This is a genomic window from Corallococcus sp. AB030, from assembly GCF_003668965.1.
Lineage (GTDB): Bacteria > Myxococcota > Myxococcia > Myxococcales > Myxococcaceae > Corallococcus > Corallococcus exiguus.
In genome coordinates this window covers 1-42,857 of record NZ_RAWQ01000066.1, presented here as the reverse complement: position 1 = coordinate 42,857, position 42,857 = coordinate 1, and the positions used below count along the sequence as shown (strand labels likewise).

Below are 42,857 nucleotides of genomic sequence, written 5' to 3'. Positions count from 1 at the left end.
GCCCAGGACTTCAGGGCGCGTGGTGCGCGCGGCATGGGGCTTGATCTTCTCGACGAACGCGTCGCCGGCCTCGATGTCTACTCCGGACTGCTTGTAGGTCGTTCCCACGGGCCGGCCTTGTACCCCTCCCGGGGGCCCCTGTCTCGGGCCTCGGATGGGACGTGTCGGGTTTGCGGCGGCTCGCTGCCCTGGGGCGCCCGCACGATATCGGTCTGGGATATTTGACCGGTGGGGTGGGGGCTGATTGACTCGCGGGCCAGATGGGCGCCGAGGAAACCCTCTTTCAACGTTTTGGCAAGGAGTTCCCCAAGGGCACCGAGCTCTTCCGCGAGGGAGAGATCGGCAAGGAGATGTTCGTCATCCAGTCCGGGAAGATCGCCATCTCCAAGCGCGTACGCGACGTGGAGAAGGTGCTCGCGGTCCTGGGGCCGGGCGAATTCTTCGGGGAGATGGCCATCATCTCCAACAAGCCCCGGAACGCCTCCGCCGTGGTGCATGACGACGCGAAGCTGCTCGTCATCGATCCCAAGACCTTCGAGGCGATGATCCGCGGCAACGCGGAGATCGCCGTGCGGATGATCAAGAAGCTGGCCGAGCGCCTCTCCGAGGCGGACGCCCAGATTGAAAACCTGCTCCACGGCGACCCCGCCAGCCGCGTCGTCCATCAAATCCTCCAGGCCTGCCAGACGCGCGGCCGGCCGCTGGAGGAGGGCGTGGAGGTGGACTTCGCCGTCCGGGAGATGCCCCGGCAGATTGGCGTGGGCGAGCCCGCCGTGCGCAGCATGCTGGAGCGCCTGGAGCGCGCGGGCCTCATCGAGCGGAGCGGCGACAGGATCACCGTGTACGACACGGCCCGGCTGCATGACTTCCTCAACTACCTCGAGATGAAGTGGAAGTTCGGAGACCTCTAGCGTGAAGCTGCAAGTCCTCGGGTGCCACGGCGGCGAGCTTCCCACGTGCAGGAGCACCTGCTTCCTCGTGGACGACGTGCTCGCGCTCGACGCGGGCGCACTCACCGGCACGCTCTCGTTGGATCAGCTCTGCAAGGTGGACGACATCCTCGTCGGCCACAGCCACTTCGACCATGTGAAGGACCTGCCGCTGCTCGCCGACCTGGTCATCGGCCGCAGGGACAAGCCCGTCACCATCCATGCCTCCCGCGAGTGCGCCAAGGCGCTGCGCGAGAACATGTTCAACAACTCGCTGTGGCCGGACTTCACGCGCATCCCCACGCGCAACAAGCCCGTCCTGGCCATCAAGACCTTCCGCGCCGGCAGCACCTTCCAGGTGGGCCCCTACACCGTGAAGAGCGTGCCGGTGAGCCACCCCGTGGAGTCGTGTGCCTTCATCATCAGCGACGGCAAGACGTCGCTGGCCATGAGCGGCGACACCGGCCCCACGGACAAGCTGTGGAAGGCGCTCAACGCCACGAAGAACCTGAAGGCGCTGCTGCTGGAAGCCAGCTTCCCCAACAGCCTCCAGGCCCTGGCGGACATCTCCGGCCACCTGACGCCCGCCACCGTGGGCTCGGAGCTGCGCAAGTTCGACCGCAACGGCGCCCAGGTGATGCTCTACCACCTGAAGCCCGCCTTCGTGACCCAGCTCAAGAAGGAGCTGGCCCCGCTGCCCGTGAACGTCCTGGAGCTGGGCGAGACGTTCCAGTTCTAGGGACGTGCCGCGGCGCGGCGTACGCGGGTATTGACGGCCCGAGGCGGGCGGATTAACCCCCGGGCCTCATGGCCTGGTTCTCCAAGAAGCCCCGCATCGCCGTCGACTCAGAGAAAGCCGCCGAGCCCCAGCCCTCCCGCATGCAGGGACTCTGGGCCAAGTGCGAGCAGTGCGACGAGATCATCTACCGCCAGGAGCTCGAGAAGAACTGGATGGTGTGCATGCACTGCGAGCACCACCACGCCTGGACGGCTCGCGCGCGGCTGGCGGCCACATTGGATCCGGACTCCTTCGAGGAGTTCGACAAGGAGCTGGAGCCCCAGGACCCGCTCGGCTTCACCGACTCCAAGAAGTACAAGGACCGGCTCAAGTCCACGCGCAAGAACCTGGAGGAGAACGATGCGTTCATCTCCGGCGTGGGCCGCATCGAGGGACACCCCGTCTCCATCGGCTCCTTCGTCTTCGAGTTCATGGGCGGCTCCATGGGCTCCGTGGTGGGTGAGAAGGTCACGCGCGTGTTCGAGCGCGCCTTCGAGCTCAAGTGCCCCGCGGTGGTGTTCTCCGCCTCTGGCGGCGCGCGCATGCAGGAGGGCATCTTCTCCCTGATGCAGATGGCGAAGACGTCCGCGGCCATTGCCCGCTTCCGCACCAGCGGCAAGCCGTACGTCTCCGTGATGCTCAACCCCACCACGGGCGGCGTGGCCGCGTCCTTCTCCTGGCTGGGCGACATCATCCTCGCGGAGCCCAAGGCCCTCATCGGCTTCGCCGGCCCGCGCGTCATCGAGCAGACCATCCGCCAGAAGCTGCCGGAGGGCTTCCAGCGCTCGGAGTTCCTGTTGGATCACGGGATGATCGACGCCATCGTCCACCGCAAGGACCTGCGCGGAAAGCTGGGGCAGATCCTCGGCATGCTGGGGTAGGGCAGCGGGCTTCCACCCATGGACGCGCCCCGCACCCCCGAAGAGGCCCTGCGCTTCTTCCAGGCGCTCAACCCCTCCGGCATCAAGCTGGGGCTGGAGCGGGTGAGGGACGCGCTCGCCGCGCTGGATCACCCGGAGCGGGACTACCCGGCGCTGCACGTCGCCGGCACCAACGGCAAGGGCAGCACCTGCGCCTTCGTGGCGCGCGCGCTGGAGGCCGCCGGCCACCGCGTGGGGCTCTACACGTCCCCGCACCTGGTGCGCGTCAACGAGCGGATCCGCGTCTCCGGTGAGGACATCCCGGACGAGGTCTTCGGGCAGCGCATCCTGGAGATTTTGGAGCGCTATCCCTCCGCGCTGTCGGATCCGATGACGTACTTCGAGTTCGGCACCGTGGTCGCGCTCTGGCACTTCTCCCGTGAGCGCGTGGACGTGGCCGTGCTGGAGACAGGCCTGGGCGGCCGGCTGGACGCCACCACCGCCGCGAACCCCGTCGTCACGTGCGTCACCCCCGTGTCCTTCGACCACATGGAGTACCTGGGGAACACGCTCCGGGAGATCGCCGGGGAGAAGGCCGGCATCTTCAAGGCGGGTGTCCCGGTGGTCCTGTCCCGGCAGGAGCCGGAGGCCCTGGACGCGCTCCTGCGCCGCGCGGAGCAGCTCGCCGTGCCCGTTCAGGTGGAGGGCCGCGACTTCGGCATCGTCCCAGGGGCCGATGGAACGCTGTCGTATCGGGGACCCGGTTGGTCGCTCGACGGCCTCACGCTCGCGCTGCGCGGTCCGTATCAGCACCAGAACGCGGCGGTGGCCCTGGCCTGCCTGGAGTCCCTTCAGGCCCGGGGCGTGGCGGTGACGCCGGAGGCCGCGCGCGAGGGGCTGGCCACGGCGCGCTGGCCGGGGCGGTTGGAGGAGGTGTCCCAGGACCCGACGGTGGTGGTGGACGGCGCCCACAACCCGGCGGGCGTGGCGGTGCTGCTGGAGGCCCTGCGCACCCTCTATGCCGGGCGGCCGTTGCACCTCGTCTTCGGGGTGGTGGCGGACAAGGACCGGGGGCCGATGATGCGAGCCCTGTTTCCGCTGGCGGCCTCCGTGCACCTCGCGCCGCTGGACACGCCGCGCTCGCTTGCCCCGGAGCGATACATCGCTGAAGCACGGATTTTGTGTTCACGGGTCGTCGCGCACTCCTCCCTGGAGGAGGCCCTAGCCGGAGCGAGGGCTGATGCAGTGGGTCGTCCGGACGGCGTGGTCCTCGCTACAGGCTCACTGTTCCTGGTAGGCGCCGTGAAGCGATGGGTTGACCGAAGCCTTGGCGCGATGCGGTATCAGCAGTAACTTTGCGACATGCGCCTGCCGGACTGGAGATCAGCGCTTCCGGGACCTCCGATGCCCACCGTCGATGAGGTCGACTTCCGGGCGCTGTACTCCAAGACCAACTACGTGGTGGAGACGGCGGACGGCTGGTCGCTCGTCATCACGCGCTACCGGCCGGTGAAACAGGCCTTCGCGCAGCCGCTGTTCGGTGAGCCGCTGCTGCTGGTGCACGGCTTCTCCCAGAACCGGCACACGTGGACGAGCGGCCAGTTCGTCAAGAACCTGCTCTTCTTCGGCGTGGACATCCACATCCTGGAGTTGCGCGGGCACGGCAAGAGCTCCATCGCCTTCCAGAAGGAGCGCGCCGAGCGCTTCAAGCGCCCGCTGCCGCAGGACCTGGACTACGGCTGGGACCTGGACAGCTACTTCCTCTACGACCTGCCGGCGGCCGTGTCCGGCGTCAAACGCATCACCCGCCGCGAGCGCGTCTTCTACTGCGGCCACTCCATGGGCGGCATGCTGGGCTACGGCTACGCCGGCATCCACGACGACTTCGAGGGGCTCATCACCATCGGGTCGCCCGCGGACCTGGGGCGCGGCTTCATGCTGCTGCGCATGCTGGCGCACGGCTCGCCGCTGCTCGCGGGTGCGGTGGACATGACGCTGGGCGGGCTGAACCTCAACCGGCGCGCGTCCTCGCTGGGCCTCTCGCTCCTGGCGAAGGGGGCGGGCGCCTTCAGCCCCGCGCTCCAGAAGCGCCTGGAGCCGGACGCGTCCAAGCCGCTCGTGTTCAACGCGGTGCCGGTGGACGTGGTGCTCAAGTGGGTGGAGCGCCAGCTGTCGCAAGCGGACGAGTCCGCGCTGTATCAGCGCTTCACGCGCAAGCTGAACCGGCTCATCAACACGGAGCGCGTCAGCCGGGACGACATCCGGTGGCTCCTGCGCGAGGGCGGCGAGCGCGAGCCCCGCAAGGTGATTGAACAGTTCGCCCGGTGGATCCGCCGGGGCGAGATGGTCTGCTACCGCACGGATTACGACTTCAAGCGCGGCTTCGGGAAGATTGAAATCCCCATGGCCATCATCTTCGGGGACCTGGATCCGCTGGCATCCGTGGAATCCACCCGCAGCGTCTACCGCGCCGCGAAGAGCGAGTACCTGCTGTGGCGGCCGGTGAAGGGCAACAGCCACGTCGAGCTCACCATGGGGCACGACATCCGGCAGATCTGCTACGACATCAAGAACCTCATCGAGTACACCCGCACGCACCGCACGCGCTCGCCGGCCCTGCCGCGCTTGCGTTGAAGCGCGGACGTTCCGGCCAGACTGAAAAGTTGGTGCCCCCCGGGTGCGTGATATTTTCGCGCGCGTCTGTCTTCTGACGCATGTCACGGGAGTGGTCGATGAGGGGCTTGGCGGTGTCTCTGCTGGGATTGTGGCTCGTGCCGCTGGTGGCGCTGGCGCAGCAGCCGGCGGATTACAACACCATCACCTCCGTCAACGTCAGCGGCGGGACGGTGGAGATCTCCGGCAGCAAGAAGCCGGACTTCAACAGCTTCACCATGACGGACCCTCCGCGGCTCGTCATCGACGTGTCCGGCGCCGTCTTCAAGGACGTGCCCGAGGAGCTGCCGGTCGGCAATGGCACCGTGACGGGCATCCGCACGCAGGCCTATGGCACGGAGTCCTCGTCCATCGCGCGCATCCTCATCGGCTATGAGCGCGAGGTGGAGACGGACATCCAGACCTCCGGCAACAAGCTGGTGGTGAAGGTCCTGGGCAGCGGGGGCGGCGCGGTCGTCGCGCAGGTAACCCCCTCGGAAGGGCAGGGCACCCCCGCGCAGGGGGCCACCGCGGCCAACACCCAGGCCGGCTCCAACGCGCAGGACGCGGCCCGCGCCGCCGCGTCGGACCGGGAGGCGCAGGAGAAGGCCGTGAAGGCCGCCGCCGACGCCGCCCGGGCGGAGCGCGAGGCCCAGGAGAAGGCCGCCGCCGAGGCCACCGCCCGCGCCAAGGCGGATGCGGACGCGGAGAAGAAGCGCCAGGAGGAGGCCCAGGCCGCCGCGAAGCGCCAGGACGAGGAGCGCCGCGCGTCGGAGCAGGCCGCCGCCGCGGAGAAGAAGCGCCAGGAGGAGGAGGCCCAGGCCGCCGCGAAGCGCGCCGAGGATGAACGCCGCGCCACCGCGCAGGCCGCCGCCGACCAGAAGCGCCAGCAGGAAGCGGACGCGAAGACCGCCGCCGAAGAGAAGCGCGCCGCCGCGCAGGCCGCCGCCGAGGAGCGCCAGGCCGCCGCGAAGACGGCCGCGGAGCAGAAGCGCGCCGCCGCGCAGACCGCCTCCGAGGCGAAGCGCCTGAAGGATGAGGAGCGCCAGGCCGCCGCGCAGGCCCGCCGCGAGGAGCAGCAGTCGGCCCGCGAGGCCGCCGCCGACCAGAAGCGCCAGCGTGCGGCGGAGGCCCGTGAGCGCCGCGAGCAGGCCGTGGCGGCCCGTGAGTCGCGCGCCCGCCCCAGCCAGGGCAGCGCCGCGGCCGAGTCGCGCGAGAGCGGCGGGGGCGCGGTGTCGTCGCGCCGCAAGACGATGACGCAGATTGGCTTCCAGCAGCAGTCGGACAGCTCGCGCGTCTTCGTGCGCACCAACGAGCCGGTGCGCTACACGGTGGGCACCTCCGGCAATCAGGTGGTCCTGGAGCTGGAGAACACGCGCGTGGTGGAGTCCAACAACACGCTGCCCCTGGACACGCACTTCTTCCCGTCGGCCGTGTCGCGGGTGGAGGCGTTCTCCGGCGCGGGCCAGACGGTGCGCGTCGTCATCCAGCTGAAGCAGGGGGTTCGCTATGAGACACGCCAGGAAGGCGGCCTCATCACCCTCGACTTCCCGCGCCCGGGCCGGTAGGACGGGGCGGGCGCCGTTGCCGGCACGGCGCCCACCGCCCACGCCTCCCGCATGACCTTCCTTGCCCCGGTCGTCCTGACGCTCTGGGTGTCGGCCCAGATTCCGCTGGCCACGCAGGTGGAGCTGCCCACCGGCGAGGTGGTGGAGCTCGCGGCCGACTACGTCGTCTTCGAGAACGACGTCCTCACCGCCCGGGGCCACTGCGAGCTGCGCAGCGGCCCCAACGTGCTGCGCGCGGATGAAGTGACGTACAGCGAGGCCACGCAGGTGGCCACCGCCACCGGCAACGTGATGTTCGTCAGCGGCCTGATGGCCGCCATCGCGGACGACGTGCGCGTGGACCTGCGCTCCAACGAGGCCAACGTGAAGGGCGGCCTCTTCATGCAGAAGAAGGGCGTCACCCCCGAAGCGCTCCAGGCCGCCAAGACGCCGGACGAATTGCGCAAGCTGGGGGAGACGCCCGTCCTGATGAGCGGCACGCGCATCCGCCGCACCGGAGAGACGGCCTTCTCCGTGGACGGCCTGGCCTTCACCCCGTGCCAGTGCGGTCCGGGAGAGCCTGGCTGGCGCGTGGAGGCGAAGGAGGCCAACGTGAAGATGGGCGAGCGCGCCATCCTCACCTGGCCCGTGGTGTACGTGCGCTCGGTGCCGGTGTTCGCGCTGCCGTGGCTGTACCTGCCCCTGGCCGAGCGCCGCTCCGGCCTGCTCATCCCCCGTCCGTCCAACTCAGGCCTCAACGGCTTCGGGCTGGACGTCCCCGTCTTCGTCACGCTGGGGGAGAGCTACGACCTGACGTTCACGCCGGGCATCTACACGGGCGGCGGGGACATCTCGAACCCCCGGTTCGTCGAGGTGGACGAGGACGGCAACTCGACGCCCATCCGCGAGCTCCGCCCCACCGGAGTGAAGGGCCCCCGGCTGCTGACCGAGTTCCGCTACGTCCCCAGCGACCGCACGCGCGGCCGGGCCACGCTGGGCTTCCTCTATGACTTGCGGCCCCGGTTGGATCCCACGACCTCCGACTTCCTCCGCGTCGTGGACCGGACCAACTCGAAGAAGCCCTTCTACACATCGCAGATCATCGACGAGAAGCGGGGCCTGCGCGGCGAGGCGTCCTGGCAGCACACGCAGGACCTGGGCGACGGCTGGCACGACCGCGTGGACGCGTACTTCGTGTCGGACGGCTTCTACACGCGCGACCTCACCGCCGACCTGCTGGTGCAGAACACCAACTACCTGCGCAGCACCGCCGTCGTGTACCAGCGCCGCGACGAACGCTACCTGGGGCTGGACGTGTCGCTGCGCCAGGACCTGCGCTACGCCTACCGCTTCTTCCAGCCGAACCCCGTCCCCGCGGTGGCTTCGCTGAGTGGCGACGCCTTCAACCCCCACGGCCCCACGACGTTCCAGCGCCTGCCGGGCATCACCCTGGCTCTGCCCCAGCGGCCCCTCTTCGGCGGACGGGTGATGGGCGGAATGCAGGTGGAGTACAGCCGGCTGGCGCCCCTGCGCAGCGGCGGTTTCGCGGACGACGGCTCCGACGGGCTCTTCTCGCTCAACGGCATCTGGCGCCCCGAGGGCACGCCTCTCGAGGCCGCGCCGGTGGTCGATGAACTGGAGGGCAACGGCCGCCTGGACCCCACCGAGCGCGAGGGCCGCGACCGCGTGTCGTTGGCCCCGCGCCTGTCCACGTCCTACGGGCTGGGCAACTGGGGCCGGCTGACGCCTTCCGTGGCGCTGCGCCAGGACGTGTCCGTGGGCGAGGTCTCCGGTCGCACCGCCGCGCGCGGCTACGCGCTGGCGGACCTGATGCTGGACTCGCAGCTGGCGCGCACCTTCGCGGACCGGGACACGCTCTACCGTCACACGATGTCCCCGTCGGTGAACCTGCGCTACGTGCCCGGCGGCTGGGGCCACGGGCTCACCGCCCTCAACGGCAGCGGCACCGGCACCGTGCCGCTCATCTACGACGAGTGGGACTCCGCGGTGCCGCTCCAGTCCAACGGCAGCGTGCGCGGCTTCCTCCACGCCGTGGTCGCCGTGGATCAGTCGTTGCGCGTTCGCAAGGGGCCCACCACGCGGGAGCCGCTGCGCCTGCGCATCGGGCAGGGGTTCGACCTGTCGCGCATCGCGCCCGTCGCGGGCCGGGACACCGTGCAGGGCAGCGTGGTGCGCGACACCTTCGCGCGGCTGTCCGCCAGCGCCGGCGTGCTCACCGCGGGCGGGCTCGTGCGCATGGACCCGACGACGCTCGACATCACCCAGCTGTCCGCCGACTTCACCATCGACAACGGCAAGGGCAACGCCCTTTACGCGCGGTACGACGACCTGCTGGCCGTGAAACAATTGTCAATTGATCGTGGGTTGGATCCTTTGGCACAAGGCCCCGATTTCGTGCGCCGGGGCGTGGACATGCTGGTGGGAGACGCACCTCGTCCCCTGCCGTCCCACAACGATCAAGTCGACCCCTCTCCGACCGAACGGGCACAGGCCCTCACTGTTGGTACGCGAATCAAGCTCGGATTCGGGCTCGGGTTGCGATACGAAGCACTTGTGCAGCCGCTTTATAAGGATCTGATTACCCAGGAAAGTCAGCCCCTTGCGCAGCAGACCTTTGGCGTGTCGTATGGACCCGCCTGTGACTGCTGGCGTATCGAAGGGGTTGTGATCCTGCGGCGCAACCAGACGCCGGAATTCGCCGGCGTGAATCTGAGTGTGGCCGGATTCGGATCCTTCGGGTCGGGAGGTTAGGAATCACCCGCCGTACGCGAGCGTTGCACACACCTCGGAAACATCCCCCCTAGAGGAGAAGTACTTCGTGTCGGATCTCGGAAAAAGAATTGGCCAGCGCATTCGCGAGCTTCGCACGCAGCGCCCGGAGCGATGGACGCAGGAAGAGCTCGCGGAGCGAGCGCAGATCAGTGTGTCCTTCCTGTCGATGATCGAACGCGGCGAGCGCGTGCCCCACGTGGAAACCCTGGCGGCCCTTTCCAATGCCCTCAGCGTCAGTCTCGGTGAGCTCTTCACGGGCACCGAGCAGACGCCTGCCCAGACGGAGGACCTGCTGCGTCCCCTTTCGGATTTCGCCCGTGCACGCGGCCTCAACGCGCGCGACGTGGACCGCCTGCTCGGCGTGGCCCGCGTGATGTTCAACGGCTCGGCGGCCTGAATCCCCTCCCGGGGAGGGCTCTTCCCCGTGCGTCTCCCTTCCGCCCGCCTCCCCCCCGGCGAGGCGGAGGGCCCCACGTAAGGATTGACCCCGGGGCCCCGCGTCCATAGCGTGGCTGGCTGATTCTTGAATCAACCAGTCATGGGAGGACGCGTGGGCCAGCAGAAGACGGCGCCGGAGAACGGGACGCGGGAGAGCGAGCGTCGCCGCACCATCCTGCGGGCCGCCATCGACGTGTTCGCCCGCAAGGGCTACCACGGCTGCCGTATCGCGGACGTCGCCAAGGAGGCGGGCGTCGCGTACGGGCTCGTCTACCACTACTTCAAGAACAAGGATGAGCTGCTGGAGACCGTCTTCGAGACGGGCTGGAGCGGCTTCATTGCGCGTGCGCGCGCCGTCGCGGAGAGCGAGGGGCCGCTGGTGGAGAAGGTCCGCCGCATCGCGGACGTGGCCTTCGATGCCTACCGCGTGGACCCCCGCGCGGTGAAGGTGCTCATCCTGGAGATTGCCCGTTCACCGGCCGGAGCCCGCATCAACCGGCAGACGGCCTTCGTGGACGTCATCCGCCTGAGCGCGCAGATGTTCACCCGCGCGAAGGAATCAGGGGAGCTGCGCCCGGACGTGGATCCGCTGCTCGCGTCCGCGCTGCTCTTCGGCTCCATTGAAATGGGGCTCACGGCCTTCGTCGTGGGGCTGGCGGACGCGCGCGACACGGCGATGCTCGAGCGCGCGAAGGCGCAGATCGCCGACTCGTTCCTCCACGGCGTGCTGCTGAGCAGCGCGTCCTCCAAGTCGGAGCCCGCGAAGCACGAGCCCGCGAAGCACGAGCCCGCGAAGCACGAGCTTCCGCGGGGTGAGGAGCCCCAGGACGCGGCCCCGCCGAAGCGGGAGAAGGCCGCGCCCAAATCCCGGACGCCCAAGCGCGGCTGAGAAGAGGCCGCGCGGCGCGCTACGGGTTGCTCAATCCGGGCGCGTTGGTGGCCACGCCCGGCGCTTCCGGGGCGCCGGTGAAGTCCAGCTTGAGCAGCGTCTGGCCATCCACCCAGCGGTCATCGGCCTTCACGCCCCAGTGGAGGTGCGGACCGGTGACGCGGCCGGTGCTGCCCACCAGGCCCAGCGGGTCGCCCTGCTTCACCTGCGTGCCGTCCTTCACGTCGATGCGCGACAGGTGGAAGTACGCCGTGTAGAGCCCCGCGCCGTGGTGCACGAGCACGGTGTTGCCGGACGCGTAGTTCTCACGCGTCATCACCACCGTGCCGTCGTTGGCGGCGACCACCGGCGAGCCCGTGGCGCCGTCCAGGTCCACGCCGAAGTGCTGCGTCTGCAGCTTGCCGTTGAACGAGCGGCGGTCGCCGAAGGGCGCCGTCACCGTGGCCTCGCGCGGCCAGGCGAAGTTCTGGCCGAACAGCGGCGTGTGGAAGGGCTGCGCGAACGCCGCGGCGAACGCCTTGCGGTCCGCCTCCATGCGCGCCTTCACCGCCTTGGGCGGCTTCACGTACTTGTTGGCCACGCGCAGCTCGCGCTCGCGGAAACCCGGCGCGCCAACCTTGAGCACGCCGGACAGCAGCACCGGCAGGCCGCGCCCGGGGGCCGTGACGTCCACCGCCACGGTGCCTTCCGTCTGCTCCACCGGCAGGCTGGAGAGGGCCGCGTAGCCGTTGTTCCACGCGAAGAAGCGCAGGGGCCGGCCCGCGATGGAGCCCGTGGGCAGCGAGGACGCGCCGCTCACCATCACCAGCACCGGGTCGCCTGGCTTGGGGTTGGAGGGCTGGAGCGACAGGCGCGGCCCGTCCAGGGGCGCCACCTTCATCGGTGCCAGCTCGCCCTGGAGCACGGCGCCCGTCGTGGGCGCGCCCGGGGCGCGGAGGCCCGACGCGGTGGGCGTGGCCGAGGAGCCCGGCACGCTGCCCGTCACCACTGCGTTGGGGGCGGTGGGCGTGGCCGCGGCGAGCGCCGGAGACCCGGAGGCGAGCAGGGAGAGGACGAAGAGGCGGGCGGCGGAAGGGGTCCGGGCGGGCATGGGCCGTTCTTTACACCACGCACGCGCGGAACCTTCCCGGACCGGCGTCGGGCGTGTTGGCTGGCTGCTTCTCTGCCCGGAAGGGCTCGGCTGGCTGACTCCCGGTGGACGCCTGGCCGCACGTCCTGACGGCAGGCTCCAGAGATGTGCCATTGCCGGTACTTGGGTGCCCTCGGAGGCGAAAGGGTGTTCCTGGCCGGACGTGCAGCAGGCAGCCGTGCCAGTTCTCCCCGTGTCAAGGCGTTACGGACGGCGAGGGGCTCCCTAGCTTTCCGACATCAACGCAGCACATCAATTTCGAAAGGGAGAGCGCGCATGCCTCGCTCCTACAGCTTCGACCACTTCCAGGTTCCCAAGACGCTCCCGCCGCAGAAGCGCGGCCTTCGTCAGCGCGACAAGGAGCACCTGGCCCAGTCGTCGCGGGTGTCGGTGGACGAACACGAGGGCATCCACTACGGCAAGAGCCACGCGCAGACGGAGGAGATCCTCAACGCGCGCAAGATGGAACTCCAGTTGGAGGAGCTGGCCCGTCCGGAGGCGGACGCCAAGTTCTCCCACGGGCCGGTGTCGCGCGTGAGCGGGGCGTCGAAGAAGAAGCAGCGCAAGGCGGCGGCCGCGTCGCCCATCATCGGGACGACGGCGCCCATCGGCGCCCTGCCGCCCACGCAGGAACGGCCGCTGCAGCAGGGCCGGCTGCCGGACCTCATCGACGAGGCGCGCCGGCAGCTCAAGGCCATCCGGTCTGGCGTGGGTGACGTGGCGTCGGCGATGCGGCGGCTGGCGTTGCTGCCCCTGGATGCGGTGCGCCTGGCGGCCCGCCGCATCATTCCGGCCTGAGCAAGAAGGGGAGGGTGAACGACGCGTGGAGCTGACCCTGGTCTCCTACAACATCCACTCCGGCATCGGCGTGGACGGAGCTTTCGACCTGGAGCGCGTGGGTCTGGTGCTCCGCGAGGTGAACGCGGACATCATCGCCCTGCAGGAGGTGGGGGACTTCCGGGGCAAGACGTCCCGGGAGGACCAGCCCGAGCACCTGGCCGCGATGCTCGGGATGCACATGGCCTTCGGACCCAACGTGGTCCGAAACGGCCGAAGGTACGGCAACGCCATCCTCAGCCGGCTGCCGGTGCTCAAGTCGAAGAACTATGACTTGAGCGTGCCGCGCCGCGAGCCCCGGGGCGCGTTGAGGTGCGATCTGGACCTGGGAGGAGGGCAGCAGCTGCACGTCTTCTGTCTCCACCTGGGCCTGTCCGTGAGCGAGCGGCGGCGGCAGGAAGCGCTCCTGCTGTCCGCCGACCTGCTCCGCGACGCGGCCCGCAAGGACCCCATGGTGGTGTGCGGGGACTTCAACTCCTGGGGCAACGGGCCGGTGTCGTCGCTCGTGCGCGAGGCCATCCACGACGCCGCGTTCGAGCTGGGCGCCGCCGCGCGCACGTACCCCACGCGGCTGCCCCTGTTCCGGTTGGACCGCATCTACGTGGACTCGGGGGTGCGGCCCGTGTCGGTGACGCCGCACCGCTCGCCGCTGAGCCGCGTGGCGTCGGACCACCTGCCGTTGGTGATGCGCTTCGAGGCGCCCATCGCCGTGCAGCCGCCTGTCGCACCGCCGGTGCAGCTGATCGGCTAGGGGTGTGGGCTTGGGGTAGGCTCGCACCGGAGTCCGGTGGTTTCTCGCGTTGAGTGGCCGACGCTGGCGAACGCCGGACAAATTCCTCGCGCCGTGGTTGTCGCGGGGAGGTGGGGTGCCTAGGTTGGCGCCCACGCGCACAGGGACGTGAGCGTCGGCCGGAGAGCGCATGCACGTGGGCAGTGAACAGACGGACCGCGGCGTCGCCGCGCTCGTCGGGCGCATGGCGGACGGCTTCAGTCGGTTGGTGACGCAGCACCTCCAGTTGGCGCGCGTGGAGCTGGCGGAGGACGCGAAGGCCATGGGCCTGGACGTGGCGAGCATCGCCGTGTTCGTGCCCTTCCTGCTCGTGGGGTACGCCTTCGTCTGCGGGGCGCTGGCGGCCGTGCTCGCTCCGTGGACGGGGTGGGCGGGTGCGCTGGCCCTGGTGGGCGCGGTGAACCTGGTGGGCGGCGGCCTGGGCATCCTGCGCGCGGTGAAGCGGATGAAGTCACGCCAGATGATGGATGACAGCGTGAGCGAGCTGTCGCGCAGCATGGCGGCGCTCACCAATGCGCAGCCGCGAGTGGCCGCGGCGCCCGGGGTGAACACGCTGAAGGACGCAACGGGAATGGCTTTCAAGGAGCCGCGGGATGGGCGCTAGCAACGGACACCTGCCGCGCACGAGCGCGGCGCTTCGCGAGGAAATCGAGCGCACCCGGGCCGACCTGGCCACGTCGGTGAGCGCGCTCCGGGTGGAGGTGGCGGAAGTCACCGACTGGCGCCAGTGGGTGCGCAAGCATCCCTACACCTGCGTGGGGACCGCCTTCCTCGTTGGTTACCTGGTGGGCTCGCGGCGCTGAACGGCGCGAGCGGGCCTGGATGCAGAAGCTTCTAGACGCAATCGGAAAACGAACGCACAGCAGAGGGCTTCCATGGAAATCAATCCTCAGCAGATGGCAGACCGGGCGCGGCAGATTCAGGATCAGCTGCCGGACATGGACGAGGCGCGGCAGAACCTGGTGGACCTGAACAACCAGGTCGTCGGGTTCATCAAGGCCAACCCGGGCACGTGCCTCCTGGGCGCCATCGCGGTGGGCTTCATCGTGGGCCGCATCGCGTCCCGCTAACCGGTTGCCTGAAAGCGAGCACGGACATGACGAACTACTCGGGCACGACGGGCAACGGAACGGCGGGACACGGCGACGACGCGGGCTTCGGCCAGCGCGTGGATCAGCTGGGCTCGGACGCGCAGCAGTTCATCGACAACGCGCGCAGCGCGGTGGCGGACCTGGGGCAGACCCTGGACCTGAAGGGGCGCGTGGAGCGCAACCCCTATGGCACGTTGGCCATCGCCGTGGGCGTGGGCTACGTGCTGGGCGGTGGCCTCTTCACGCCGCTGACCGGGCGCATCCTCAAGCTGGGCGTGCGGCTGGCCGCGCTGCCCTTCGTGAAGGATGAGCTGATGGGCATGGCGGAGTCCGCCTTCCAGGGCTACCAGACGGGCCGTGGCCCGCCGCCGTCGGGCAGCGTCTAGGTTTTCCGAAGCAACCCGCGTCTTTCCCCCGAAGTCATTTCCCTGGAGTCGGACATGCTGAGCCTGAAGGACTTGAAGAAGCTGGACCGGGACGACGTGCTGGACCTCATCGGCCTGGAGACGCGCCGCTCGACGGCGGAGACGGCGCTGCCGGCGCTGGGCATCTTCGCGGCGGGCGTGCTCGTGGGCGTGGGCGTGGGCCTGCTGCTCGCGGACAAGCCGGGCCAGCAGCTGCGCGGTGACCTGCGCCAGCGCATCCAGGGCGGCCAGGACAAGCTGGCCACGGCCATCAACACCGCGCGTGGCTCGGAGACCCAGCAGGGCGCCGGCTCCACGGTGCCGCCGGGTCAGCGGACGACCTGATTCCAGGGCGTGCCTTGGAGTCGCACACGGGCCTCTTCCCGCTCATGGCGGGGAGGGGCCTTCGTGTTTCCGGCGGAGGGGGAGGGCGAATGGCCTAGGATGCGAGGCGATGGGCGAGCCTTCGCATCAGGAGCAGACCCGGTGAGCGCGGCGAAGAATCGACGGACATCCGGTACGAAACCGCCCGGGGCGACACCGCCGCCGAGACACGACACGCCCGTGGACATGCCCGCCGTGGATGAGTCCTCGGCGCTTCCCGCGCGAAACACGGACACGCCGTGGGCCTCCGGACCCGATGGTGCGCTGGGGCAGTTGCGCGCGCTGGAGACGCTGGAGTCCGCCTACGACTCGTGGGCTGAGCTGAAGCGCGAGCACGCGGCCTCCGTCATCCAGTTCCGCGAGGAGCAGGCCCGGCTCACGCAGCAGGGTTCATTCCTGCTGGGCGCGGTGCGCGCCGCGGGCATGGACGCCGGTTCGACGACTCCGGGTCTCCAGCAACAGGGATCCGCCAGCGACTTCCTGCGCGATGCGGAAGCCAAACTCACCAAGGCCCGGGACGCCGTCTCCCAGCGCGAAGCGGAGAGCGAAGCCCGCTACCAGGCCGCGTTCACGGAGGTCCGCACCACGCTGCTGGACCGCGTCCAGCGCTACCTCCAGCGCAGCCAGCCGCACCTCACGCTGCTCCTGCGCCGCGTGGGCGCGGAGCGCTCCATCCTCCACGTCGCGCGCGTGCAGCCGGATGAGGCCGTCCTGCTCTGCTATCTGCTCACGCAGCGGGTGCCATCCCGCTACGGCTTCCTCTTCGACGACTCCACCGAGGACCTGTCGCTTCCGCCCGCGCCGCTCTACGCGGAGGAGTCTGTCGCCTCCGACGCCGTGCGCCCGGACGCGCCGGGCCTGCTGCGCGTCATCGACGCGAGCACGGACGTCGTGCCGCTCAAGGGCTTCATCCCCTTGCGCGTGCCCAGGCCGGGAGGAGGAGAGGACTTCTTCCGCCTCCTCCAGCGCGGCGCCGTGATGGAGGTGGAGATCGCGGACGGCCCGGAGTTCCGCAGCATCCTCACCCGCGAAGAGTCGGAACGCTTCGCGGGCCACCTGCTGCGCCTCAAGCTGGAGGAGCGCATCGGCCTGGACATCGAGGCCGGATAGACGCGCTCAGTTCGTCCGGACGATGCCCACTTCCGCGGTGCCCGCCAGGACGACGCTGCCCAGGAAGAGGTTGTCGGACTCAGGGCCGCCCATGCGCACGGCCTGGAAGATGACCAGGTAGGTCTGCTTCGGGTTCGGGAACGCGGTGGCGGGAATGGTCACGCGCGCCTCGCGGAACAGCGCCGGGGTCGCCGCCAGCTGGAGGAACTCCACCGGCGACGTGGGCACGTTCGAATAGGTGGACTGGCCCTTCTCTCCGTTTGAACCCAGCGGCACCACCGTTACGAAGCCCAGCGTCCGGTCCTGGTTCGGCGGAGGCGCCGGCCGGTCGAACGCGAACGCAGTGTTGGCGTTGATGCGCACGAAGCCCTCCGCCGGGTGGAACGCCGGGATGGCCTCCTTCGTGGGCGCGTCCTCCACCCGCGCCTCGTACTTCGTCCCGCCCTGCTCCGCGAAGAACGAATAGGTGGCTCCGGACGCGTACTTCAGGTCGTCCGTGGAGTCGCTCGTCACACCGTAGCTGCCGCCGCCCTGGCCGTTGAGCGGGACGCCCGCCGCGCTCCCGGCGTTCAGCGTCACGGTGGCCCCGCTCAGGCCCTGCGGCTGCGAGTTCTCCCCCGACTTCGTCCCGAAGAACACGAACGCCGCCGTCTGCCCGGGGAAGCTCACCACGTCCCCTCCGTCCGGCCCGAAGGTCCCCGCGTCGTAGCCCGCCATGGCGGACGCGGACACGTCCACCTGCGGCGTCGAGAGCAGGGTGCCCACGATGACGTGGTCCGCCTTGAGCTGGTTGGTCGTCTTCTCCAGGTCACAGGCGAGCGGCGACAGCAGGGACACGGTGGCCAGGGCGGACAGCAACAGGCGTTTCATGGGCACTCTCTTGAACGGGGCACGGGTGACGGCGGCCAACCATACCGCGCGTGTTGCCCATGGGCGCGGGGCTCCGACGGAGTATCCTGTGCGCCGCTCGTGCAACGCCTCCGCATCCACTCTTCTGGCCGCCGCTTCCTCCACCGGCTCGGCTTCTCGCTCGCCATGGCGGCCCTGTTCGGCTGCCTGCTGGGCCTGCTCGTCTCCCAGCGCGATACGGGCCCCGTCCGGCCGGAGGACACGCCCGCGCCCTGGCTGTCGCCCTCCGGCTTCATCGACGGGCTCTCGCGCTGGATAGACGGCGGCGAGCGCGTCTTCTACGACTGGCGCATCCGCCAGCTGGGAGAGGTGTCCGAGCGCTCCGACCGCGTCGTGCTCGTCTCCATCGACGACGACACGCTCGCCGAAGCCCAGCAGGGTCCCCGCGCGGACATCGCCGCGTACCCGTGGCCTCGCCAGGTCATGGGCGGCATGGTGCACCGGCTGGTGGAGGAGGGCGCCTCCGTGGTGATGCTGGACTTCGCCTACCCGGAGCTCAGCCCCCGCGCCTGCGTCACCCCCACGCGCTCGGGCCGGGGCGCCCTGTCCCAGGACGACGACGCGCTCCGTGCCCTCCTGGACCAGGACCCCGGCCACTCCGTGCTCGCCTTCCGCTGGGGCGCCGAGGGCACCCGCACGCTGCCTCCCACCGGCCGCCTGTGGCCCTACCGCGTCCGCCTGGGCAGCTACCCCAGCGTCACCGAGGCCCGCACCCGCGCCCAGTCCGTCCTCGCCCTCCAGCGCCCCGCGTTCCTCATCCCCGCGGGCAAGGCCCTGGAGGTCTGGGCCGGCGTCGCGGACGAGGGCGAGGGCCGCAGCCTGGGCGAGCAGCTGGGCACCGCCGCCGCGTCCATCCAGGAGCGCCGCGCCGCGGACGACGCCTTCCGCGTGGCCCCGTCGGACCTGTTCCTCGCCCTGGCCTCCGTGCAGGTGCAGGGGCTGGATCCGGAGAAGCTCCTGGAGGTGCGCCAGCTCCAGCACCCGGTGACGCCGCTGCTCAGCCAGGCCAGCGGCTACGGCGCCACCACGCTGCCCTCGGACTCCGACGGCGTGGTGCGCGGCGTGCCCCACCTCGTCGCGTACAGCCCGCGCGGGGGTGAGCGCTACGTCCTGCCCTCTCTGCCCCTGGCCGCCGCCATGCGGCTCGCGGGCACGCAGAAGCTGCGGTACGCGGAGGGGCGCCTCTACATCGGGGACAAGTACTCCGTGCCCATGGACGCGGCCGGATACAGCCTGTTGCGCTGGGAGGCCCCGGCCGCCACCCGCGGTGCTCGCGGCCCGCTCGCCCGCTCCATCCGCGCGTGGAACGTGCTGCTCAACCTCTTCGACTCGCAAGAGGCGCGGCCCGTCCGCTTCGACCACGACCTGGATGGCCGCGCCGTCATCCTCACCAACACCAGCAGCTACGCGCCCGAGCGCCGCGTGACGCCCATCGGGCCGGGCATCGCCAACGGCGCCGTGCTGGGCCAGGCGCTCGCCAACATCCTCGCGTCGGACGGCATCACCCGCGCGCCGCCGAAGGTGGACATGCTCGCCACCATGGGGCTCGCGTTCATCGGCGCGTTCCTGGCGCTGTCGTGCAGCTGGCTCCTGCGCTCCGTGGGCGGCGCCTTCCTCTTCGTCTGCGTGGCGGTGGCGGCCGGGGCGGGCTACGTGGGCGCGGCAGGCTACGTCTTCGTCCATGACCAGGTGTGGATCGCCGTCGCGGGGCCGCTGTGGTCCGGCGGGCTCGCGTTCCTGGTGACGACCCTCTACGCCTTCCGCACCGAACAGGACGTGCGCGAGTTCGTGCACAGCGCGCTGGGCCGCTACGTCAGCCCGGACGTGGCGCGGCTGGTGGCGCGCGACGTGAGCCTGATGAAGCCGGAGCGCCGGCAGATGACCGTGTACCTCTGCGACATCGAGGGCTTCACGCGCCTGTCGGAAGCGATGCCGCCGGAGCAGCTGGTGCCGCTGCTCAACACCTTCCTCACGGAGATGACCGCCGTGGTGCGCGCCACGGCGGGGCAGGTGGACAAGTACATTGGCGACTCGGTGATGGCCTTCTGGGGAGCGCCCGTGCGCACGGACCGCCACGCGCACCTGGCCTGTGAGGCGGCGCTGAAGCTCCATGCGGCGCTCGCGCAGAAGCAGCCCCTCTGGGAGAAGCAGTTCGGCCACCGGCTGTCGGTGCGCGCCGGCATCGACACGGGCGACCTGCTGGTGGGCGACATGGGCAGCGAGCTCAAGTCCCACTACACCGTGATGGGCGAAGCGGTGAGCATGGCAGGCCGGCTGGAGGCGGCCAACAAGGAGTACGGCACCCAGGTGCTGGTGGGGCATGCCACCGCGCAGCTCGCCAGCGACGCCTACGTCTTCCGAGAGGTGGACCGTGTGCTCCTGAGAGACCGCCCCCAGCCCGTGCGCGTGCACGAACTCCTGGGCCGCCGGGGCGAATTCTCTCCGGAGAAGCAGGCCGGCATCGCCCTCTACGAGAAGGCCCTCACCGCCTACTACGGGCGCGACTTCATCGTGGCCCAGGAGCTGTTCCGCCGCTGCACCGTGGAGCACGGCGACCCGGTGGCCCGCGTCTACGTCCAGCGCTGCCAGCGCCTCATCCAGGCCCCGCCGCCCGAGGACTGGGACGGCGTCATCCGCTGGGGCCGGCGCAGCACGGACGCGCGCTAGGCAGACCGTCAGGGCTGCGTGTCCACCCGCAGGGGCACGCCGAAGCGCGTGGTGAAGAACTGGAGGAGGTGGGCGTGCTCGAAGGCGATCTCCTCCGGGCGTTCCGTGAGGTGCGCGTGCTCGGGGATGATCATCAGGGTCGCGTCCTGGCCCCTCGCCCGGAGCTTGCGCACGAAGACGTCCGCGTCCGACAGCGACACCTTGGGGTCCCTCGCGCCCAGCATCAGGGTGATGGGGGCCTCCACGCGGTCCACCCAGGTCACGGGGGAGATGACGCGAAGCCGCTCCGCGTCCCGCTCCGGATCGCCGTATTCGGAGGCCCTGGCACCGCGCAGCTCTGGCGTCGTCTGGGAGAGGAATGAGGCCAGGTCCGTCTTGGCCGCGAAGGCGAAGCCCGCATCGTAGCTGCCCGCGAAGCGCGTCATGCCCACCAGCGTCTGGTTGCCTCCGTAGCTCCACCCGAGGATGCCCAACCTGGGGACCACGCCATCGCGGGTGAAGCGCTGGCGCAGGCAGCGGCTGGCGGCCTCCAGGTCCGTGGCGGCCGCCACGCGCAGCGGCCCGTTGTCCGCGCGGGCCCAGTCCTCGGAGCATTTGGTGCCCCGCACCGCGGGCTCCGCGAAGATGAAGCCCGCGCGGAGGAAGAACTCCGGGCGCCAGTGGTAGTCCGGCCGGGGACAGCCCGTTGTGTAGAAGGCGAGCACGGGACACGCGCGCTCCCGGCACGCGGGCGGTACCCGCACCTGGATCCGGAAGCGGACGTCGCCGTTGTCACACTCCAGGTCCTCCGAGGGGGCCGCGCTCCATCGCAGACGCTGCCCGGAGTCCGCGAGGATTGCCTTCAGAGTGGACGTCAGTGCCGCGTCGGGCTCGACACGGGGATGGCGCCGCAGCAGCTCCTCGCGCGAATCCCCGTCCCGGACGAGCGCCGCGCCCACGACGCGGGGGCTGTCCGCATCCGCATGCGCGCCGAGCACCTTCAGGGGCGCCGGGGCCGCGGGCCGCGAACACGCACCCAGCACCAGCAGGCCCACGAGACCCGGCAGGAGGAGGGGAGAACGGGATGCGCGAAGCACGGCCCACCTCCTGAGCATCAGTCGTCGTCGCCAGAGTCCGGCTGGCCGAACAGCTCACGCACCGGCACGTCGTCCTGGATGTGTTCGGCGACCACGCGGCGCATCTTCTCCGCCGTCATCCCGGAGTAGTACACCTCTCCGGGCCACCCCATGAGCTGGTAGTCCTCCGGGGACAGCGGGTCTCGCTTGCGGCCCGTGTCCTCGCGCACCACCACGTTGGGCCCCATGTGGCAGAAGCCGTAGCAGCCGCCCCGGTACAGCTCGCAGCGGGCCTGCAGGCCCTTCTCCGCCAGCGCCTCGCGCGCCGCCACGTGCACCGCGTCCGAGCCGCCCGCGCGGCAGCTGGAGCCCTTGCACACCGACATCCGGTAGCGCTTCACGGCGGGGCTCCCCGTGCCAGGCAGGCACCATGCGCATTGAAGAGGTGCAGCATCACCACATGCCCCCAGAAAAGGCTTCGGCCCGCCCTTCCCAATCCAGCGGGAAGGAGGCGGGCCGGGATGCGTGCGAAGGGGCGGCGGACGGCCCGCCCCACGCGGTGCGAAACAAAGGACTACTTGATGAACTTCGTCACCTGGATGGGACCCTGCTGCGTCACCACCGCGTGCCCGGTGCTCGCCTTGGCGTGGCCGTGGCCCGCGCCCAACTGCTTGGCGTGGCCGTGGTCCGCGTGTCCCTCGCCGACGCGCGTGTGCGCTTCCTTGTGGACGTGGTGCGGCTCCGAGGAGCTGTCGCGCTTGTTCCACGGGTCGGACGGGTGCGACACCGGCGGGCCCTTGAGCAGCTTCGGGATGTCGTAGACGAAGTTCTGCCGGTTGTACTCGGACGGCGTGTGCATGTACGTGTCCATGCGGATGGCGTCCTTGGGGCACGCCTCCACGCACAGGCCGCACACGATGCAGCGCAGCTCGTCGATGACGAACTGGGTGGGGTACTTTTCGATGACCGCCGACTCGGAGTCCGCGGACGCGTGCTCGTACTCACCGGCCTCGATGTAGATGCACTGCGCGGGGCAGATGGTCGCGCACATGTAGCAGGCCACGCAGCGCGGCTTGCCGTCGTCACGCGGCACCAGCCGGTGCAGACCGCGGTAGCCCTCCGGATAGATGGGCTTCTCTTCCGGGTACTCCACCGTGGTCATCAGGTTCATGCCCGTGCGGTCCACAACCTGGGGGTTGGGGTCGCGCGTGCCGAACATGTTGCGGAAGAAGTGCTTGGTCGTGATGGCCAGACCGCGCAGCAGCTCCGGGATGTACATCCGCTCGCGGAGGTCCGTGCGCGGGTCCTGGGAAGCATTGAACGCCATGGTGTCTTGTCTCGCTTCCGGACCGCGCTAGTGCGCGCCCGCCGGGGAGTGGGAGTGGGGGTCCGCGTGCGCCGGCAGGCCGTGCGCATCGCTTCCGTGGCCGTGCGCGTCGTGCCCATGGCCGTGCGCCGCGTCGTGCGCGTCCGCCGCCTTGGAACCCGAGGTCATCGTCAGCGCGATCACGAAGCCGATCTCCAGCAGGCCCACCACGCCCAGCGCCTGGAGGGACGGATCCCACAGCACCAGCGCGCCGCTGATGAACACGTTGGCCAGGCCCACGGGCAGCAAAATCTTCCAGCCCAGGTTCTGGATCTGATCGTAACGGAAGCGCGGGAAGGTCCAGCGGATCACCAGCTGCACCCAGATGAGCAGGATGACCTTGATCCAGAACACCGTGCCCAGCAGCGTGCCGTACACCCAGCCGTGCTCCTGGAAGAAGGGCTGCGCCGCCAGCCACTCGCCGCCGAAGGGCAGGTGGTGCCCGCCGAAGAAGAGCGACGCCGTCACGCCGGCCAGCACCACGACCTCCACGAACTCGGAGATCATGAACATGCCGAACTTCATGCCGGAGTACTCCACGAAGTAGCCGATGATTTCCGACTCGCCTTCCGGAGCGTCGAACGGGGCGCGCTTGGTCTCCGCGAAGGACGCCACGAAGAAGGCGATGAAGCCCAGGGGCTGGATGAAGATGCCCCACGCCGGCAGGCCCAGGTCGAAGCCGCCGTCCGTGCGCCACAGGTACTTCGCCTGGCCGGTGCCGGACACGAGCGCGTTGCCCACGTCACCCACCAGCGTGGGCAGCTGCACGGAGGAGAAGGCCAGGAACAGGCCCACCAGCGACAGGCCCAGCGCCACCTCGTAGCTGATCATCTGCGCGGAGGCGCGCACGCCGCCCAGCAGCGCGAACTTGTTGTTGGAGGACCAGCCGGCCAGCGACGTGCCGTACACGGCGAGCGACGCGATGGCGAGCAGGTACAGCATGCCGAAGTCCGGCGTGGCGACGACCATGTCCACCGTCTTGCCGAACACGTTCACCGTGGGCCCGGCCGGCACCACCGCGAACAGCGCGAACACCGGCGCGAAGGCGAGGATGGGGCCCAGGTTGAACAGGAAGCGGTTGGCGGTGCCGGGGACGAAGTCCTCCTTGGTCAGCATCTTCAGCACGTCGGTGATGATGTGCGGGATGCCGCCCAGGGAGCGGTTGCCCAGGCCCGGGATGGCGGACAGGCGCGCGCGGTTGGGGCCCACGCGGTCCTGCATGAACGCGGACCACTTGCGCTCCGCCAGCGTGAGCAGCGTCGCGGTGATCATCACGAAGACGAGCATCAGGAAGATGATGTTCGTCAGGCGGCTGGCACCCTCGAAGAGGTACTCCTCCGCCAGGTAGCCCACCAGATACGCCGAGGCCACTCCGCCAGCGATGGCGAAGACGATGAAGGCCATGGCGAACAGCATGGTCAGGATACGGCTCATGGTCAGATGCCCCTCACGCGCGGCGCGCCGAACTCACGGTAGCCCGGCGGACGGCCGTCGGCTCCCGACGGCAGCGGATTGATGCCCGGCTTCTCCCGGTCCGGCGGAGAGGCCTTGTCCCAGTTGAACTCGGCGAACTCGGACACCTGCCCGGAGAGCGCCCGCCACACGTCGCGCGCGGAAGCCGCGGCGGCCTCGCCGCCCAGCTCGCGCGTCAGCTCCGTGGCCCACTTCCAGTGCGGCACCGCGTCCCCCTTGGAGGGGTACGCCTTGCGGAAGCGCTGGGTGATGCCGTCCGCTTGCGTGAACGTGCCCTCGTCCTCGATGTGCGCCGAAGCGGGCAGCAGCACCGTGGCCTGCGCCGTCACCGGGGACTCGTTCTGCGCCTGGGCGACGAACACCTCCAGCTTCGCGGCGACTTCCGCGAAGGCGGCCGCGTCCGTGGGGACTTCCGTGCCCACCGCGTAGAGCGCCTTCACCTGGCCCGCGTTGATGGCGGGGGTGAGCTCCTCGAAGCCCTTGAGCGACAGCCCCAGGCCCTTGGCGATGAGCGCCAGGCCCTGGCGGTTGGGGTTCTTGTCCGCCGTCATCAGGTAGTGGTCCGCCTTGCCCTGGGGCCGGCCGCCCACGAACACGCTGGTGACGCCCAGCACCGTCTTGGCGAACGTCAGGCCCGCGAGCAGGTCCTCGTTGGACGCGAGCGGCGAGGCCAGCACCGCGAGCTGCTTGGAGCCCGCGAGCGGCTTGAGCGCCTTGACCGCGCCGAGCGCGGCGTCCTTGCGCGTGAGCACCGGCTGCACCGTGCCGGGGGCCTGCAGGCCGCGGCCCACGCGGGCGGACAGCACGCGGCCCACGTTCAGGTCCTTGTACGACAGGCGGCCCTGGTCGCACATCCAGCTCTTGTTGATGGCCTCGTTCTCACGCGGGCGGTAGCGGTAGGTGTCCTGGGACATCCAGTCCGCGGAGATGCTGCAGCCGCGCGAGCAGCCCGTGCAGACGGACGGCGTGGCGGACAGGAACCAGGAGCGCGCCTTGAAGCGGAAGTCGCGGGAGAGCAGCGCGCCCACCGGGCACACGTCCACGGTGTTCAGCGAGTAGTTGCTGTTCAGCTCGTTGCCCGGGAAGACGTCGATGCGCTCGTGGCTGCCACGGCCGAAGACGCCCAGCTGCGGCTCCTTCGGGATCTCGTTCATGAAGCGGACGCAGCGCGTGCAGATGATGCAGCGCTCCTGATCCAGCACCACGTGAGGCCCCAGCACCTTGCGCTTGTGCTTGAGAGCCTTGGTGCCCTCCAGGCGCGAGGGCTTGTAGTTGTACTTCATGTAGTAGTCCTGCAGCTTGCACTCACCGGCCTGGTCGCAGATGGAGCAGTCGACCGGGTGGTTCAGCAGCAGGAACTCCATCACCGCGCGCTGCTGCTCCTTGACCTTGGGGGTCGTGGTCTTGATGACCTGACCCTCGGCCATGGGCGTCTGGCAGGCGGGGACGAGCTTGGGCGCGTTGGACGCCTCGATGAGGCAGATGCGGCAGTTGGCCGCGATGGAGAGGCGCGGGTGGTAGCAGTAGTAGGGGATCTCCGAGCCGACCGACTTGGCCGCCTCGATCATGTTCGTCCCCGGCTTCACCACGACTTCGCGTCCGTCGATGACCGCCGTCACGAAGCCCGGGTTCTTGGGCTGCGGCTTGGGCGGAGGGCCACCGGCCGGAGGCGCCGCCGGCTTGGGCGGAGGCGTACCGGTGGGGCCGCTGGCGGCCGCGGGCGGATTGTCCAGCTTCGCGCCGGCGGGCGGGTTGGACGGCTCCGAGCCAATCTTGGCCGCGGGCGTGTCGGTGGGCGCGCCCTTGGGGGGCGTCTGCGCGTCACCGGTGGGCTTCTTCGTGTCGTTGTCGCTCACTGCTCGACCTCGCCGCCGATCATGTTGATGGTGTCAAAGGTGGGAACGAGGTCCGCGAGCATCTTGCCCTGGATGATGTGCGGCAGCGCCGCCAGCACCGGGAAGCCCGGGGCGCGCACGTGGACCTTGTACGGCCGGCCGCGACCGTCGCTCACCAGGTACCAGCCCAGCTCGCCGTTGGACGCTTCCGTCGCGTCATAGACTTCACCGGGGGGCACCTGGATGCCCTCCATCACCAGCTTGAAGTGCGCCATCACGCCTTCGATGGTGCCGTACACCTCAGGCTTGGGCGGCAGCGCGATGCGCCAGTCGTCCACGATGATGGGACCCGCGGGGATGGTGTCGAGGGCCTGGCGGATGATCTTGATGGACTGCCGCATCTCCTCCAGGCGCACGAGGTAGCGGTCGTAGTTGTCGCCGTGCTCGCCGACCACCACCTCGAAGTCGAAGCGGTCGTAGACCCAGTACGGCTGCACCTTGCGCAGGTCGTGATCCACGCCGCACGCGCGCAGCGCGGGGCCCGTCCACCCGTAGTCGATGGCGTCCTCGGCGGAGATGACGCCGGTGCCCTTGGTGCGGTCCACGAAGATGCGGTTGCGCGTGAGCAGCCCGTCCATCTCCACGAGCAGCTCTTCGGTGCGGTCCAGCGTCTTGCGAACCTTCTCCGACCAGCCTTCCGGCAGGTCGCGGTTCATGCCGCCCACGCGGCCGAAGCTGGTGGTGAGGCGCGCGCCGGTGAGCTCCGTGACGCGGTCCTGGATGAGCTCGCGGGCCTCCATGCCGTAGAGGAACGGCGCGAAGCCGCCCATCTCCAGGCCGGTGGCGCCTACGCACGTCAGGTGGTCGGTGAGCCGGTGCAGCTCGCTGCCGATGACGCGGATGTACTGGGCGCGCTCCGGGATCTCCAGGCCGATGAGCTTCTCCACGGCGTTGAGGAACCCGAAGTTGTTCATCATCGCGGACAGGTAGTTGAGCCGGTCCGTGTACGGCAGGCACTGCGTCCAGGTGACGTTCTCGCAGCTCTTCTGGAAGCCGCGGTGGAGGAAGCCGATCTCCGGGTCGATCTTGACGATGGTCTCACCCTCGAGCTCCACCTTCAGCCGCACGGTGCCGTGCGTGGCCGGGTGGGAGGGGCCCATGTTGATGACCATGTTCTTCGTCTGGAAGTGCGACTCCAGCTCCGACTCCTCGTGGGCGAGCCCATCGGTGTCGGGGTTGTGGGGCTTCTGCGCGTCGGTGTTGTGGCTGTCGGCCATGGTGAGGTCTCGATCAGGCGATGCCGCTGGTGCCGGGGCCGCGGAAGATGTCCTTGATGGGGCGCTCGGGGATCAGCGGCTGGCGGTCGCGCAGCGCGTAGTCCTTGCGCAGGGGGTGACCCTGGAACTCGTCGTACAGGAGGATGCGGCGCAGGTCCGGGTGGTCCGTGAAGCGGATGCCGTAGAAGTCGAACACCAGCCGCTCCCACCAGTTGGCGCCGCGGTACAGCGGCGTGAGGGAGGGCAGCTCCGGGCGGGTCTCGGTCACGCGCACCTTCAGGCGCACGTGCTCCTTCCGCTTGAGCGAATAGAGGAAGTAGACGACCTCGAAGCGCGGATCACTCTCCGCCAGGTGCAGGCGATCCACGGCGTCCGCGGAGCCGAACAGCTTGAAGTCCAGCTCGGGGTCCATCTTCAGGAAGGTGGCGACCTTCGGAAGCCACTCCGCATGAATGACGGCCCAGGCTCCGCCGGCGCGGTCGACATAGCGCTCCGCGACCGCTTCGGGGAACTGGGCGGCGACCCGGTCCAACGCGAAAATGCTCAAGGGGGGCCTCGATCTACGACAGAGGAAACCGCGGCTTTATAAGGACCGTTCGCGTGAGGCGTCAACGTAAACCCTCAACCGTGTAGGCCACTTAGGTGGTTCAGCAGCCCGCGTCGCGATCCACCCCCTGCCTGCCTGGGCACGGCGGCCGGAAGGGCTCAGGCGGCCACGTCCGGGCCCAGCACCGGGGCGTCCTCGGCGGGCTCGGGGATGAATGTCACCACCGGCTGGCTCTTGCCGGGGACGAGCGCGGTAGGGGCGGGGGCCCAGCGAAAGGCGTCACCCGCTTGCTCGCGGGTCGCCTGGGAGACAAGCACCGGCACCCCGAAGCCCTTGGTCAGCCGCTCGATGCGGTTGGCCAGGTTCACCGTGTCGCCGATGGCCGTGTACTCCAGGCGCCGGAACGGCGAGCCGATGTTGCCCAGCACCACCGGCCCCGTGTGCACGCCCACGCCCATGCGCAGGCCGGGTTCTCCCCTGGCGGCGCGCTCGGCGTTGACGGCTTCCAGCTCGCGCACCATGTCCAGCGCGCACCGGGTGGCGCTCCGGGCGTGGTGTGCGTCCGGCAGCGGGGCGCCGAAGTACACCATCAGTGCGTCCCCGATGAACTTGTCGAGCGTGCCGCCGTGGCGGAACACCACCTCCACCATGCGGCCGTAGTACTCGTTGAGGATGGTGACCACCTGCTCGGGTGGCAGCCGTTCGCTCAAGGAGGTGAAGTCGCGGACGTCCGCGAAGAGGACGGACACCTCGCGCAGCTCCGGGACGGGGGAGTCGCGGTCCTGGAGCCGCTCGGCGACGGCGGGGGAGAAGTAGCGGCCCAGCCGGGCGCGCTGGAGCTCCTCCTGGGTGACCGCGGCGGACAGGAATCGGATGCGTTGGAGGAGTCGGGAGGCACCCGCGGCCGTCATGGCCAGCATCACCGCGCCGGCCACCTGCGCGCCTCCGCCGATGGAGGCCTGACGCTGGAGCTCCACCTCCGCGAGGATGGCGATGACCGTGACGAGCAGGGTGACGGGCCGCCTCAGGCTCAGCGCGGACAGCAGCACGAGCGCCGCGAAGATGCCCAGCGTGAAGCCGGCCACGCCACCCGGCGACGGGGACACCGGCAGCGACAGGTGCTGCAGCCAGTACACGGCGGGTACGTCCACGAACGCGACGGACAGTGACGCCCAGCGGGCGATGCGCGCGGAGGCCGTCACCGCCACGGCCACGAGGGTGGTGCACACGAGGTACAGCGCGAAGGGCGCCAGATAGACGTCCCAGTCGTGCAGCTCGCGCACCCGGCCCAGGTACACGGCCATGGAGAACAGCACGCCCACCGCGCCCAGCCGGACCCATGCCAGGTGCCGTCCATTGGACTGCCGTTCCATGTCGAGCGCGCGCCGGACGGACTCCTGCAGGCTGTCGCTGGGCGTGGCGCTGGATGACATGGGAGTGGGCCCCCCCGGGCCGAGGGAAGCGGCGGTCAGGAACAGTAAGACGCCATCTTGCACCGACAGTGTGTGACATGCACATCAGGTGTTCCCTGAAAGCCCGGAAGAACACAGAGTTGGCATGGAAATGCCCGGACGGGGTAGAGGCTGGAGGCATGTCCGTGCGGACCGTCGCCTCCTTCTTCCGTGCCGCCTCGGGGCGCCTGGCCCTTGGCTCCCTGTTGGGGCTGCTGCTCTTCGCCGCCGAGACCGTCTGGCTGCTCAAGGCGGGCGTGGTGGGCGTGGACATCCCGCTGGACGGCCCCTACGCGGCGCTGGCGGCGGCGGTCCGGCCGTTGCTGCCCGGCGTCATCCTGCGCGTGGTCGCCGTGTACATGGTGGCGGGCGGCCTGCTGGGGCTTGGCGCGGCGGTGCTGACTTCCGCCTGGACGCGGCGGGGTGGATGGGTGGCGCTGGCGTTGATGGTGCCGCACTGGGTGGGGCTGCTGCTGTTCTGGGCCTGGGACCGGGCGCTCGCGCGGCCCGCCCTCTTTGACGACCTGCCGGCGGTGCGGCCGGTGCTGGCGTGGCTGGTGGATCACGGAGAGCCGTGGCAGGCGCGCGCGGCGGCCGGGGCGTGGGTGGCGGTCCATCTGGCCGTGCTGGCGTGGCGCGGCGCCCGGGGGTTGCGGCGGTTCGTGGCCTCTGGTGGCCCGGCGCCTCTCCGGGCGGAGCGCGCCGCGTGGGCGGGGGTGGCGGGCGTCGTCGTGGTGCTGGCGGTGGCGGTGACGGTGCGCCGGGTGGTGCCCTCCGTCCGGCAGCCGCTGGTTGTGCTCATCGGCATCGACGCGTTCCGGCCGGATCGGCTGGGCGCGACGGGGCATGGCGTCGCGCCCCAGGTCGAGCGCTTCCTCCAGGACGCGACGCTCTTCACCCAGGCCTACACGCCGGTGGCGCAGACGGAGCCCGCGTGGCGTTCGCTGCTCACCGCGCGCTGGCCGTACCGCACGGGCGTGCGCTACCCGCTGACGCCTGACGCGCGGCTCGTGCTGGCGCCCACCTTCGCGCAGCGCTTCACGGACGCCGGGTGGCGCACGGTGTTCGCCACGGACTGCTCGCGCTTCCACTTCGAGGGCCCAGCCTCCGGTTTCGCCAGGCGCTGGCAGCCTCCGCGCGGCGCGATCAACTTCGCGCTGGAGAAGCTGCGCTACCGGGCGCTGGGCCTGTTCGCGGACAACCCGGCCGGCGCCGCGTGGGTGCCCGAGTTCATCGACAACCGCGCGCTGGCCGGCATCCACGACCCCATGGGCTATGCCCGGCGGCTGTCGGACGGGCTCGTGGCGGAAGCAGGGGAGGGGCCGCTGCTCTTCGCCTTCCACGCCACGGCGGCGCACTTCCCGGGCGACCCGGTGTACCCGTTCTACCGCCGCTACGTGTCCTCCTCCGAGCCGCTGGAGCGCCGGCTGCGCATGCACTTCGCGCCGGTGAGCCCGGGAGCGAAGGGGGCGTGGAACCGCGCGGGCGCGGAGGGGCTCTACGACGAGCTGATCGCGCAGGCGGACGCGCAGGTGGGGACGCTGCTGGACGCGCTGCGGGCCTCCGGGCGCTACGACGACGCGCTCATCGTGCTGATGTCCGACCACGGCGAGAGCTTCCACGCGGACCGGCCGGACCTGGCGGGCGCGACGTCCGTGCACGGGGCCCGGCTGGGTGACGAGGAGAACCGCATCCTGCTCGCGGTGAAGATGCCTGGCGGCCGTGGCGCGGGCCCGGCGCAGGTGGACGCGCTGGCGCGGCTGGTGGACGTGGGCCCCACGCTGCTGGAGCTGTCCGGTCTGTCCGCGCTGCCGGAGTCTGACGGGGCGTCGCTCGGGCCGCTGTTGCGTGGCGAGGGGCGTCCGCTCACCCCGCTGTACGCGGAGACGGGCTACACGCACGTGAGTCCGGAGGTGTTCGACCCGGGCCACTGGCCGGGCGCGCCGCGCACCTTCGACGCGTACCGCCTGCGCCCGGACGGCGTGGTGGAGATGGGTGACGACGCGGGCACGGCGGTGCTGCGTGAGAAGGACACCGGCGCCTTCGATGGCCAGCGCTGGGTGGTGGACCGGCCGCAGGCGGATGGCAGCGTGCGCCGCACCTGCATGGGTGACTGTGAAGGGGCGGACGCGCGAGCGCTGGCGGACTGGCTGGACGACGCGACGGAGCGCGCACCGGAGTCCGCCTCACGTAGAGTCGCCGGCCATGTCGACGACCGAAACGACTCGCGGCCTCCAGGAAACGTACGCCCCCCACAACGCCTGCTTCGGGTGTGGCCCGGCCAACCCCAAGGGGCTGCGCATCCGCAGCCGCGTGGAGGGTGACCTCGTCGTCGCGGACTGGACTCCTGAGGAGCACCACCAGGCGTTCCCGGGCGTGCTCAACGGCGGCATCATCGGCGCGCTGCTGGACTGCCACTGCAACTGGACGGCGGCGTACCACCTGATGAAGGCGCAGGGCGCGACCACTCCGCCGTGCACCGTCACCGCCGACTACGCCATCGTGCTCAAGCGCCCCACGCCCATGGGCCCCGTGCACCTGTCCGCGAAGCCTGTGTCCATCGAGGGTGACCGCGTCGTCGTGGAGGGCACCCTCACCGGGGAGAATGGCAAGGTGACGGCCACCTGCCGGGGCACCTTCGTCGCCGTGAAGGAAGGCCACCCCGCGTACCACCGCTGGTAGGCCCCAAAAAACGCCTCGGGCCCCGTCACCGGCCTCTTCGTGAGAGGCGGCGCGGGGCCCGTGGGGTGACGCGAAAGCGGTGTGACTACTTGCCGGCGGCGAGCATGCGGGCGTGGTGCGCCGCGGTCTCGTTGGGCTCGCCGGGGTCGCGCAGCCGGTGCACCTGGTTGCCGATCTTGTCCTGCAGCAGCATCAGACCGTCCAGCACCTGCTCCGGGCGCGGCGGGCAGCCGGGGATGTAGACGTCCACCGGGATGATGCGGTCGATGCCCTGGAGCACCGCGTAGTTGTCGTAGAAGCCGCCGGAGGACGCGCACACGCCGAAGGACACGACCCACTTGGGCTCGGTCATCTGCTCGTAGACGCGCTTGAGGATGGGGGCCTGCTTCAGGTTGATGGTGCCCACCACCATCAGCAGGTCCGCCTGGCGCGGCGAGAAGCGCGGGAACTCCGCGCCGAAGCGCGAGATGTCGTGGCGGCTGGCGGCCACGGACATGTACTCCATGCCGCAGCACGCGGTGGCGTACGGGTAGGTGAACAGCGAGTACTTGCGGGCCCAGCCCAGGCCCTTGGACACCAGCTTCTGGAAGAAGCCCATGGCTTCGTCCCGGCGGGTGGTCATGATCGGCGCGATGTCGGTGTCAGCCATGGTGATGTCTCAGCTCTCCCAGTCGAGAGCGCCCTTCTTCCAGACGTAGATAAGGCCCACGAGCAGGGTCGACGCGAAAACCAGCATCTCCACGTAGCCGAACCAGCCGAGCGCCTGGAAGTTCACTGCCCAGGGGTACAGGAACACCGCTTCCACGTCGAACACGATGAAGAGCAGTGCGATGACGTAGAACTTCACGGCGAAGCGCTGGCGAGCGGGACCGCTCGACTCGGAGCCTGCTTCGAAGGGGGCCGACTTGGTGCTGCTCGGGCGCTTGGGGCCCAGCCGGGTGGTGACCTGGGGGATGATCATCCCCATGACACCGGCCAGCAGGAGCACCACCGCCATCGGCAGGTACGGGGCGAGGGGTGTTGTCATCGGGCGCGGACCCTAACGACACCGCTGGCGTCGTGTCAAAGGGAAACACCCCCGCGCCGGGCCCGCCAACCCCTTGAGATGACGGCCGAAACCGCGCTGCCCGGACGCCTGCTCCCGGACGGGCGGTGGATCAGCGGGCGCCCGTGTCCGCCCCGCGGCTCCCGGACCTGGACCGGGGCTCGTTTGACGCTGTGGGGAAACCACGCCTAGCGTCTGCGGGCTGTCCTTTCTGCCTTCATCGCCTGGGGAGTCGTCGACATGTGGGGCCGGCTGACCTTGCGGATGCAGGTGGCGATCGCGGTGCTGCTTCCGTGCCTCGCGGTGGTGTTCTTCACCGGGGTGTACTTCCCCGCGCGGCAGAAGGCGGCGGGCCTGGAAGTGCTCGCCGGCAGGGCGGTGACGCTGGGGACGCTGGTGGTGCGGCACCCCTCGCTCGCGCTGCCTGAAACGGCGCCGGACGCCCGCGCGCGCCGCGACGAGGTCTTCAACCAGGTCGAATCCGGCGGCTTCACGCTGACGTTCCAGGAGCTGTCCCGCGCGGACGGCACCGTGATCGCCGTGCGCGGCCAGGTGCCGGAAGGGTCCCTTCAGCCGAAGGAGCTCAAGCCGGGGGCGTGCACGGTGGCTCGGCTGACGGATTCGGATCAGGTCGTGGTGCGCTGTGAGAGCAATGGCCTCGTGTACCGCGCGGGCTTCGGCACCCACGAGGTGAAGGCGGCGCTGGCGGCGACGGAGGGCTACTCGCTCATGGGCTACCTGGGCGCCGCGGTGCTGGGCCTGGGGCTGGCCGTCATCATCAGCCGCGCCATCGCCGACCCCGTGTCGCGCGTCACGCAGGTGGCGCGTGAAGTGGCCCGGGGCGATGTCTTCCGGGGCGAGCTGGACGTGTCCGCCGCTGGCGAGGTGCGGCAGATGGCCACCTCCTTCAACGAGATGCTGAGCACGCTGCGCTCCACGGTGATGGAACTCGTCACGCGCACCGAACAGCTGTCCAGCGCGTCTCGCGGGTTGATGGGGGCCTCTGCGGATCAGGAGCACGTCATCAGCCAGCAGGCCGCGTACGCGCAGCAGATCGCCGCCACGTTCGAGGAGCTTTCCCGCACCGCCGAGCAGATCTCCTCGTCCACGGAGGTGGTGGAGTCCAGCGCGCGGCGCACCCATGACGCGGTGGCGGAGGCCATGGCGGTGGTGGCGCAGGTGGTGGGCGGCATCAACGACATCCGCACGGAGTCCAAGGGCGTGGCGGACGCCATCGTGGGGCTGAACAAGGATTTGCAGCAGGTCTCCAAGATCGCCCAGGTCATCAACCAGGTGGCGGAGCGAAGCGACCTGCTGGCGCTCAACGCGGCGCTGGAGGGCACCAAGGCGGGCGACGTGGGCCGGGGCTTCTCTCTGGTGGCCGCGGAGATGCGCAAGCTGGCGGAGAACGTGTCCGTGTCCGCGCGCGACATCGCCCGCATCGTGGAGAAGGTGCAGGACTCCGGCGAGGAGGCCGCGTCCAAGGCCCGCGTGGGCATGGCGACGAGCGACCGGGGCGTGGAGGTGGCCGAGCAGGCCTCCGCCGTCTTCCTGCGCATCGTGGAGCTGGCGCGCGGCACCAGCGAGGCGGCGCGGCAGATCACCATCGCCACCCGCCAGCAGCGTCAGTCCAGCGAGCAGGCGGTGCAGGGCGCGCGCAACGTGGCGGACCTGGTGAAGCAGGGCGTGGACGCCACCGGCCGCACCACCCGCATCGCCCAGGACCTCCAGGCCGTGGCCGAAGGCCTCACCGCGGTGACGAGCCGTTTCAAGGCCCAGCCCCGGCCGTAGTCAGACGGGCCGGGACGAAGGCGCGCGTGCGCGCAGCTTCTGGAACAGCTCCGGGGACATGGCCGCGACGCCCAGGCGGTGGTCGGGCGCCACCGCCTCTCCGTGGAAGTCACTGCCGAAGGTGGGCACCAGGTCGAGCTCCGCCGCGAGCGCCAGGTACTTCTGCCGCACCGAGGGGTTGTGGGCCACGCTGAGGATCTCCAGGCCGGAGAGGCCCGCCTTCGCCAGCGCTTGAATCTCCGAGCGCTCCATCTTGGAGGAGCTGGGGTGGGCCAGCGTCGCGGTGCCGCCCGCGTTGCGGATGAGCCGGATGGCCTCCGCGCCGTCCAGCTTGAAGCGCTCCACCCACGCCGCGCGGCCCGTGCCCAGGAAGCGGTCGAACGCGGCCTTCACGTCGATGCACCAGCCCTGATCCACCAGCACCCGCGCCAGGTGGGGCCGCCCCAGCTGCGCGTCCCCGGCCACCTTGCGCACCTGCTCCATGCGCACTGGAAAGCCCAGCTCCCTCAGGCGGGCCACCATGGCCTCCATGCGGTGGGTGCGCTCGTCGCGCAGCCGGTCCGCGAAGCGCGCGAGGTCCGGGTCCTCCGGGCGCAGGAAGTGGCCCAGGATGTGGGCCTCCTTGCCGTAGACGAAGGCGGACAGCTCGATGCCGGGCACCAGCTCGACACCATGCGTTGCGGCGGCCTGCCGGGCTTCGTGGAGCCCCGCCACCGTGTCGTGGTCCGTCACGGCCAGGACGGTGACGCCCGCGGCGGCGGCTCTCGCCACCAGCTCCGAGGGCGGGTACTGGCCGTCACTGGCGGTGGTGTGCGAATGCAGGTCGATCACGGCGGTGGAACCCTCCGGAGGGCGGCGAGGCGGGCACTCTTACGCCATGTCCCCATGGGAAGGGGCCGGAAGAGCGGGCCCTGTGTGAATCCGCACGGCGAGGGGTTTGTTCCTGTCCGGTGGCGGCCCCAGGGGAGGGCGGGGTTGGAGCCGGGCCTCCCCTTGGCAGGCCGGCGGTGCTAGATCGCCGCGCCATGGCCAAGACCCCGACCCCGAAGAAGTCCACCCTTCGCGCCGCCTACGCGAACGCGCGCAAGGCGGATCCGCGCCCCATCACCGGCAAGGAGAAGCCGACGGAGCTGCTCGCGCACGCCTTCAGCGCCTACGTGGGCCGCCAGGAGCGCACCGCGTTCGAGCTGATGCAGCAGTCCGTGCAGCAGGACGCGTCCATCTTCCTCACGCTGTCGGGTGCCATGACACCCGCGGGCCTGCACCAGTCCTGCCTCATCCCGCTGGTGGAGAAGGGCATCATCTCCGCCATCACCACCACGGGCGCCAACCTCTACCACGACGCCCACCGCATCATCGGTCACGGCATCCGCGAGGTGAACCCCAACGCGGGTGACCTCCAGTACCGCCTGGCGCGCATCATCCGCATCTACGACCTGGGCTTCTGGGAAGAGGCGCTGCTCGACACCGACCGCCTCTTCTCCGCCATCCTCCGGCAGCCGCAGTTCCAGCGGAAGATGACCACCCCGGAGTTCCACTACCTCCTGGGCAAGGCCATTTACGGCATCGAGAAGCAGCTGGGCGTGAAGCAGCCGTCGCTGTTGTCCACCTGCTACAAGCACGGTGTGCCCATCTGGGTGGGCGCGGTGCAGGACGGCTCCATCTTCCTCAACGTCGTGAAGCTGAAGCGCCTGCTGGGCGACGAGTTCAAGTTCGAGCTCGACATCAACGACGACGTCTATTCCATGGCCGCCATGCAGCACTACTGCCGCCACAACGGCAGCGGGAAGCTGGCCATCTGGATCCTGGGCGGCGGCGTGCCCAAGAACTACACGCTCCAGGGCGAGCCGCTGCTCGACCAGATCCTGAACGTCCCCACGTCGGGCTTCGACATCGACGTGCAGTTCTGCGTGGACCCGGTGGACAACGGCGCGCTGTCCAGCTGCCCGGCCGGTGAGGGCCACACCTGGGGCAAGGTGTCCGTGGAGGCGGTGGAGACGGGCTCCATGTACGTGCACTGCGACGTGACGGCGGTGTTCCCCTGGCTCACGCACGCGCTGTTCAGCGAGCCCAAGAACAAGCGCAAGCCCATGCGCCTGATGGACAAGATGGACGACGCGGTGAAGTTCCTGGACGCGGACGTCAAGAAGCGCAGCAAGTCGCTGATGAAGACGCTGGACTGGAGCGTCGAGGAAGCCGCGCCCTCCTCCAAGAAGGATGCGAAGGCCCACGACAGCTTCGTGCGTTAGAGCGCAGTTCTTCCAACCCAGGCCTCAGGTCCCAAGGAGAAGGTGATGAGTCAGCAGCCCGCGACGGGTGTGGTGATGTCCCTGGTGAGTGCTCCCCAGCTGAAGACGCAGGTGACGCACGGTCCGTCCGGCGCGACGTTGCCCACGGAGGCGCCGAAGGACAACGGCGGCACCGGCGGCAGCTTCTCCCCCACGGACCTGGTGGCCACGGCGCTGGCGTCCTGTGTCGTGACGACCATGCACCTGGTGGCCGGCAAGGAGGGCATCACCCTGGGCGAGGTGCGCGCGACGGTGGAGAAGCGGATGACCCCGCCGCCGCGCAAGATTGGCGAGCTGGTGATTTCCATCCTGATGCCGGCCGGCCTCGTGCCGGAGCACCGCGCCATGCTGGAGAAGATCGCCCACGAGTGTCCCGTGGCGCGCAGCCTCCACCCGGACGTGAAGGTCACGGCGTCGTTCGGCTATCCGGACTGAAGCAGTCGTAAGGGGGCTCGGTCGGCTGCCCGCCCTCCGAGCCCCGCGTGCGGCAAGTGGCCGCCGTGCCCACCCTCGAGAAGTTCTCTGATGCCTCGGGGGAGGGGCACTCGGCATGAATCTGAAGCGACTGGGCATCTATCTCAACGACCACCTGCTGGGCTCCACCGTGGGGTTGGATCTCGCGAAGCGGACCGAGCGCGAGAACCGCAGCAATGCGGTGGGCCAGTACCTGGCCACGCTGATTCCGCTGCTGGAGCAGGACCGCGCCACGCTGCTGTCGGTGATGTCCTCGGTGGAGGCGCGCGTGGATCCGCTGAAGGTGGGCGGCGCGTGGCTGACGGAGAAGCTGTCGCGCCTGAAGCTCAACGGCTCCTGGCTGCGCTACTCACCGTTGAGCCGGTTGGTGGAGCTGGAGGGCCTGTGCGTGGGCTCCCACGGACGCGTGTCCATGTGGAGGAGCCTGGCGAAGGTGGCCGCGAAGGAGCCGCGTCTGGCGCGGTTCGACTTCGCCTTCCTCGCCGAGCGCGCCGACGGGCAGCTGGAGACGCTCCAGACGCTGCGCCTTCGCGCGACGGAGACCGCGTTCAGCGACACATCCGTCGAGACCGGCGAACAGGCACCGGTCCCGACGGAGGCTTGAGCCGTCAGGGACTTCAGGTCCCCGAGGGCGTCACGGGCGTGCGCGCCCCGTTCTCGGGGCCGGGCAGCAGGCGCAGCTGGCTGGCGGAGGTGAACGTCGCGTCCACCTCGCGCTCCAGGTACGTGTAGCCGGACAGGCCGTCCTCGTAGACGCGCAGCAGGTTGCGGGACTCGTCCAGGGTGATGCGTCCCTGGCGCAGCGCCAGCTCCGTGAACTTGCGCAGCTTCGCGACGAGGTCGTCCTTGTTGTAGCTCACGTAGTTGAGCACTTCCGTCACGGTGTCCCCGGCGACGACGTGGTCGATGAGGTAGCCGCCGCCCGGAGCCAGCGACACCTGCACCGTGTGCGTGTCTCCGAAGAGGTTGTGCAGGTCGCCCAGGATCTCCTGGTACGCGCCCACCAGGAAGATGCCCAGGTAGTAGTCGTCGCTGTTGAGCGCGTGCAGCTCCAGCGCGTCCTTCACCTCGCGCTTGTCGATGAAGTGCTCGATCTTCCCGTCCGAGTCGCAGGTGATGTCCGCCAGCGTCGCGCGCCGGGTCGGCTTCTCCGCCAGACGGTGGATGGGCATCATCGGGAAGAGCTGATCAATGGCCCACGAGTCCGGCAGCGACTGGAACACGGAGAAGTTGCAGAAGTACGTGTCCGACAGCTGCTTCTCCAGCGCCTCCAGCTCCTCCGGAATCTCCCCGGCCTCGCGCGCCACGCGCAAAATCTTGTGGCAGATGGCCCAGTAGAGGTTCTCCGCCGCCACGCGCTGCTCCAGCGACAGGTGGCCCAGGGAGAACAGCTGGAGGCTCTCCTCCTTGGCGTCCTGCGCGTCGTGGAAGGCCTCGATGACGTTCTTGTTCGTGACCTCGCGGAACGTCGAATAGAGGTTGCGCACCACGGAGGGCGCCTTGTCGTCCACCTTGTCGGGCGTCTGGGACGGGTCGAACTCGCTGGTGCCCAGCACGTCCACCACCAGCACCGCGTGGTGCGCCACGACGGCGCGGCCGGACTCGGAGACGAGCGTGGGGTGCGGCACGCCCGCGCGGTCGCACGCCTCCATCACGCCGAAGACGACGTCGTTGGCGTACTCCTCCGTCGTGTAGTTCATGGAGGAGGCGAAGTTCGTCTGGGAGCCGTCGTAGTCCACGCCCAGGCCGCCGCCCACGTCCAGGTACTTCAGCGGCGCGCCCTGGCGAGCCACCTCCACGTAGAAGCAGCCCACCTCGCGCAGCGCGTTCTTCACGTTGCGGATGTTGGAGATCTGGCTTCCCAGGTGGAAGTGAAGCAGCTCGAAGGAGGACAGCAGGCCCGCGTCCTTCATGAAGCTGATGCAGTTCATCAGCTCCGAAGAGGACAGGCCGAACTTGGACCGGTCACCGCCGGACGCTTCCCACTTGCCGGCGCCGCGCGTGGACAGCTTCACGCGCATGCCCAGCCGCGGCGTGATGCCCGTGCGGCGCGCCACCTCCGCGATGAGGGGCAGCTCGCTGGGCTTCTCCACCACCAGGATGACGTTGCGGCCCAGGCGCGAGTAGAAGAGCGCCGTCTCGATGTACTCCTCGTCCTTGTAGCCGTTGCAGATGACGAGCGCGTCTTCGCTGTCCAGCAGCGCCATCACGGCGAGCAGCTCCGGCTTGCTGCCGGCCTCCAGGCCGTAGGTGTACTCCTTGCCCGCCTCGATGATGGTCTCCACCACGTAGCGGTGCTGGTTCACCTTGATGGGGTACACGCCCCGGTACAGGCCCTTGTAGCCCTGATCCGCGATGGCCTTCTTGAACGCGTTGTTCAGGTGCACCACGCGGTGGCGCAGCACGTCCGTGAAGCGCAGGAGCAGCGGCAGACCGATGCCCCGGCGACGGACCTCGTCCACCAGCTCCTTGAGGTCCATGCTCGGAGCGGCGGGCCCGTCCGGGTGGACGCACACGTGGCCCTTGTCGTTGATGCCGAAGTAGGGCGAGCCCCAGTTGCGGATGCCGTACAGCTCATGAGCATCGGCCAGGGTCCAGCGGTGCTGAGGGGAGGGAGCGGCCATCGTTGTTTCGTGCCTCCGGTGGAGCGCGCGGCGGGGGTGTGGAAACTCCCATGAACACGGGAGGGGGGCCGGACTATCGGAAACGCCCCATCCATTCAATAGCCGCCTGTTCCCAGGGCAAGCAGGCGAGCAGGGGCCCCATTCCGGGCTCTAGCCCCGGTGGGCCGGTCAGCATCCAATTCCTACCCTTCCACCTGGGCAGCGCAGGGAGGTCGAGTGGAGAGAAGGGGAGGGTACATGGAGTCGTCCGCACGCAGGGAAGAGGCAGCGCCACTGACCCCGCGGGAGATCTTCGAACGGCTGGACAGGTACGTCATCGGCCAGGACGTCGTGAAGCGAGCGGTGGCCATCGCCGCGCACAACCACCTCAAGCGCATCCAGGCGCGGCGGATGCGCCGGCAGTCCCTCATCAAGAAGTCCAACATCCTGCTCATTGGCCCCACGGGCAGCGGCAAGACGCACATCGCGCGCAACCTGGCGGAGATCCTCCAGGTCCCGTTCACCACCGTGGACGCCACCGAGTACACGGAGGCGGGCTACTACGGGAAGGACGTGGAGGTGATGGTGTCCGACCTGCTCTTCAAGGCGAACCACTCCGTGGAGGACACCCAGCGAGGCATCATCTTCATCGACGAGGTGGACAAGATTGCCCGCCGCACCCAGGGCGCCCGCAACGGCGCGGGCAGCCGCGACATCGGCGGTGAGGGCGTGCAGCAGTCGCTCCTGAAGCTCCTGGAAGGGCGCGAGGTGCACGTGCCCATGAATGTCACGCAGGCGTGGAACAAGAGTGACTTCGTGCAGGTGGACACGCGCGACATCCTCTTCATCTGCGCGGGCACGTTCAGTGACCTGCACGACTTCGGCGACGAGGGCGGCCGGGCCATGGGCTTTGGCGCGGATGCGTTCGGGGCGAAGCGCAAGGAGAAGCGCATCTCCACGAAGCAGCTGGTGGACTTCGGGATGATGGCGGAGTTCCTGGGCCGCATGCCGGTGATGGTGCAGCTGGAGCGGCTGGGCGAGTCCGACCTGTTGCGCGTGCTCACCGAGCCTCCGGATGCCATCACCCGCGAGTTCAAGGAGCTGCTGGCGCTGGATGAGATTGAGCTGGAGTTCCCGGAGAGTGGCCTGCGGGAGGTGGTGCGCTATTCCATGTCGCGCGGGCTGGGAGCTCGCGGCCTGCGCTCCATCCTGGAGCACGTGATGTCGGACATCATGTTCGAGGCGCCGGAGCGCAAGCACCGCCACGTGACGGTGGACGCGGAGTTCGTGAAGGCGCGGCTCGCGGCGCTGGACGACGTGGAGCTCAACGCTTAGCGGGCGTTGGCTTCTCGGAGGCCCGGGCGGCGGCGCCCAGCCGTGCCGCCGCCTGCGGATCCTGGATGAGCTGGAGCACCACGTCGTTGCGCAACAGGGCCCGCGTGTCGCCGCGCTCCAGCGCGTCCTGCAGGTCCCGGTGCGACAGCGCGAGCTGGAAGCGCGGGTCCTTGCGCAGCGCCTTGTAGGCGGGGTCCTCCTGGAGCTTCTTCGCCTTGGCGGGGTCGTGCGCGGCCTGGGCCACCTGGACCAGGTCCTCCAGCGGGGCGAACTGGGTCAGCTCGAAGAGGTTGAAGCGGCGGGACATGTCGAACGCGACGGAGTCCTTGGGGGCCACGCCCCAGCGCTTGCCGGCGATGACGACGTGCTGCTCCATGAACGTCAGCGCGCTCAGGCAGACCCAGAACAGGGCCGCCATCTTTCCTCCGCCGAGCACGAAGCCCAGGGTGCGGTCCAGGCCGCGCTCGTCGGAGTCCCTGCCGGAGAGGAAGCGCAGCAGCAGCGCGCCCAGGGCGTAGCGCACGGTGAGCCACGTGACGACGAAGAGGAGCACCGTGCCGAAGAGCGTCCCGATGAGCAGCGGTGAGCCCAGCGCTACGGCGAGCTTGGGGCCGGCGAGGGGCGCGAGCTTGCGCGAGACGAAGTAGCCCGCAGCGAGCCCCACGGAGTTGGCCACCTGACGGGCGGCGCCGGAGAGGGCGCCGAGGATGCCGAAGAACAGCACCATGCCCAGGAGGATGAGGTCGATGACCATGGGGTGGGCTCCTGGGGGCCGCTAGCGGATCTTGAACGAGGAATCGCCCTTGGACTTGTCCGCGGTCTGCTTCTGGGCTTCCGCGAGGGCTTCCTTGTAGCGGGCGTTGGCGGGCTCGTAGGTGAGCGCCATCTTGAGGTTGCGCTCCGCGGCGGAAGGGTTGCCGGACTCCAGGTCCTTCTGGGCCTGGGTGTAGAACTGACGGCCCTTGGGGTGGGTGCCGATCTGCTCTTCCTGCTCCTTCTTCGCGGCGGCCTTCGTTTCGGACTCGGAGGCGTCGGTGAAGCGCAGTTTCTGCGCGCGGTCCGGGCTGGCGATGTCGGAGAGGTACTTCTTGCGCTTGGTGTCGTCGCGCAGGACGTAATAGGCCTCGGTGACGCGCTTGTAGAGCTCGTTCACCTGGTCCTTGAGGGCCTTGGACTCCAGCTGGAAGAAGCGGTCCGGGTGGTAGACGCGGCTCTCTTTGTAGAAGGCCTTCTTGATGTCGCCGGGGACGGCGGTGCGCTCCAGGCCGAGCAGCTCGAAGTAGTCCAGCTGGTCGAGCTTCGCGCAGCGCGACTCCAGGTCCGCGAGCTGCTCCGGGCTGAGGGCCGGGCCCCCCGCGGCGGCGGGCGGCGGCGGAGGCGTGCTGGCGGCGGGAGGACGCGGCGGGGCCACGGGCGCTGGCGTCGGCG

Annotated in this window: 41 protein-coding genes and 1 pseudogene; 25 read left to right on the top strand and 17 right to left on the bottom strand. The window is 69.7% G+C overall.

Features of this window, described 5'->3' with window-relative positions:
• A pseudogene (locus tag D7Y15_RS17810) lies at nt 1–108 on the bottom strand (phosphoribosylformylglycinamidine cyclo-ligase); the annotation flags it as partial.
• 152 nt (nt 109–260) lie between these two features.
• Between D7Y15_RS17810 and D7Y15_RS17805 the strand changes: the two are divergent.
• The 9 genes from D7Y15_RS17805 (at nt 261) to D7Y15_RS17765 (ending at nt 10,886) form a co-directional block, all read left to right on the top strand.
• Nucleotides 261–911, top strand: coding sequence for a Crp/Fnr family transcriptional regulator (locus D7Y15_RS17805; RefSeq protein WP_120549954.1), 651 nt, complete (start codon nt 261–263; stop codon nt 909–911).
• 1 nt (nt 912) lies between these two features.
• Nucleotides 913–1,668 (top strand): MBL fold metallo-hydrolase, encoded by a 756-nt coding sequence (locus D7Y15_RS17800; RefSeq protein WP_121753330.1) that lies wholly within the window; start codon nt 913–915, stop codon nt 1,666–1,668.
• Nucleotides 1,669–1,736: 68 nt separating this feature from the next.
• Complete coding sequence (gene accD, locus D7Y15_RS17795) at nt 1,737–2,588, top strand: acetyl-CoA carboxylase, carboxyltransferase subunit beta (RefSeq protein WP_120580706.1); 852 nt, start codon at nt 1,737–1,739, stop codon at nt 2,586–2,588.
• Between the two features lie 18 nt (nt 2,589–2,606).
• Nucleotides 2,607–3,920 (top strand): folylpolyglutamate synthase/dihydrofolate synthase family protein, encoded by a 1,314-nt coding sequence (locus D7Y15_RS17790; protein ID WP_199745940.1) that lies wholly within the window; start codon nt 2,607–2,609, stop codon nt 3,918–3,920.
• Nucleotides 3,921–3,929: 9 nt separating this feature from the next.
• Nucleotides 3,930–5,201, top strand: coding sequence for an alpha/beta fold hydrolase (locus tag D7Y15_RS17785; RefSeq protein WP_120580705.1), 1,272 nt, complete (start codon nt 3,930–3,932; stop codon nt 5,199–5,201).
• Between the two features lie 98 nt (nt 5,202–5,299).
• Nucleotides 5,300–6,787: an AMIN domain-containing protein gene (locus D7Y15_RS17780; RefSeq protein ID WP_169822070.1), complete on the top strand. Its 1,488-nt coding sequence runs from the start codon at nt 5,300–5,302 to the stop codon at nt 6,785–6,787.
• Between the two features lie 51 nt (nt 6,788–6,838).
• Nucleotides 6,839–9,538 (top strand): LPS-assembly protein LptD, encoded by a 2,700-nt coding sequence (locus D7Y15_RS17775; RefSeq protein WP_121753328.1) that lies wholly within the window; start codon nt 6,839–6,841, stop codon nt 9,536–9,538.
• Nucleotides 9,539–9,605: 67 nt separating this feature from the next.
• Nucleotides 9,606–9,956: a helix-turn-helix domain-containing protein gene (locus tag D7Y15_RS17770; protein ID WP_014398120.1), complete on the top strand. Its 351-nt coding sequence runs from the start codon at nt 9,606–9,608 to the stop codon at nt 9,954–9,956.
• 153 nt (nt 9,957–10,109) lie between these two features.
• On the top strand, nt 10,110–10,886 hold the full coding sequence (locus D7Y15_RS17765) for a TetR/AcrR family transcriptional regulator (protein ID WP_121753334.1): 777 nt from the start codon (nt 10,110–10,112) through the stop codon (nt 10,884–10,886).
• 19 nt (nt 10,887–10,905) lie between these two features.
• Here the strand turns inward: D7Y15_RS17765 and D7Y15_RS17760 are convergent, their stop codons facing one another.
• Nucleotides 10,906–11,976, bottom strand: coding sequence for a M23 family metallopeptidase (locus D7Y15_RS17760; protein WP_121753327.1), 1,071 nt, complete (start codon nt 11,974–11,976; stop codon nt 10,906–10,908).
• Between the two features lie 315 nt (nt 11,977–12,291).
• Here D7Y15_RS17760 and D7Y15_RS17755 point away from each other — a divergent pair, with 315 nt between their 5' ends.
• The 8 genes from D7Y15_RS17755 to D7Y15_RS17720 all read left to right on the top strand — a co-directional run bounded on the left by D7Y15_RS17755 (nt 12,292) and on the right by D7Y15_RS17720 (nt 16,631).
• Nucleotides 12,292–12,813, top strand: a complete 522-nt coding sequence (locus tag D7Y15_RS17755; protein WP_120577363.1) for a hypothetical protein — start codon at nt 12,292–12,294, stop codon at nt 12,811–12,813.
• Nucleotides 12,814–12,838: 25 nt separating this feature from the next.
• Nucleotides 12,839–13,603 (top strand): endonuclease/exonuclease/phosphatase family protein, encoded by a 765-nt coding sequence (locus tag D7Y15_RS17750; protein ID WP_120577362.1) that lies wholly within the window; start codon nt 12,839–12,841, stop codon nt 13,601–13,603.
• A gap of 169 nt (nt 13,604–13,772) precedes the next feature.
• Nucleotides 13,773–14,246 carry a phage holin family protein gene (locus D7Y15_RS17745; protein WP_120577361.1) on the top strand — a complete coding sequence of 158 codons (474 nt, stop codon included), beginning with the start codon at nt 13,773–13,775 and terminating at the stop codon, nt 14,244–14,246.
• Nucleotides 14,236–14,445, top strand: coding sequence for a DUF3618 domain-containing protein (locus D7Y15_RS17740; protein WP_120577360.1), 210 nt, complete (start codon nt 14,236–14,238; stop codon nt 14,443–14,445). Before D7Y15_RS17745 ends, D7Y15_RS17740 begins: the two co-directional genes overlap by 11 nt.
• Nucleotides 14,446–14,517: 72 nt before the next feature.
• The gene (locus tag D7Y15_RS17735; RefSeq protein ID WP_120594639.1) at nt 14,518–14,712 is read left to right on the top strand and encodes a hypothetical protein; all 195 of its coding nucleotides are present in this window, start codon (nt 14,518–14,520) and stop codon (nt 14,710–14,712) included.
• 26 nt (nt 14,713–14,738) lie between these two features.
• Nucleotides 14,739–15,119, top strand: coding sequence for a hypothetical protein (locus D7Y15_RS17730; protein ID WP_121753326.1), 381 nt, complete (start codon nt 14,739–14,741; stop codon nt 15,117–15,119).
• Nucleotides 15,120–15,173: 54 nt separating this feature from the next.
• On the top strand, nt 15,174–15,482 hold the full coding sequence (locus tag D7Y15_RS17725; protein ID WP_121753325.1) for a YtxH domain-containing protein: 309 nt from the start codon (nt 15,174–15,176) through the stop codon (nt 15,480–15,482).
• Between the two features lie 225 nt (nt 15,483–15,707).
• Nucleotides 15,708–16,631 carry a hypothetical protein gene (locus D7Y15_RS17720; protein WP_199745941.1) on the top strand — a complete coding sequence of 308 codons (924 nt, stop codon included), beginning with the start codon at nt 15,708–15,710 and terminating at the stop codon, nt 16,629–16,631.
• Nucleotides 16,632–16,637: 6 nt separating this feature from the next.
• Here the strand turns inward: D7Y15_RS17720 and D7Y15_RS17715 are convergent, their stop codons facing one another.
• Nucleotides 16,638–17,501, bottom strand: a complete 864-nt coding sequence (locus tag D7Y15_RS17715; RefSeq protein WP_121753324.1) for a hypothetical protein — start codon at nt 17,499–17,501, stop codon at nt 16,638–16,640.
• Nucleotides 17,502–17,600: 99 nt separating this feature from the next.
• Between D7Y15_RS17715 and D7Y15_RS17710 the strand changes: the two genes are divergently transcribed.
• Nucleotides 17,601–20,207: a CHASE2 domain-containing protein gene (locus D7Y15_RS17710; RefSeq protein WP_368667364.1), complete on the top strand. Its 2,607-nt coding sequence runs from the start codon at nt 17,601–17,603 to the stop codon at nt 20,205–20,207.
• A gap of 8 nt (nt 20,208–20,215) precedes the next feature.
• Here D7Y15_RS17710 and D7Y15_RS17705 read toward each other — a convergent pair whose 3' ends face one another.
• From D7Y15_RS17705 to D7Y15_RS17670, 8 genes are all read right to left on the bottom strand, one after another.
• Nucleotides 20,216–21,283, bottom strand: a complete 1,068-nt coding sequence (locus D7Y15_RS17705) for a S9 family peptidase (protein WP_158629066.1) — start codon at nt 21,281–21,283, stop codon at nt 20,216–20,218.
• A 17-nt stretch (nt 21,284–21,300) separates the two neighbouring features.
• Nucleotides 21,301–21,663 carry a ferredoxin gene (locus tag D7Y15_RS17700; RefSeq protein ID WP_121753322.1) on the bottom strand — a complete coding sequence of 121 codons (363 nt, stop codon included), beginning with the start codon at nt 21,661–21,663 and terminating at the stop codon, nt 21,301–21,303.
• Between the two features lie 173 nt (nt 21,664–21,836).
• Nucleotides 21,837–22,589, bottom strand: a complete 753-nt coding sequence (locus tag D7Y15_RS17695) for an NADH-quinone oxidoreductase subunit I (protein WP_120577353.1) — start codon at nt 22,587–22,589, stop codon at nt 21,837–21,839.
• Between the two features lie 27 nt (nt 22,590–22,616).
• On the bottom strand, nt 22,617–24,062 hold the full coding sequence (locus D7Y15_RS17690) for a complex I subunit 1 family protein (protein WP_121753321.1): 1,446 nt from the start codon (nt 24,060–24,062) through the stop codon (nt 22,617–22,619).
• 2 nt (nt 24,063–24,064) lie between these two features.
• Nucleotides 24,065–25,957, bottom strand: a complete 1,893-nt coding sequence (locus D7Y15_RS17685) for a 2Fe-2S iron-sulfur cluster-binding protein (protein ID WP_121753320.1) — start codon at nt 25,955–25,957, stop codon at nt 24,065–24,067.
• On the bottom strand, nt 25,954–27,213 hold the full coding sequence (nuoD, locus tag D7Y15_RS17680) for an NADH dehydrogenase (quinone) subunit D (protein ID WP_120577350.1): 1,260 nt from the start codon (nt 27,211–27,213) through the stop codon (nt 25,954–25,956). Before nuoD ends, D7Y15_RS17685 begins: the two co-directional genes overlap by 4 nt.
• 13 nt (nt 27,214–27,226) lie before the next feature.
• Entirely contained in the window at nt 27,227–27,745 is a 519-nt protein-coding gene (locus tag D7Y15_RS17675; protein WP_120566563.1) for an NADH-quinone oxidoreductase subunit C, read from the bottom strand.
• A 173-nt stretch (nt 27,746–27,918) separates the two neighbouring features.
• Nucleotides 27,919–29,193, bottom strand: a complete 1,275-nt coding sequence (locus D7Y15_RS17670) for an adenylate/guanylate cyclase domain-containing protein (protein WP_121753319.1) — start codon at nt 29,191–29,193, stop codon at nt 27,919–27,921.
• A 158-nt stretch (nt 29,194–29,351) separates the two neighbouring features.
• Here D7Y15_RS17670 and D7Y15_RS17665 point away from each other — a divergent pair, with 158 nt between their 5' ends.
• Both D7Y15_RS17665 and D7Y15_RS17660 read left to right on the top strand, forming a co-directional pair.
• Nucleotides 29,352–31,535, top strand: coding sequence for a sulfatase-like hydrolase/transferase (locus tag D7Y15_RS17665; protein ID WP_121753318.1), 2,184 nt, complete (start codon nt 29,352–29,354; stop codon nt 31,533–31,535).
• The gene (locus tag D7Y15_RS17660; RefSeq protein WP_171808294.1) at nt 31,525–31,893 is read left to right on the top strand and encodes a PaaI family thioesterase; all 369 of its coding nucleotides are present in this window, start codon (nt 31,525–31,527) and stop codon (nt 31,891–31,893) included. Before D7Y15_RS17665 ends, D7Y15_RS17660 begins: the two co-directional genes overlap by 11 nt.
• A gap of 85 nt (nt 31,894–31,978) precedes the next feature.
• On the opposite strand, the gene D7Y15_RS17655 is transcribed toward D7Y15_RS17660, so the two are convergent.
• Both D7Y15_RS17655 and D7Y15_RS17650 read right to left on the bottom strand, forming a co-directional pair.
• Nucleotides 31,979–32,542 carry an NADH-quinone oxidoreductase subunit B gene (locus D7Y15_RS17655; protein ID WP_120566535.1) on the bottom strand — a complete coding sequence of 188 codons (564 nt, stop codon included), beginning with the start codon at nt 32,540–32,542 and terminating at the stop codon, nt 31,979–31,981.
• A gap of 9 nt (nt 32,543–32,551) precedes the next feature.
• A complete protein-coding gene (locus D7Y15_RS17650) occupies nt 32,552–32,920 on the bottom strand; it encodes an NADH-quinone oxidoreductase subunit A (RefSeq protein ID WP_120577346.1) in 369 nt (122 codons plus the stop codon).
• Nucleotides 32,921–33,178: 258 nt separating this feature from the next.
• Here D7Y15_RS17650 and D7Y15_RS17645 point away from each other — a divergent pair, with 258 nt between their 5' ends.
• Complete coding sequence (locus D7Y15_RS17645; protein WP_120577345.1) at nt 33,179–34,729, top strand: methyl-accepting chemotaxis protein; 1,551 nt, start codon at nt 33,179–33,181, stop codon at nt 34,727–34,729.
• Here the strand turns inward: D7Y15_RS17645 and D7Y15_RS17640 are convergent, their stop codons facing one another.
• A complete protein-coding gene (locus D7Y15_RS17640; RefSeq protein WP_120577344.1) occupies nt 34,730–35,560 on the bottom strand; it encodes a PHP domain-containing protein in 831 nt (276 codons plus the stop codon).
• A 194-nt stretch (nt 35,561–35,754) separates the two neighbouring features.
• Here D7Y15_RS17640 and D7Y15_RS17635 point away from each other — a divergent pair, with 194 nt between their 5' ends.
• The 3 genes from D7Y15_RS17635 (at nt 35,755) to D7Y15_RS17625 (ending at nt 38,095) form a co-directional block, all read left to right on the top strand.
• The gene (locus D7Y15_RS17635) at nt 35,755–36,978 is read left to right on the top strand and encodes a deoxyhypusine synthase family protein (protein ID WP_121753317.1); all 1,224 of its coding nucleotides are present in this window, start codon (nt 35,755–35,757) and stop codon (nt 36,976–36,978) included.
• A gap of 45 nt (nt 36,979–37,023) precedes the next feature.
• The gene (locus D7Y15_RS17630; RefSeq protein ID WP_120594623.1) at nt 37,024–37,452 is read left to right on the top strand and encodes an OsmC family protein; all 429 of its coding nucleotides are present in this window, start codon (nt 37,024–37,026) and stop codon (nt 37,450–37,452) included.
• Nucleotides 37,453–37,567: 115 nt separating this feature from the next.
• Nucleotides 37,568–38,095, top strand: coding sequence for a hypothetical protein (locus tag D7Y15_RS17625; RefSeq protein WP_121753316.1), 528 nt, complete (start codon nt 37,568–37,570; stop codon nt 38,093–38,095).
• A 13-nt stretch (nt 38,096–38,108) separates the two neighbouring features.
• Here the strand turns inward: D7Y15_RS17625 and speA are convergent, their stop codons facing one another.
• Entirely contained in the window at nt 38,109–40,115 is a 2,007-nt protein-coding gene (speA, locus tag D7Y15_RS17620) for a biosynthetic arginine decarboxylase (RefSeq protein ID WP_120577340.1), read from the bottom strand.
• 237 nt (nt 40,116–40,352) lie between these two features.
• On the opposite strand from speA, the gene clpX reads away from it, so the two are divergent.
• A complete protein-coding gene (clpX, locus tag D7Y15_RS17615; protein WP_121753315.1) occupies nt 40,353–41,429 on the top strand; it encodes an ATP-dependent Clp protease ATP-binding subunit ClpX in 1,077 nt (358 codons plus the stop codon).
• Here the strand turns inward: clpX and D7Y15_RS17610 are convergent.
• Both D7Y15_RS17610 and D7Y15_RS17605 read right to left on the bottom strand, forming a co-directional pair.
• A complete protein-coding gene (locus D7Y15_RS17610) occupies nt 41,419–42,183 on the bottom strand; it encodes a CvpA family protein (protein ID WP_121753314.1) in 765 nt (254 codons plus the stop codon). The genes clpX and D7Y15_RS17610 overlap by 11 nt on opposite strands.
• A 21-nt stretch (nt 42,184–42,204) precedes the next feature.
• Nucleotides 42,205–42,857, bottom strand: a 653-nt coding sequence (locus D7Y15_RS17605) for a DnaJ domain-containing protein (RefSeq protein WP_233604990.1), incomplete at its 5' end; no start/stop codon positions are given.

Coding starts and splice junctions, on each gene's coding strand:
- D7Y15_RS17780 (WP_169822070.1), top strand. CDS start 5,300: ATGAGGGGCTTGGCGGTGTCTCTGCTGGGATTGTGGCTCGTGCCGCTG.
- D7Y15_RS17695 (WP_120577353.1), bottom strand. CDS start 22,589: ATGGCGTTCAATGCTTCCCAGGACCCGCGCACGGACCTCCGCGAGCGG.
- nuoD (WP_120577350.1), bottom strand. CDS start 27,213: ATGGCCGACAGCCACAACACCGACGCGCAGAAGCCCCACAACCCCGAC.
- D7Y15_RS17805 (WP_120549954.1), top strand. CDS start 261: ATGGGCGCCGAGGAAACCCTCTTTCAACGTTTTGGCAAGGAGTTCCCC.
- D7Y15_RS17740 (WP_120577360.1), top strand. CDS start 14,236: ATGGGCGCTAGCAACGGACACCTGCCGCGCACGAGCGCGGCGCTTCGC.
- D7Y15_RS17725 (WP_121753325.1), top strand. CDS start 15,174: ATGCTGAGCCTGAAGGACTTGAAGAAGCTGGACCGGGACGACGTGCTG.
- D7Y15_RS17745 (WP_120577361.1), top strand. CDS start 13,773: ATGCACGTGGGCAGTGAACAGACGGACCGCGGCGTCGCCGCGCTCGTC.
- clpX (WP_121753315.1), top strand. CDS start 40,353: ATGGAGTCGTCCGCACGCAGGGAAGAGGCAGCGCCACTGACCCCGCGG.
- D7Y15_RS17690 (WP_121753321.1), bottom strand. CDS start 24,062: ATGAGCCGTATCCTGACCATGCTGTTCGCCATGGCCTTCATCGTCTTC.
- D7Y15_RS17670 (WP_121753319.1), bottom strand. CDS start 29,193: ATGTCATCCAGCGCCACGCCCAGCGACAGCCTGCAGGAGTCCGTCCGG.
- D7Y15_RS17650 (WP_120577346.1), bottom strand. CDS start 32,920: ATGACAACACCCCTCGCCCCGTACCTGCCGATGGCGGTGGTGCTCCTG.
- D7Y15_RS17655 (WP_120566535.1), bottom strand. CDS start 32,542: ATGGCTGACACCGACATCGCGCCGATCATGACCACCCGCCGGGACGAA.
- D7Y15_RS17735 (WP_120594639.1), top strand. CDS start 14,518: ATGGAAATCAATCCTCAGCAGATGGCAGACCGGGCGCGGCAGATTCAG.
- D7Y15_RS17790 (WP_199745940.1), top strand. CDS start 2,607: ATGGACGCGCCCCGCACCCCCGAAGAGGCCCTGCGCTTCTTCCAGGCG.
- D7Y15_RS17755 (WP_120577363.1), top strand. CDS start 12,292: ATGCCTCGCTCCTACAGCTTCGACCACTTCCAGGTTCCCAAGACGCTC.
- D7Y15_RS17775 (WP_121753328.1), top strand. CDS start 6,839: ATGACCTTCCTTGCCCCGGTCGTCCTGACGCTCTGGGTGTCGGCCCAG.
- D7Y15_RS17630 (WP_120594623.1), top strand. CDS start 37,024: ATGAGTCAGCAGCCCGCGACGGGTGTGGTGATGTCCCTGGTGAGTGCT.
- D7Y15_RS17645 (WP_120577345.1), top strand. CDS start 33,179: ATGTGGGGCCGGCTGACCTTGCGGATGCAGGTGGCGATCGCGGTGCTG.
- D7Y15_RS17760 (WP_121753327.1), bottom strand. CDS start 11,976: ATGCCCGCCCGGACCCCTTCCGCCGCCCGCCTCTTCGTCCTCTCCCTG.
- D7Y15_RS17625 (WP_121753316.1), top strand. CDS start 37,568: ATGAATCTGAAGCGACTGGGCATCTATCTCAACGACCACCTGCTGGGC.
- D7Y15_RS17720 (WP_199745941.1), top strand. CDS start 15,708: ATGCCCGCCGTGGATGAGTCCTCGGCGCTTCCCGCGCGAAACACGGAC.
- D7Y15_RS17610 (WP_121753314.1), bottom strand. CDS start 42,183: ATGGTCATCGACCTCATCCTCCTGGGCATGGTGCTGTTCTTCGGCATC.
- D7Y15_RS17715 (WP_121753324.1), bottom strand. CDS start 17,501: ATGAAACGCCTGTTGCTGTCCGCCCTGGCCACCGTGTCCCTGCTGTCG.
- speA (WP_120577340.1), bottom strand. CDS start 40,115: ATGGCCGCTCCCTCCCCTCAGCACCGCTGGACCCTGGCCGATGCTCAT.
- D7Y15_RS17635 (WP_121753317.1), top strand. CDS start 35,755: ATGGCCAAGACCCCGACCCCGAAGAAGTCCACCCTTCGCGCCGCCTAC.
- D7Y15_RS17785 (WP_120580705.1), top strand. CDS start 3,930: ATGCGCCTGCCGGACTGGAGATCAGCGCTTCCGGGACCTCCGATGCCC.
- accD (WP_120580706.1), top strand. CDS start 1,737: ATGGCCTGGTTCTCCAAGAAGCCCCGCATCGCCGTCGACTCAGAGAAA.
- D7Y15_RS17665 (WP_121753318.1), top strand. CDS start 29,352: ATGTCCGTGCGGACCGTCGCCTCCTTCTTCCGTGCCGCCTCGGGGCGC.
- D7Y15_RS17730 (WP_121753326.1), top strand. CDS start 14,739: ATGACGAACTACTCGGGCACGACGGGCAACGGAACGGCGGGACACGGC.